We start from the raw sequence: 56,834 nt of genomic DNA, 5'->3' as shown, positions 1-56,834 counted from the left end.
TGCCGGCGCGACCCCGACCGCTCTGGGGTTGCGCCGGTACATCGTTGCAGCAACCCGTCTCAGTGAACGCCGACGTACGCCTCGCGGACGTACTCGTTGTCGTGGAACTCCGTGGACGTTCCCGATAGTTCGATCTCGCCGGTTTCGATCAGCGAGAGTCGGTCGGCATGGCGCAGCGCGAACGTCGAGTTCTGCTCGGCGAGCAGGATCGTCAGCCCCTGGTCCGAGAGCCGCTCGAGCGCGTCGCTGATATCTTGGATGATGACCGGTGCGAGCCCGAGCGTGGGCTCGTCGAGCATCAACACGTCGGGGTCGCTCATGAGCGCGCGGCCGACGGCGAGCATCTGCTGTTCGCCGCCGCTCATGGTCTCGGCTTCCTGCTCGCGGCGTTCGTCCAGCCGCGGGAACAGCTCGTAGACCATCGCGAGGTCGTCCTGGACCGCATCGCGGTCGTCGCGGAACTGCGCGCCCATCAGCAGGTTCTCGTGGACCGAGAAGTACGGGAACAGGTCCCGATCCTCGGTACAGTAGATCAGGCCGTCCCTGACGATCTGCTGGGGGCTTACGCGAGCGAGGTCCGCTCCGTCGTAGCGGATGGTCCCCTCGTACTCGACGAACCCGGCGATGGCGTTGAGCATGGTCGTCTTGCCGGCCCCGTTGGGCCCGATCACGCCGTAGATTTCGCCCTGATCGATCGACAGCGAGACGCCCGTCAGTGCGTGTGACTTGCCGTAGTAGACGTTGAGGTCGTCGACCTCGAGTATTGGATCTGTCATTCGATTCCCTCCCCGGCGAGGTATGCCTCTTGAACGCGTTCGTTCTCGGCGATCTCTTCGGGAGTACCCGCCGCGAGGAAGTCGCCGTTGTTGAGCACGACGACCCGATCGACGAGTTCCATCAGGCCGCCCATGTTGTGGTCGACGACGACCATCGTCATGCCGTTCTCGCGGAAGCGTTCGATCTGGTCGGACAGTTCCGAGATCTCGGCCTGATTCATCCCGGCGAATGGCTCGTCCAGCAGCATCATCTCGGGCTCGGTCGCCAGCGCCTTGGCGATCTCGAGCCGGCGGACATCCGCGTGGGGTAGTTCGCCCGGCATCTCCTCGAGTTTGTCCTCGATGTCGATGCGGGCGGCGTACTCGTAGATCTTCTCGTCGCTCGCACCGCCGTGGAGCGAGCGGATGCTGTTCGGCAGCGTAAACAGCTTGATGTTGCCGGCGACGGAGTAGAGATCGATCGGATTGGACTCCTGTGAGACCCGCGAGAGCCCCTTGTTGACGATCTCGTGCGTCGAATCGGCGGTGATGTTGTCGCCGTTGAACCGAATCGACCCCTCGGTCACGTCGTAGATACCCATGATGCAGTTGAACACCGTCGACTTGCCCGATCCGTTCGGTCCGATCAGGCCGACGATTTCGCCTTCCTCGACGTCCAGCGAGAAGTCGTCGACGGCGACCAGTCCGCCGAACCGTTTGGTGAGTCCGTCGACCTCGAGGACGCTCATTCGGACTCACCTCGAACGGCACCGAGGCGGTGCCAGATCATCCTGAACAGCCCGTCCCGCGCGAACACGAGCACGAGCAAGACCAGTCCCCACAGGAACAGATACCGGACCGGCGTCGAGTAGCTGTGGAAGAGCTGGTGATTGAGGAACTCAAAGAGGAACGCGCCGCCGAGCGGTCCCAGGATCGAGCTCATGCCGCCGATGACGGCCATCGCGATCATCTCGATACTATTGTCGACGATGACGAAGGTCTCCGGGTCGACGTTACCCGTAAAGCCGACCAAGAGCACCCCGCCGATCCCCATCGGGATCGAACTGAGCGCGAACGACCAGATCTTGAACTTCGTCGGGTTGATCCCGGCGGCCGACACCGCCGATTCGTTCTCGCGGATCGCGACCAGGATCATCCCGAGGTTCGACCGGGCCATGAACGTCAGCCCGAGCGCGATGAGCAACATCGGGATGGCCATGTAGTAGTACCGCATGACCGGATCCCACGTGAAGACATCCGGCTGTCCGAACCCGGGGATACCACCCAGCGAACTGAACGCCGTCGTCAGCCTGTAGAACAGGAGCACGGCGACGAAGGTGATCAGCGAGAAGTACGGGCCCTCGAGTCGGAGCGTCGGCAGCGCGATCAGCAGCCCGATCACGAGCGCCGCGAGGACCGACACCGAGGCCGTGACCCAGATCGACAGCCCCGGATCGACGTGGACGATCAGGAGCGCCGTCGTGTAGCCGGCCGCTCCCGACAACACGGAGTGGCCGAAGCTGATGTAGCCGGTGTAACCGCTCTGGATGTCCCAGCTCATCGCGAAGATGGCCCAGATGCTGGCGAGCGCGAGCGTCCGCAGGAGGCCGCCGCCGACCAGCGGACCGACCATCGGCGCCCACACGCCCGCGGTCAGGAGGGCCACGACGCTGACGAGTATCAGCGCGAACTGCAGCCCGGTCATCGTGCCGAAGTACGGTCCGAGCGACCGGTTGTAGGCGTTCGCGGCGGGCTCGAGTGCTCGATCGATCGGCGCGAGGAGTCGCTCGAGCGCCTGACCGATCGGTAACAGGACCTCTCGTCGTACCGTGCCGGCGACGTTGCCGAGTCGTCTCGTCACCGTCGCGAGTACCGTTCCGAGGAGTAGGATCGTACTAATCATGGGCGAACTCCCTCCCGTAGAGTCCCTGTGGCATGTACAACAGGAAGACCACGAGCACGACCAGCGAGAGGATGCCCCTGAATCCGTGCCCGATGAAGGTGACCGTAAACTGTTCGAGGAATCCGATGACGTACGCCGCGATGACGGATCCCTTGATCGAGCCGATGCCGCCGATGACGACGATGATAAACGCCAGCGCGAGCGGGTTCAGCCACATGAGCGGCGTCGCACCGCCGGTCGAGCCGAGGATGACGCCGGCGGTTCCGGCGAGCGCCCCGGCGATGAGCCACGTCTTCGATCGCACCGCGTGGAGATCGACGCCGGTCAACTGGGCCCCGCGTTCGCTCATCGAGGCCGCGAGGACCGATCGGCCGTCGTCGGTGTGGGTAACGTAGTACCACAGCAGCCCGATCGCGATCCACGAGATGACGAAGCCGACGAACTGGACGTAGCGAGTCCGCGCGTTGATCCCGTAGGGCTCGAGGTTCACGGCGCCGCTTATCAGCGTCATCCCGATCGGCGAACTGCCGAACTGGTAGAGGACGAACTCCGTCGTCGCGATCGCGACGACGACGGTGGCCAGAAACGTGATGACGACGTTCTCCTCGACCCAGCGAACGAGCACCTGATAGAGCCCCCACGAGAGGAGGGCGATCACGGCGATCGTCACGGGGAACGCGACGGCAGCGTGGATCTCTCGAGAGAGGAGCGCGAAGACGTAGGCACCGCCCATGATCAACGCCCCGTGGGCGAGGTTCAGCGTCCCGCCGACGCCGAAGATCATGGTGAATCCGATGGCGATCAGCGCGTAGACGGCGCTGATCATCGTCCCCTGCAACACCAGTGTCCCAATATCTCCGAGCATCGCTCACTGCATCCAGGGCGGCATCTGATGCTCGGCCGTGCGGTACTGTTCGGGGTAGACACACTCGAGTTCCGTTTCCGACACCCACTGGGTCACCGGGTAGTTCGTAACCGTGCCGTCGTCGCCGCGTTCCTCCTGTACGTCGTGGGGGTATTCGGCGTCTTCCCCGTAGAAACTGACCTGCCCGGCGACGCCGGTGAAGTCGACGCCGAGCATCTCGTCGACGAAGTCGTCGAGATTGTCCCGCGTGCTCGTCGTTCCGATCCCGTCGACGACTTCCTTGAAGACCGAGATGCCGTCGTACGTGTTGAATCCCATGTACATCGGCGCCCGGATCGGCGACTCCTCTTCGTCCTGGTAGCGGCTCGCGTAGTCGGAGACGAACGACTCCGTTCGCTCCGTGATGGGGGCGACGCCCGCGGCCCCGGACTGGGAGGTCGTCTCGTAGGTCGCAGCGCCGTTGTAGGCCTCGTTGTACGACGGGAGCATCCCGGATACGTGGACGCCCTCGATGCCGAACTCGTACTGGCCCTCGTGCCAGCGCGTGAGCATGTCGCCGCCGTCGATGTGTGCGAAAAACCGCAAGACGAAGTCCGCGTCCGAGTCGTTGATATCGCTCATGACCGGGCTGAAATCGGTCCCCTCGATCGACAGGGCGTCCTCGTAGACGAGATCGAGTCCGCGCTCCGAGAGCAGGTCCGGGATCTGATCGCCGAACGGTGTCGTCCACTCGGCCTGATCGCGCAGGAACGCGACCCGACTCCAGCCGTGTCGGTCGTTGAGATAGGTGCAGTAATCGGCGATCGACTCCGCCTGGAAATCGGAGTTGATCGGGCCGATACGGAAGATGTTCTTGTACTGTTCGTAGTCCGATCCGACGGAGTCCGTGATCAGGCTCGGCGCGGCCGAGCCGGTGATCATGAACGGGACGTCGAACTCCGCGGTGAGGTCTAAAATCGACTGCGTGGTCTCGGAGTTGAACGTCCCGATGAGCAGGTTCACGTTCTCCTGCTGGATGAGTTCCTCCGTCACGTTCTGGGCTTCGGCCGGGTCCGTTCGCGTGTCTCTGGTGATGAGTTCCGCCTCCTCACCGTTGAACCCGCCGTCCTCGTTGAGTTCTTCGACGGCCATCTCCGCGGTTCGTGTGGAGCCGATGCCGAGCGGGTTGTCGGTCGGCGCGAGGTGGCCGATCGTGAGTCCGTCGTCGCCACCGCCGCCGAGACAGCCGGCCAGCGTCGCCGTCAGGGCACCGGCACTAGCCGCACCCAGAAACGTCCGGCGTCCCACGCCCCCCTTACCAGATCTATCCATTCCGAGAGTATTGTTATCTTCGTTAGGCATTATGAGTCACTGAGTTACCGATTCTCACACTCTTCTTTCGAACCCTCGTTAATAAAGATGAGGGTAGTTACCAAGGAACTTGTGAACGAGATACGTATTCAGAGTTGCCGATGGCGGAGGCTACGAAGCGATACTCCTTCTCTCGAAACTACTGACCGATCAGAACAGGTCGTCGAGCGACACCGATTCGTCCAGCGATCGGTACTCGCCGTTTTCGAACGCAACGACCCCCTCGTGCCGGAGATGGTCGAGATGGGCGAACGCCTCCCCCGGCCCGTGAACGATGTGAATCCCCTCGAGGTCGCCGAATAGGTGGGCGCTAATCGTCCACGCGTCGGCCGGGCCGTGGTCGTCCAGCAACTCGAGGATGGTTTCGGTCCGCTCGCGGTGGTGCTCGAGGATCGTCAGCGCGCGGTCGGTCGGCTCGTCGATGGGGTCACGGTGGCCGGGCCAGACCCGCTCGTAGTCGCGGTCGGCGATCCGCCGCAACGTCGCGACGTATTTCTCGAGCGGGCGCTCGACCCGGGCGTCCGCGCCGCCGACGTTCGGCGTGTACACTGGGAGGACGGCATCGCCGACGAACGCCTCGTCGCCGCCCGCCGTCTCGAAACAGCAGAGCCCGGCCGCGTGCCCCGGCGCGTGGATCGTCTCGAGGGTTCGGCCGCCGACCTCGAGTATCTCCCCGTTCTCGATCGGCGTCGGCTCGGCCGGCGGGCCATCGATTTCGGCCGACTCGAGAAAGTCGAGCAGTTCCGCTCGCGCGTCCTCGGGGACGCCCCACTCCTCGAGGCGTTCTCGGCGGCGGTCCTCGACGGCGGCGACCGCGTCCGGGTCCTGTGCGACCAGCGGGGCGTCGGCCTCGTGGACGTAGACCGTCGCGTCGCTTTCGGCCTGAATCTCGCCCGCCAGTCCGGCGTGATCGACGTGGAAGTGAGTGAGGACGATGTCGTCGATGTCGGCGAAATCGTAGCCGCGTTCGGCGAGGCCGTCGCGGAGGTCCCGCCGAACCGGATCGGTGGCGATGCCGGTGTCGACCAGCGCGAGTTCGTCCGCGTCGTCGTCAGCGAGCACGTACGCGTTGTTTCGGCCCTCGAACTCCTCGTTGCCGAGCGTAATGCGGTCCATGCCGGCTAGGAACATGTCGATAGTTTATAATTCACGCGGTCGCGGAAGGGGACGTGTACCGGATCGGTACGGAAACGACTCCGGTGATAGTCGCGACTCGGGGCGCGTCAGGTCCACAAGACCCGCAAGCTCGGTTGTGGAGGAAAGAAACCGTCGAACGCGCCGGTTAGTCCTCGAGTTCGGCCCGCAGCAACTGGTTCACGTCGCCCGGGTCCGCGCTGCCGCCGGTCTTTTGCATGACCTGTCCGACGAGGAAGTTGATCGCACCGTCGTCGCCGCTCTCGTAGTCGTCGACGGCGTCGGGGTTCTCGTCGATCGCTTCGACGACGGCCTGCTGGACCTCGTCTTCGCCGGTCTTGCCCAGTCCGTCCTCCGCGACGACCTCGTCGGGCGTTCGGCCGTCGTCGAGCATCGATCGCAGGACCGTCTCGCGGGCGTTTTTCGCCGTGATTTCGTCCTCGGCGACGAGTTCGACGAGTCGCTTGATCTCCTCGAGTCGGCCCCCGATCTCGGTGATCTCGATGTCGCGGTAGTTGAGTTCGCCCAGCAGGTTGTCCGCGACCCACGTCGCGGCCAGATCGGGGTCGAACTCGCCGGCGACGTCCTCGTAGAAGTCCGCGACCTGCTTGGTCGAGGTGAGCTTCGAGGCCGCCTCCTCGCTCAGGCCGTATTCGTCTTGGAACCGCTCGCGGCGAGCGGAGGGGAGTTCCGGGATCGCGATTTCGTCTTTCCAGCCCGAGACCCGCAGCGGCGGCAGGTCGGCCTCCTCGAAGTACCGGTAGTCCTTCTCCTCCTCTTTCGAGCGCATCGAGACCGTGATCCCGCGGGACTCGTCCCAGTGGCGGGTCTCCTGTTCGACCGCGCGCCCGCGCTGGATGGCGTTCTTCTGGCGGGTCTCCTCGTAGGCCAAGGCCTTCTCTGCGCCCTTGTGACTTGAGATGTTCTTGACCTCGGTTCGGTTGGCCGACTCGAGTGCGTCCATTCCGATCTCGTCGGTGTCGTCGCCGTCGATCTCTTCCTCGGGGATGATCGAGAGGTTGGCGTCGATCCGCAGGCTGCCGTCCCGCTCGGCGTCGAAGACGCTCAGGTACTCGAGCACCTCCTCGAGTTCCGCGAGGAACGCTCGGACCTCGCTCGGACTGCGGAAGTCGGGGGCCGTGACGATCTCCATCAGCGGCGTGCCCGCACGGTTGTAGTCGACGAGCGTGTAATCGGCCGAATCGATGCCGCCACCGCCGCCGACGTGTTGCAGGCTGCCCGGGTCCTCCTCCAGGTGGGCGCGCTCGATCGCGACCGTGCGGCGGTTCCCCTGGACGGACACCTCGAGTTCGCCGTCGGCACAGATCGGTTCGTCGTACTGGGTGATCTGGAAGTTCTTGGGCAGGTCGGGGTAGTAGTAGTTCTTCCGGTGGAACCGGGTCTCCTCGGGAATGTCGGCGTCGATCGCCTTCCCGATCTTGACGGCGGCCTCGACGGCGGCCTCGTTGAGGACCGGCAACGCGCCCGGGAGCCCGAGACAGACCGGGCAGACGTTGTCGTTTGGCTCGTCGCTCGGCTCGGTCGAACAGCCACAGAAGATCTTCGTGTCGGTCTCCAGCTGGACGTGGACCTCGAGTCCGATGACGGTCACGAGGTCGCCCTGCTGGGCGGTCTGGGCAGTCATTGCGCCTCGATTCGGGCTGGTGGGGGTAAAGCGTAACGGGACGGAGCCGACGGCGTCCCCGCCGTCCCAGCACGACCGTCCCCGGACCGATCGCCCGTCGCGATCGCAGCGCGGTACGAACGGCCGTTCAGAACCACCCGGAACTGCCCGAACACCGATTCTGCGTGAATTCGATGTACCGGTCGTCGCTCTCCGGTTCGGTTCTGACTTCGACGTAGAGGTCGTCGGACTCGTCGCCGTCCGGACAGCCCGGATAGTACTGATACGTCGCCCTCGTCGCGGGCAAGTCCTGGAGATCGGCCCTGACGACGTATCTCTCGTTCTCGAGCGTATCTGGCTCGCGGTGTTCATACGCGGCGTCGCCGTCCGGCGGCGCCTCGAGTTCGTATCGCTCTCGCAACTCGACCGCCTCGGAGTACCTGTCGGCGTCCGCGCGGAGCAGTTCGACGGTCATCGCGTGCGGTTCCGAATCGAAGTTCAACGCGATCAGCGAAAGGCGGGACGAGTCGGAGAGGAGGCCGGTACAGCCGGAGATTGCGGTGACGCCCGCACCGCAACCGAGAGCGAGGGCGTCTCTTCGTGAGACCATCGTTCGAACGTGACGGAGAGACACAAGTAATCACTGATGGAACGAGCGGGGATGCGAGTCGGCAACGGTCCCGGGACCGACGGCCGTCAGTACCGCCGTTCGAATATCGTTCCGGACTCGCCGACGACCAGTTGCGGCGACCGGGCGGTGGCGAGCGCGACCGACCGCAGTTCGTTCCCCGGCCGGAGGTCGGCGAGTTCGGCCCAGCCGTCGAAGCCGCGCTCGTAGAGCACTCCCGCAGACGAGACCGCCAGCGCGGTGTCGCGGTCCCGTGCGAGCGCCGCGATCGGCTGCTCGCCCAGCGTCGTTCGCGACCAGTCGACGCCGTTGTAGGTGGAGACGACGCCGTTGCCGCCGGCGACCGAGACGCGACCGCTGTCCGTCGCCGCGACCGTCGCGAAGTCGACTCCCGCGCCCTCGAGCCCGATGCGGCTCCACGAGACGCCGCCGTCTCGAGACTCGAAGACGCCGCCGTCGGTGTCGACCACGTAGCCGTACGCCAGCGGCGTGAGGTCGATGTCGGTCACGCTCGAGCCGGACCCGGGTTTGATCACGTCGCTCCAGTCGACGGTCGCGCCGTCGCGCCGGCCCCGGAGGAGTTCGCCGGAGCTGTTGATGGCCGTGAGCCGCTCGTCGCCGGCCAATCCGGCGGCGGCGACCGCCGTCCACGAGGTCGTCTTCTCCTTCGGTGCGGAGAAGTCCACGGCGCGGTCGGCGACGACGTCGTAGTAGCCGAGCGCGCCGCTGTCGCCGGCGACCCACATGGCTCGTCCGTTGCTCGTGACCGCCGCGGAGCGCAAGCCGTCGCCCGCCCCGCCGAGGCCGCGCTCGAGGCGGACGGTCCAGTCGCCGCCGTCGCGGGCGAGGACGATCCCGTCTTCACCGACGGCGTAGGCCCCGTCGGCGGTCGTCACGACGGCTTCCAGCGCGGCGTCGGTGGGCGGGTCGGCGGCGACCCACTCGCTGTCGGTGTCGGCACAGCCCGCGATCGACAGCGATCCGGCCGCCGCCCCGACCGCTGCGAGGACGGCGCGCCGGGACCGGTGACGCCCGGTCACCGATCGCCCTCGCTCGACCGGTCGTCGGCGTCGGCCGCTCGAGTCGTCGCCGTCACCTCGCCGGGCTGGGTCGCGCCGCGGGCGTCGTACGACCGGTGGAACTCGCCCGGCGGCGTGAACGCGCCCGGCGCGGAGGTCCGCTTGAGGATGGCCGAGATGCGGACGACGTACGCGAACAGCACCGCGAGGGGGCTGAACGCGACCGCGAGCGCGAGGCTCACGAGCACGAGCAGCCACCCCTCGAAGGCGACCGGGGGGTAGCCGCTGGCGTAGATCATGATGACCAGCGACGAGAGCAGGATCGCGGCGGTGCCGCTGTAGGTAATCAGCCGCGACAGCCGCGCGAGTTCGCGCTGGAGGTAGATCGTCGTGAAGTACTGCCGCGTCGCGTCCGCGGTGACGAACAGCTCGCGGAGTTCCTCGAGCAGCGACGCGGCCCGGCCCGACAGTTCCTCGTCGAACCGGTGACCGAGCCGCTGCGCCTCGTTTGCGGCACCGGCGTAGTCGTGGTCGATCGTCGGTAGCACGACGGCGAAGACCGACTCGGTCTCGCCGGTGAGCTGCGCGGAGAGGTCTCGGGTGTGCTCGCGCGTTCGCGACGCGAAGCGACAGATCGACTCGAGGGCCGAGATCGGCGTGTCGTCGGCGTCGCTGACGCGGCTGCGCTCGCCGCCGTCGGTCGGCCGATGGTCGTCCCCGCACTCGGTCGCGAGTTCGTCGGCGCGGCTGCCGAGCGTCCCGGCGAGGCGGGCGAGAAACGGGGCGGGATCGGTGGGACTGACACCGTCGCCCTCCGTCTGTGTCTCGACGCGACTGCGGAACGCCTGGACGCCGTCGATCCGCTCGGTGAGCCGATCGGGCGTGCCGAACAGCCGCGAGATGATCAGCTGGTTGACCGCGACGACGATCGGGATGAACGAGAACAGCCCCGCGATCATCGTACTGAACATCGTCGTGACGAACCGGCTCTCCCGGACGCCGATGACGTCGCTAACCCCGAGGACGAGCGCGACGGCGAAGACGCCGGCGACGAACCAGCCGACGATCACCCGCCGATCGCCCTCGAGCAGGAGCCACCGGCGGCCCCGCCGTCGCGACGGCGTGTCGGTGACGTACCGCGAGCCGATCCGGACGCCGGTCCAGAGGAGCCGCCCGCCGACCACCAGCGCGGCGGCCGTCAGTCGGAGCGCGTAGCCGACGAGGGAGACGCCGAGCGAGGACTCGTCCCCGCCGTCGCGGTCGTCGCGAGTATCGTGGTCGTCGCGGTCATGGCCGTCGCTGTCGTAGTCGTCTCGGTCGTCGCGGTCGGAGTCGCCGTCATCGCTCGAGCGGCCGGTTCCGCGGACCGCCTCGGAATCGGCGGTGTTGCCCGCCGCGGGTGGCGGAGACGAATCGGGTGCGCGTTCGGAATCTGGGTGTGACGGATCGTCAGTCATGGGTCGGAGATGCGGCGGTATCGGGACGGTTCAGAGGCCGTCGGAGACGACCTCGAGGAGTCGAATCGCGACCAGTAGCAAGGCCGTCAGCAGGACGACTCGCCGGAGGATGGCTCCTCGGGTCGTCCGGATGCGCGAGCGGTCCGAGGGGTGGAAGCCGACGGTCCAGAGGGTCGCGATCGCGCCGACGTTGATCGCGATGACGTTGACCGCGACGACGACGAGCGAGCCGAGGACGGCCGCGGGCTCGGTCCAGGCGACGCCGACACCGACGACGCCGATCGGCGGCATGATCGCGGCCGCGATCATCACTCCGATGAGGTCCGTGATCCCGGTCGTCGCCATCCCGAGCCCCGCGGCGATGCCCGAACAGACCGCGACGGTCACGAGCAGCGACGGCGGCAGGCCGTGGCTGCCGAGCCCCAGACTCGCCTGCAGGTCGACCGCGGCCGTGATGACCGCGGAGGTCCGCGCGAACGCCGCGAACGCGAGGGCGCTCGCCATCGCGACGCCGATGCCGACGAGCTGGAGCTTGACCCCGCGGACGAACAACTGGCGCTCGTCGAGCACCGTCGCGGCGCTCGAGGCCATCGCCGGCCCGAGCAGGGGTGCGATCACCATCGCGCCGACCAGGACCGCAAGCGAGTTCAGCAGGACGCCGGTGGTGGCGACGACGCCGCTGATCGCCGTCATCGCGGCGAAGATGACGAGCGAGGGCAACTGCGATTGGGCCTTCGATCGCAGTTCGCTCCGCGAGATGCGTTCGAACGAGAGCCACTCGCGTCGCTTCGCGGGCGGCGACTCGTCCCAGCCGCTCCCGACGATCGCCATCGGTTCTTCGACGACGATGGAGACGTCGTCGCCGACCGTCGCCAGATCGTCCTCCAACGGCTCGATCGCGTGGGCGGGCGCGGGGACGGTGATCGTCCGGCTCTCGCCGTCGGTGTGGTCGGTGAGACTGTACTCGAGGTCGTGGTGCTCGACGATCGCCGTGACCTCGTCTGTACTCGACTGCGAGGTGGTAAGCACGGTCAGGAGTCGCATATTCGTCGTTCCCGTGGCGAGGGTGGACCGGCGATACCCGTCGCGGTCGATCACAGTAGCGTGAGTGCATCGGTATCTGGGGTCGGATCGTCGGGGAACGTTCGCGCGAACAGCGAGCAGACGGTGTCACGGATCGTCTCGAGTCGATCGGCACGCGTCCCGTGACACGACCCGCCACAGCGGCCGATCGGCCCGTCGGGGCCCTCGACGTACGTTAGCCGACCGCTGCAGTCCGGACATCGCGGTTCGGCGTGGGCGCTCATCCAGTCCACGTCGAACCCGTCGCGGGCGAGCCGTTCGGCCAGCGCGTACCAGACGATGACATCGCGCCCTTGGCGACCCGTGGCCGCCCGCTTGAGTCGGGCGAGCGAGAGCGCGGCGCGACAGTAGAGTTCGTTGTCCGCGTCGGCGTGCCGGCGGTGACACCGCCGGAAGTGGGTCGCGAGCGCACGCCTCGAGGAGCGCCGTTCCCCTGTCGTGAGCGGGGCGTCGAGGGACGCGTTCGGCGAGAGGTCGTCGGACTGGGGAACGCGTTCCGGACGGCCGCGTTCGTCGTAGTGGACCTCTCGCGAGAGAGATGCACCGCTGGTCGGGCAGAATGCGTGTTCACCGATCATGTGTTTGCGGTCGATCGGACCGTCAGAGCGGTCCGACCGGGGTATCCCGGCTAGCGGTGCCAGTGCCATAAACAGACACAATACTGAGAGTGTTTAGAATAAAGATACGGACCCATAGGACACGCTAGACGCCTATTTCAGTTATTTTGTGTACTAATATTATGTATCTAGACAGCTTATCAGTGGGTGGTTCGAACGGCGGATGCGTCATGTCACGTGGTGATCTCACAGCGATCGACCCGACCGGCCGTGCGCCGTGGTACTGGTACGTCCTGATCGGCTATCCCGCCCTGAGCCTCCTCGGAATCGTCTCGCTCGCTCGCCTCACCGGCGGCGGCTCGGTGGTGGCCTCGAGTCTGGGGAGCGTCGCCCTCCTGATCGTCGTCACCGCGACGGGCGCCGTGACGCTGCCCGCGATCTGGCGCGACGTCGAATACGTCGCGAGCGAGACCGATTCGTGGGCCCCCGACCGCAAGATCTACGTCGGAGCGGCGGTCGCCGCGCCCCTTCTCCTCGGCGTGCTCTCCGGGCTGGCGGCCGGGTTCGGAATCGCGATCGCGATCGCGATCGTCGCGTTTCTGCTCTCGACCGTGGCGGTCTGTATCGCCTACCTCTACAACCGTCACCGAGCGATCGGCCTGTTGAACCGCTGAAACAGCCCCGGGAGTGGGCTCGCGAACGAATCGACACCGACACGTCGCACATCCGATTTATATCTTCTAGGTTTCGTCCATTTTTATAGGGCACAATCCATTGGTGATTGGTGTTGGAAAGCCCGGACGACGCGCCTCGGCGCGGATGACCTCCTGGCTCGACGGCACAGCCGCTGCTGTCCGATCGCAGCCTCGATCGAACGCCCTCGCTTCTGGCGGGCCGCCTCGCTTTCATCCACCATGCTCTCAGCGTTACATCCGATCATCGACGCGTCAGACCTCGCGCTCGCACAGGGACGACCGCTCGCCTCACTGGCACTGACGGTGATCGAGCACGGACGGCGTCCCCCGTTCGTCGGGCGGTTGACCGGCCCCGGAATGGTCGCCCCGAACGACGGCGGACTCGACCTCGCTGCACGGCTCGTCGGGCTGCTCGGCGCGTTCCTGCTGGCTCTCGTCGACGGCACGATCATCGCGTTCAAGATGGGCTGGGAGACGTGGTGGGCGCTCGTGTTCGGCTTCACGCTCTCCGGCGCGATCCAGGAGTTCCTCTCCGAGGACCGGATCACTGACTACCTCGGCGACGACAGCTGGCGAGCCGTCGCCTACGGCTCGTTCTTCGGCGCGTCGTCCTCGAGTTGCTCGTTCTCGGCGGTCTCGATGACCCGATCGCTGTTCACGAAGGGCGCGTCGGCCGCGGCCAGTCTGGGGGCGTTCCAGTTCGCGAGTACGGATCTCGTACTGGAACTCGCCTTGGTCGTTCTGCTCCTGCTGGGCTGGCAGTTCGCCCTCGCTGAGATCGTCGGCGGCCTCGTCGCGATCGTCGTCCTCGCGATCGTCTACCGTCGGTTCGTCCCCGAGGCGTGGATCGAACGCGCACGAGAGCACGCCCGGGCACTCGAGGAGACCGAGTGTGCTACCTGTGGCATGCGTGCGGATCCGGCCGACGAGGACACGATCGTACGGGAGGTCGATGGCGAACGGCGGTACTTCTGCTGTGAGGGCTGTCGGGGCGCGTACGATCCGGCGACTGACCGGGAGGCGGTCACTGCCGGCCCCGAACTCTTCTCGGGCGACCGCTGGCGGGCGGCGGCCGCGAACACGATCCGCGAGTGGGACATGCTCTGGCGGGACATCCTGCTGGGCTTTCTCATCGCCGGCCTGCTGGCCGCGCTGGTGCCGAACGCTTGGTGGACAGCCGTCTTCGGTGTCGGTGCCGAGGGCAGCGCCGTTCGGCTCGTCTCGAACGTCGTTCTGGGTGCCGTCGTCGGCGTCGTCACCTTCCTCTGTTCGGTCGGGAACATCCCCTTCGGGGTCGTTCTCTGGCAGAACGGCGTCTCCTTCGGCGGCGTCCTCGCGTTCATCTTCGCGGACCTGCTGATCCTCCCGCTGGTTCAGGCCTATCGCCGCTACTACGGGATCCGGATGGCTGCCGTGATCTTCGTCGCGTTCTTCCTCGCAGCAGTGACTGCCGGTCTCGCAGTCCACCTGCTGTTCGGCGGCCTCGGGCTCATCCCGCCAGTGAGCGCAGCCGGCGGCACCGTCCCCGGGACGTACACGGCCGTCCTCAACGTCGTCACCATCCCGGTCCTCGCGGTGCAGGTCTACGTCGTCCTCGAGCCAGATCGGCGCGTCCGTATCGGTAACCGACTCGCACCCCACGTCGCCGGCGTCATCTACTACGCCTACAAGACCCTCGAGCGGATCGCCTACGCGCTCGAGGATCGCGGGCTGAAGTGACGCTGACCGTTCTGCGACCGATCCCGCCGCGTCGACGCCGCCGCAGCCGTCGCTGACCGTCGCCGCGAGACGGCCGCGACCCCATTCCCCTGTTCCAGTACCCATGACTCAACACTCGATAGACCCCGTCGAACGGAGCGATCCGGTCCGACTCGTCTGCCTCGCGACCCTCGTGTCGACCCACGGGCTGATTCGCCTGGCCGAACGCTACCTCCCCGAGTTCGTGTCCGCGCTCGGCTACGGGCCGATCGTCGTCGGCTCGCTGGTGACCCTCGGCCTCGGGATCGCCGTCGCCGCGACCGAGTACTCGAGCGGACCGATCGGCGGCGATTCGACGCCGCTCGAGGCGAGGGCGGTCGCGGTGCTGTCGGCGCTGCTCGCCGCGGTCGGCCTGCTGGCGTGGGCGGGGTCGCCGGCGCTCGATACGCTGTTGGGAACGCCGCTCTCGGCGCTCGGCTGGCTCGCGATCGGCGTCGCGCTCCTGCAGGCGTGGCACGTTCGGGGGCCTGCACGCGGTTTCTGGCCGGTCGACACCCGGGTGACGAGTTCGCCGTCGACGGCAGCCGACGAAGACCGCGACTGCTCCCCGACTCGAGCCGTCGGCTCTGATCGGCGAACGCCGGTCGTCCTCGGGGCGCTCGGCGTCGTCGCCGCAGCGACGTTCGCGACGACGGCCGTCGCGAGCGCCGATACCGTCCGGACCGGCTTCGCGCTCGTCGCAGCGACCGGCGCTGCGGTCGCCATCGTCGGCGCGATCGCGCTCGGCACCCTCGGCGACCGATCGCCGCTCTCCGGCGGCGGAGCGGCGAGCGATGACCGAGAGGGCGGCGCGACGACCGAGTCCGACCCGTCGATCACGGTCGTTCGAAGCGCCGTCTCGCGGTTGCCCGACCGCCGCCGGTGGGCCGTTATCGGCGACGCGGTCGTCCGGGTCGCGATCGCCGGCATTTCGCCGTTTCTGATCCTGCTGGTCGTCGACTACCGGCCGATCGCCCTCTCGGTCGGCGGCCTCTCGCTCGCGCCGGCCGCCGTCTTCGGGCTGTTCGTCCTCGTCGAAGCCGCCGGCGCGACCCTCGGCGCGGTCGCGTTCCCCGCGCTCGCTTCGCGCGTCGATCGCCGAGCGCTCCTCGCCGTCGGCCTCGCGGCGCTCTCGCTGCTCCCGATGGCGCTCGTTGCGGCACCGGCCAACGCCGCTGTCGTCGCCGCCCTCTTCGGCCTGCTCGGCTGTCGCACCGCCATCGAGCCGCTCCGGCCGACCGTCGGCTCGAGCGGGCGAGCGAGCCCGGTTCCCGGCCCGCGGCTCCCCGGCGAAATCCGGACGGCGGTCCGGGTCGCCGTTGTTCCCGCGCCGCTGCTCGGCGGACTCCTGTACGCGATCGATCCCGTCGTGGCCTTCACCGTCGCGACGACGGTCGGTCTGCTCGGCGTGCGCGAACTGGGACGCGCGTTCACCTCCGATCGACGATGACGCCGTCTATGCCGAGACGAACGCTCGAGGGGACGAACGACTCGCTGGCGGGACTCTCGAACGTCGGTCATCGACGGCTCGCTCGGTGGCACCTCGGATTCGCGCTGGCGATGGGGCTGTGGGGCGGACTCGACGCCCTGTTACTCCGAACGGCGCTCGTCACGCCGACGCTCGACCGCTGGACGGCAGAGACCTACAACGCCTTCTTCACGACCCACGGACTGACGATGCTGTTCCTGTTCGCGCTGCCGGCGATCTGGGGGTTCGCGTACGCCGCCGTCCCCCCGCTGATCGAGGCCGACGGGACTGCGTTCCCGCTGCTCGGCGCTTGGGCGTTCTGGCTGCAGGTCCCGGCGGCGCTGGCGATTCGATCGGGCACTATCGGCGGGATTCTCGGGATCGCGGGGCTCGAGCCGGTCGCGAGCGGGTGGACGCTGTATCCGCCGCTGAGTCTTCTCTCGTCGAACCCCGCGGTCGACGCCGTCCTCGTCGGGCTCGCGCTCGTCGCCGTCGGGACCGCGGCGACGGCGGCGAACCTCGTCGTCACGGTCCTGCGGCGGCGCGAGATCCGGTGGCTCGACGTCGACACGTTCACGTGGACGGTGTTGACGGCCGCCGCGATGGCGCTGGTCGCGTTCCCGGTGCTGGCCGCGACGGTCGCCCTGCTGCTTGCCGATCGGTCGCTGGGGACCGGGTTCCTCGTCGGCGGTGGCGGGCCGCTGGGCTGGCAACGCCTGTTCTGGTTCTTCGCCCACCCGCTGGTGTACGTGCTGGTCCTGCCGCCGATGGGGATCGCGAGCCACGTCCTCCCGCGGTTCGCCGGGCGGCGACTGTTCGGCCGCCGGTCGTCGGTCTACTCGACGCTCGCGATCGGCGTCGTCTCGTTTACCGTCTGGGGCCACCACCTGTTCGTGACCGGGATGAGCCCGTCGATTCGGACGGTCTTCATGCTCACCACGCTGGCGGTGGCCGTCCCGAGTTCCGCGAAGCTCTGTACGTGGCTCGTCACCCTGTGGGGCGGCTCGATCCGGGACACCGCGCCCATGCTCGCGGTGCTTTCCGCCGTCGGCTTCTTCGTCGTCGGCGGCGTCACCGGCGTCTTCCTCGCCGCCGTCCCGATCAACGTCCGCTACACCGGCACCTACTACGTCGTCGCGCACTTCCACCTGCTACTTGCCGGGTTCGTCGGGCTCGCGCTCGTCGCCGGCGCGTACTACTGGTTCCCCCTGCTCACCGACTGTCGGCTCGAGCCGGGGCTGGCCCGCCTGCACGGCTGGCTCACGATTGTCGGGGTCGCCGTGACCTTCGGCGCGCTCTTGCTCGTCGGGCTCGCACAGCTCCCCCGACGCGTCGCGACCTATCCGGCGGCCTACGCGCCGCTGCAGCAACTCGCGACCGTCGGAGCGTACGTCATCGCCGCCGGTCAACTTGTGTTTCTCGCGAATCTCGGTCGATCGCTGTGGGTCGGCGAACCGGCCTCCGACGATCCATGGGACCTCGAGAGCGGCCCCACTCACACGCGCGAATGGCGGTCGAGTCCCCGCGATCGCGACTGAACGACCGACGTGCGATCGCGGGGACTCGCCGCCCGTGCGGTTTGCGGTCCGGCGGCCGGCGCTCACGGTCGTCTCGACCGCTACCCGTTCTGCCGAACCGATAGCAGCCCGTCCACAGACGTATCGACACCAGACTGTTCAGTCGCATCGCCGGCCGACGACCGCAGTTGCGCGCTGTCCGCCCACCTTCCCGCCAGTCCAGAGTCTATCCATGTCAACCACTGTCAGCACCGACGTCGCACTGATGCTCCTGCAACTGATCGCCCTGACGATCCCGCCGGTCGTCGTCCTGATCCGGCTGTTGAACCGCTCGGAGAACCTCGAGTGGCAGTTTCGAAAGCTGAGCTTCGGCCTCGTGGTCTCGAGCGTGGCGCTGCTGATCGCGGGCGCGGTCGCCGTGTTGACGTACTTCGTCGCGAGCGTCCAGTTGGCCGCGACCGTCGTCGCCGGGCTGTTGCTCGTCATTCTCGGGCTCGTCCCCCTCGGTGCCTTCCTCGCCGTGCTCTACCGCGAGCACCGGAAGGAATACGGCCCCTAACTTCGCTACGCTCGGATTCGGCCGACCGCGGGTTCGATCCCCGCGCGTAGCTTCGGCGGCCCTACCGCCGATATCGAATCGATGTCCAATCACACCCCCACGAACACCGACGACAGTGACGAATCGAATACCGACGACAGTGACGAATCGAATACCGACGACCGGACCCAACGGTCGACGACCGACGACGCGGATCCGCGTCCGCTGACGAACCTGACAGGCTTCAAGCGCGATCAACTGTTCGTCATCCGAATGCTCGCCGACCGGAACCCCCACGGCCTCGTCATCAAGGACAAGCTCGACTGCTACTACGACGAGGAGATCACGCAGGGGCGGCTCTACCAGAACTTGGCCGAACTCATCGAAGAGGGCTACGTCGAGAAGCATCCCCTCGACGGTCGAACCTACGCCTACCGGCCGAGTACGCGCGCCAACGAGCGTCTCGAGGAGCACTACGAGTGGGAACGTCGCTGTCTCTTTCGCGACCTCCCGTGAGCGCGACCCGTCCGTGGTGGCACCCGGCGGCGGTCACGGACAGCGGTCCGTCGGAGCCGCGATCGAGCCGCTTGGGCAGCCGAACCGGCCGCTTCGACGCCGACGGAGTCGAGCGACCGGTCCGATGGCGACTGACGGGCCGATCGGCCGATCCGACCGATCGGCCACGTTGTGGCACGTAATCGACCGACAATGACACCAGATACAGATTTCTCCAGCGACGAACGCAGTCGAACAGACCCCGATCTCGACGCCCCGTGGACGTACGCGACGACCGCCGCGCGTCGGCTCTCGCTTCCCGACGAGATCGAGCAGCGACTCCTGCACCCGCACCACTGCCAGCGGATCACGGTCCAGTTCGAACGCGACGACGGCACGCTCGGCGTCTGTGACGGCTACCGCGTGCGCCACGACCGCGCTCGCGGCCCCTTCGTCGGGCCACACCGGTACACCTCCGAACTGCGCGGCGACGACTGTGCCGGACTCGCGGCCGCGACGACCGTCAGCGCCGCGCTCGCGGGCGTCCCCTTCGGCGGCGCGGCGGGCGGCGTCGCGGTCGATCCGGCGACGCTCTCGCGGGACGAACGCGTCCGACTCACTCGAGCCTACGTGGCCCGCGTCACCGGCGTCGGACCCGACAGCGACGTCTTCGTCCCGAACGTCGGGACCGACGAGCGAACGATGGCGCGGTTCGCCGACGCCGTCGCCGACCGCGTCGACGGCCCGCACAACGCGACGGTCGCCGGCAAGCCGCCGGCCATCGGCGGCTTTCAAGAGATCTCCCGGGCGAGCGGGCAGAGCGTCGCCCGCGTGACCCGTGACGTCCTCGAGGCCGACCACGACCGGCCGCTGTCCGACGCGACGATCGCCGTCTACGGCACCGGCCCCCTCGGCGCGACGGCCGCTCGCCTGCTCGAGTTCCGCGGCGGGACCGTCGTCGCGATGTGTAGCGATCGAGCGGGGCTGACCGCTCCCGACGACGAGACCGGCCTCGACACGGACCTCGCCCCCAGCTATCTCCAGCGACCGGGGACGCTCGCCGAGTACGACGACGGAACGATGACCGGGACACAAAACGTCCTCGAGCGGGACGTCGACGTGCTGGTCCTCGCGGAGCCCGCGACGGCGGTGACCGCGGAGAACGCCGACGCGATTCACGCGGATCTCGTCGTCGAGGGCGCGACGGGGAGCGTGACACCCGGCGGCCAGCGCGCCCTCGAGGATCGCGGCATCGCCGTCGTCCCCGACGTGCTGGCGACGGCCGGGACGATGATCGCGGCCCACCTCGAGTGGGTCGAGAGCGTCGGCCGCGACCGCTCGAGCGAGGCCCGTGTGACAAACGAGTTCGACTACGCGCTCGCGGACGCGGTCGACGACGTGCGAGAGCGCCGCGAGCGGTGTGATCTGAGCTGGCGGGAAGCGGCCTACAGCGTCGGCGTCTCGCGGGTCGCGGCGGCTCACGAGGTGGTGCGGTGATCGACCGCCTCGACGAGTCGCTGACGGATGCGCTCGACTGGCTCCAGCGCGTCGGCCCGGCGACGGACGGGCGCGACGACGGAGGGGACGAGAGCGGTGACGACGCGGCGGACCGGCGAGCCGACGGAGGTGATCTCGACGCCGAAATGCAACCCGACTCGAGCGCCACCGACCGGAGCCGTGACGACCGGGATGACGGCGATCGAAGCGGCTGGGAGGCCGTCGAATCGCCGACGTCGCGGACCCTCCACGGCGTCGTCCACGGGCAGGACGGTCCGTACGCCTGCGGCGAAGGCGGCCTCCTGCTCCACCGGGCTCCCGACGGGTGGCGGATCCTCTTGGAGCGCGGGCCGGGCGTCTCGGAGAACACCCTCCGGTCCATCGCGACGACCGACGACGGCTGTCGGCTCTGGTTCGCCGGCGACAGCGGTGCGCTCGGCTACTACGACGTGGCCGACGGCCACCTCAGCGACTACTCGGCGCCGATGGAGAAGACGAGCACGTGGGAGGCCATCGCCGTCACCGGGAAGACCGGCGAGGAGCGAGTCCGGGTCGCCAACGGGTCCGGAGAGGTGCTCGACTGCGCCGTCGAAGACGGCTGTCCGGTCTGGGGCGAGGTGGTCAAACCCGGCGGCGGGTCGACGATTCCCGGCCTGACCGCGGGGCCGGACGGGTTCTACGCCGTCGACACCAGCGGCGGCGCCTACTCCGAACCCGCGGACGGCGACTCGGACGATTCCGACCCCTCGAGCGAGGCTGCGGACGATACTACGGCCGCCGAGGACACGACGGATTCCGGATCCAGAGATGACCAGCCGGCGGACACCGAACCCACCGACAGCGACCCCGAGGAGTGGGACCGGATCGGCGTCCGGAACGCACAGGTCGACTTCCAGGACGTCTGGGCCGGCACGGACTCCGTGTTCATCGCCGGTGCCGACGGCATCGCCTACCGGTACGATCCCCACTGTGAGAACTGGACGCCGCTGCACGTCGGACAGGGCGCGCTGCAGGCGATCCGATCGGTCGGGACGGACGCGGTCGCGGTCGCCACCGGCGGCCGGATCTACGAACGCGACAAGAGCGTCCGCTGGACCCGACTCGAGGCCCCCACCGAACAGTCGCTTCGCGGACTCGCGCTCGCCCGCTCGAGCGACGATGTCGACGACGGGCTGGCGACGGTTTCCGTCGACGTCGCCGTCGGTGCCGGCGGTGCCATCCTCGAGCGCGATCGGCGCGCTCGCTCGAGCGACCGTGACGGGAGCTCGTAACCCGCGACCGCGAGTATCACGGCGACTATCGCCTTCGGTGCCGTTTCCGGATCGCCCGCTGACCGCCCCGCCACGTCCCAATGGTTCTCGATAATTCACTTCCGTGCAGTGATCGTATCGATTTCGACGCGTTCCCGGTCGCGGACGCGTTCGTCCTCTCGCTGTCCGCCCTGCTGTGGCTCGTCCTCTTCGAGGGGTGGCTCCCCGGACTGGGACCGGCCCCTGCCGGCCTCGAGGCCCCGATGCGTGCGCCCGGCGTTCCCGAGGCGCTGGCGACGGCGAACGGCCTCACCGGTCTCGTCGCGTACCTGCTCATGTGGGGAACGATGATGCTGGCGATGATGCTCCCGTCGCTCGTGCCGGTCGTCCGCCGCCACCGTGACGAACTGTGTGACTCACCGTCCGTCTTCCTGCCCTCGATCGCCGCGTTCCTCGGCGCGTACGGCCTCGTCTGGACGCTGGTCGGCGCAGTCCCGCTGGCGGTCGAGTATCTGCTCTCGATCCGCGGCCTGCTGACCGCGTCGGTGCTGGGTGTCGACGCCAGCGTCGTCGGTATCGGTGGCTCGCTCGCGTTCGCCGGCGGCTACCAGTTCACGTCGCTGAAACGCGACCTCCTCGCGCGGTGTGGCTGCCGCCAGTCGGCCCCACACCGCCCCGAACTCGCTCGGATGGCCCGCGACGGCGTCCGATACGCCGTCAACTGCATCGGTTGTACGTGGCCGCTGTTCGCGCTCATGGTCGTTCTGGGAACGATGAACCCCCTCGTGATGGTCGGCCTGACGCTCGTCGTCTCGCTCGAGCGACTGGCCCCCGACGGTGACGACGTCGCCGTCGCGCTGGGCGTCGTGTTGCTCGGTGCCGCTGCGTTCACGCTCCTATTCGGCGTTCCGGCTCTCTGAACCGGGTCCAACGCCGGCGCTCCCACGACTGACCGCCGCGTTCCCGCCTATCTCGCGTCTTCGAGGTCCTCGAGCGCCTCGGGGTTCTCGATACTGCTCATGTCGCCCAGCTCCTCGCCGGTGTAGGCCGCCTGAATGGCTCGCCGAATGATCTTGCCGGACTGGGTCTTGGGGAACTCGTCGACGAACAGCACCTCGCGCGGGCGGAACGGTTTTCCTAACTCCTCGCCGACCTGCGCGCGGAGTTCCGCCCGGAGGTCGTCGGACTCCGCGACATCGTCCTCGAGGACGACGTAGGCGACGACGGCGGTGCCGGTGGTGTCGTCGGACGCGCCGATGGCGGCGGCCTGATTGACGACTTCGTGGTCGATGAGTGCCCCTTCGACCTCGGCCGGACCGACTTTCCGGCCGGCCACGTTCAGGGTGTCGTCGGCCCGGCCGTGGAGGAACCAGAAGCCGTCATCGTCCTTCTGGGCCCAGTCGCCGTGGTCCCACAGCAGCGGGTCCTCGAAGGTCGACCAGTACTCGTTCAGGTACCGTTCGTCGCCCGACCACAGCGACTTGGTCATCGACGGACAGGAGTCCCGCGCGACGAGGTAGCCGCGTTCGTTGTTCTCTGTGACCGAATCGCCCTCCCGGTCGACGATATCGATGTCCATCCCGAGACCGGGACCACCGAGCGTGCAGGGCTTGAGCGGCTCGGTCGGCATCGGCATCAGGAAGCAGCCACAGATCTCGGTCCCGCCGGAGATGTTGATGATCGGGCACTCGCCGTCGCCGACGTGCTCGTGGAACCAGTGCCACGATTCGGGATCCCACGGCTCGCCCGTCGACCCTAAAATCCGGAGCGAGGAGAGGTCGTGGCCCTCGAGCCACTCGTCCCCGTGCTTGCGCAGCGCCCGGATCGCCGTCGGTGAGATACCGAACTGCGTCAGCTCGTGGCGGTCGATCATCTCCCAGAAGCGGTCCGGCTCGGGGTAGTCCGGCGCGCCCTCGTACATGAAGACGGTGCCGCCGAACGTATGCGTTCCAATGAGGCTCCACGGCCCCATCATCCAGCCGATATCGGAGACCCAGAAGAACCGATCCGCTGGCTTGAGATCCATCCCGAAGTAGACCTCCTTGGGACACTGGACCTGCACGCCCGCGTGGGTGTGGACGATCCCCTTCGGCTTCCCCGTCGTCCCCGAGGAGTAGAGCAGCATCGACTCCTGACTCGAGTCGAGGGACTTCGTCTCGTACTCGTCGTCCCGACCCCCGATGGCGTCGGCCCACCACTCGTCTCGGTCGTCGGTCCACGGGATTTCGTGTTCGCTGCCCCTGTTGCTCGAGCCGAGCCGATCGAAGACGATCGTCCGCTCGACGTGACCCGCCTCCTCGATGGCCTCGTCGGCCGCGGACTTGAGGAAGACCGGATCGCCGCGGCGGTAGAAACCGTCGCCGGTAAAGAGCACGGAACACTCCGAGTCCGCGATCCGGGTCGCAGCCGCGTCGACCCCGAACCCGGAGAAGATCGGGACCGCGATCGCGCCGACCTTGAAACAGCCGTAGAGGATCGAGACGACCTCCGGGACCATCGGCATGTAGAGACCGACGGTGTCGCCCGTGCCGACGCCCCGCTCTGCGAGCGCGTTCGCGACCTGATTCGACTGCCGGTGGAGTTCGTGGTAGGTGACCTCGCGAACCTCGCCGTCCTCGCCCTCCCAGATGGTCGCGACCGTGTTCCGGCGCTCCTCGTCGACCGCGGCGTGGCGGTCCACGACGTTGTGGGCGATGTTCAGTTCGCCGCCCGGGTACCAGTCGGTGAACTGCGGTCCCTCGCCGTCGTCTCGAATTTCGTCGTACGCTTCGTAGAACTCGATCCCGAGGTAGTCGACCAATTCGTCCCAGAACCAGTCGACGCCGCTTTCGGGTTCGCCCTCCAGTTCGGTCGTCGTCCGCTCGATCAGTTCCTCGTAGTCGTCGATTCCGTACGCCTGCATGAACTCGAAGACGTTCGTCGACTCGACGAATTCCCGGCTCGGCTCGTGGGCGATTTCGTCGATGTCCTCGAGGCTGGGACTGGTGTTTTTCGACATTGTTACTCGTAGGTAAGGGTCATGCCACCATCAAACAACAGGTCGCCGCCGTCGAGGTGGCGGCCCAGATCGGAGAAACCGAGCAGGAAGAGGTTCGCGACATCGATCGGTTCCATCATCTCTTTGACGCGGGACTGGCCGAGCATGACGTCCTCGATCACCTCGTCGACCGAGATACCGCGCTGTTCGGCGGTGTCCTCTAACTGGGCCGTGACCAGCGGCGTCTTCACGTACCCGGTGCTGAGCGAGAACGCCCGAATCTTCCCCTCGCCCTCGGCGGCGATCGATTGGGTGAGTCCGCGCAGGCCGAACTTCGAGACGTTGTACGCGACCTTGTCGCTGGTGACGTAGTGACCGTGGACCGACGCCATGTTGCCGACGCAGCCCTCGCCGTCGTCGGTCCTCCGGAAGTGAGGAATACAGAGTTTCGAGAGGTACAGCGGTGCCCGGAGCATGATCCGATGCATCAGGTCGTAGGTCTCCATCGGAAACTCGTCGATGGGGTCGATGTGTTGCATCCCCGCGACGTTCGCGAGGTATTTGAGATCGCCCAGTTGCGCGGCCTCGTCGACGATCCGCTCGAGGTCGTCGTCGCTCGTGAGGTCGCCGGGCACTGACTCGATGGTCCCCTCAAGGTCGAGGTCCTCGCCGCGGTCGATCGTTCCCGCGAGGCCGTCCTCGTCGATGTCCGTGGCCGCGACGGTGAGGCCGTTGCCGGCGGCGGCCAGCGCGGTCGCCCGGCCGATGCCCGAGGCCCCGCCCGTCACGAGACAGACGTTGCGTTCGGTGAACGATTCGTCGGGAAATCGGTATATCTCTTCAGCGGAGACGGTGGGCGCCGTGACCTGATTTTGAGTCATTGTACACAGTTCATTGTTATCGAGGACCACCCTAAAAGATCGGCATTAACATGTCAACGACGACCTATCGGACGACCGTACGGTGCGTAGTTTTCGGAGTTGCTAATCGAACTATTATCGTCTGTTAAAGTCCATAACTATGCGCCAGTTCCGACGGTAAGGGGATAGTGTGTAAATAATAGCAACTATTAAGACCTTGTATGTCAGTCATTCTCTTCCTAGCGATGATCGACCTCGATATCGATATGCGGCAGTACGATTGTCCGTTCATCGACACGACGGACGACGTCGACATCGCGTTCTCGGCCGTTCAGTGGCAACTCGACACCGACGCTGAACAACTCGAGACGCGACTCATCGCCGAGGGGGACTCGAGGGAAACGCTCGAGGACGGGCTTCGAGCGCTCCGAACCCACTCGAACATGACGGACTGTTATCTCCTCTCCAAGCGCGACACCGTCGCCGAAATCGGCACGAAAATCGAGGTGACCAACGCCATGCAGACGATCCAACGGAACGGGGGCTACATCACCGGCCCGTTTCAGATCGAGAACGGCCGGGAACGGTGGCACATCGGTTTCGACGCCGACGAAGACGAGGATCGGACCCTCGCGGAACTCGAGCGTCACAACGAATTCAGCGTCGAGGACCGCGACCAGTTCGGCCCGTCGAGGCTGTTCGATCTCTTGGAGAACGCCGAGAGCGCGATGGAACTGCTCGACGGCTGTCGATCGCTGACCGAGACCGAACGCGAAACGTTCGCAGTCGCGTTCCGGCACGGTTACTACGAGACGCCCCGCGGGACGACGCTCGACGACCTCGCGGATCACTTCGATATCTCGAAGACGGCCGTCTCGATGAACTTGCGCCGGAGCGAGCGCAAAGTGCTCCAGTCGGCGCTGGGCGTGCTCGAGCGGATGAACGACGACCAGTTCTGAGCGAGAGACGAAACCGTCTCGACTCGCCGCGTCCGATCGTACGTCGCCTCACCTGCTGTCGAAAACGCCGGTAAGAGGAACGCGACCGACAGCACGGAAAATCGGCGCAGCGACGCTGATCACTCGCCGCCGCCCTGCATCAACAGCTGGATCTCCTCGTCGGAAGAGAGGGCCTCGGGGTCGCCGCTATCGACGATCTCGCCGCGTTCGATCACGTACATCCGGTCGACGATCTCGGGGACGTGGCTCGCATTCGACTCGGCGATCAACACCGAGATGTCCCGATCGATGATCTCGCGGATGTGGGACTTGACGTTCTCGACGACGACCGGCGCCAACCCCTCGAGCGGTTCGTCGAGGATGAGCAGGTCCGGCCGGAGCGCGAGCGCTCGGCCGATCGCGGTCATCTTCCCCTGCCCGCCGCTGAGGTTCTGCACTTCGGCGTCGCGCCGCTCCTCGAGTTCCGCGAAGAGGTCGAAGACATCCTCGACGACGGCGTCCTCGTCCTCGATTCCGCGAGCCGTCCCGGCGGTCCAGATCGGGAGCCGGAAGTTCTCCTCGACAGTCATCCCGGTAAAGAGGTCGCGGTTCTCCGGCTGGTAGCCGATCCCCCGCTTGGGAATCAGCTCGGGCCGCATGTCGAGTAGCTCCTCGCCGCGCAGTCGGATCGACCCGCTCGCGACCGGCGTCAGGCCCATGATCGACCGGAACGTCGACGTTTTTCCGGCACCGTTGCGGCCGACGAGCGCGACGGCTTCGCCCTCGTTGACTTCGAGGTCGATGCCGTGAGTGACCTCGAACCCCTCGACGGTCGACGTGAGGTTCGAGACCTCGAGCAGCGGGTCGGAGCCACCGGGTCCGGCGTCGGAACCCGAACCGGGGCCGAGCGTGCTCATTCGTCCACCCCCAACAGGACCCGCCGGAGTTCCGAGTCGGTCTCGAGCAGGGAGGGATCGCCCTCCCGGAAGACCCGCCCCTCGTGGAGGACCACGAGGCGGTCGGCGTACTCCTTGACGAGGTCCATGTCGTGTTCGATCGTCACCGTGGTGACGTCGTCGGCCTCGCCGGCCTCGACGATGGTCTCGATGACGTACTCCTTCTCGCGGGTCGCGACGCCGGCGGTCGGCTCGTCGAGCAGCAGGTAGGTCGGGTCGAGCCCGAACGACATCGCCACGTCCAGCAGTTTGCGGTCCCCGTGGGGTAGCGTCTCGGCCACTTCGTGCTGAACGTCGGTCAGACGGAACCGCTCGAGGTGCCCGTCGATTTCGGACTCGACCTCCTCGTGGCCGTCGTCGACGGATCGCATGCTCAGTGTCTTGCCGTGGCGCGAGAGGACCGCGACGCGGAGGTTCTCGCGGACGGTCATCTCCTCGAAGACGTGGACGATCTGGAAGCTCCTGACGAGGCCCTGTTTGACCCGGTCCTCGGGCGGCATCTCGGTGATGTCGTCTTCGACGGAAGCGCCGTTCTCTTCGCCGTGGACGACGACCGAACCTCGATCGGGCTCGAGGAGCCCGGTCAACAGGTTGATCAGCGTCGTCTTGCCGGCCCCGTTGGGGCCGACGATGAACACCATCTCGCCGTCGGTCTTCCCGAACTCCAGCGAGACGTCGTCCGTGGCGCGCAGTTCTCCGAACTCCTTGCGTAGGTCTCGTGCTTCGAGCATCTCAGTTTACTCCGAAAACGATGATTCGAACGGTGGTTACGGCCCGATTCGCGCCGCGACGGAGCGACGAGCCGAGCGTCGTGAGGTCCTCGCGGAGCAGGCCGGGATCACGCCGTCGTCGCGCCAGCCCGGTGCCGATCTTCGGGATCGATCCCAGGATTCCCTCCGGCAGGAAGAGGACGACCGCGATCAGCACCAGTCCGGTCAGAGCGTTGTAGTACTCCACGTAGAACGGCGCTTGGATCAGCAGATAGACGAGGACGACGCCGCCGACCACCGGGCCGACGAGCGTGCCGAACCCGCCGAGGATCGCCATGAACAGGATCTCGCCGGACACGAACGCGTAGAGGGTCGGATCCGGGCTCACGTGTAACTGCAGGAGCGCGAACAGGCCGCCGGCGAGTCCGCCGTAGACGCCCGAGATCGCGAACGCGATCCACACGTACTTCTCGACGGGGATCCCGACGAATCTGGCCCGCGTTCGGTCCTGTCCGATCGCGTCGAGCGCCCGGCCGAACGGCGAATTGACGAGCTTCCACATCGCCAGCAGCGAGACGACGAGGACGACGACCGTGAAGTAGTACAGGATCAGGTCGTACCCCGCTGACGACCACTGGAGGCCGAACAGCGTCGGCGGATTCAGCCCGTCGGGACGGACGCTGAGCCCGTCGCTGTAGTTGAAGTAGCCGCTCTGCAGGACGAACGCGTACAGGACCTGGTTGAACGCGAGCGTCAGCAGCGCGAAGTAGATATCGAGGTAGCCGGCGACGAAGTATCCGATCAGCACCGCAGTCACCGTCGACGCGAGGACGCCCCCGAACAGCAACAGGAGGCCGCTCGAGACGTCGAAGTGCGACGCCAAGACGGCGGCGCCGTAGGCCCCGACGCCGAAGAACGCCGCGTGGCCGAACGAGACGAGTTCGGTGTGGCGCAACAGCAGGTTCAGGCCGACCGCCGCGAGACCGAAGAGGATCCCGCGGTGGACCGCCTGAAACGAGAGGCTGGTCAGTCGCGTGATATCGGGGACCGCAAAGAGGACCGCGAGGCCGAGGACCGCGAGGACTGACTGCCCTTTCGTCAGTTCCATGCCCTCCGAGAGTCGCACGCGGGTCTCGTCGTCCCGTTCGACGAGGAAGCGACTCATTGGATCTCACCCCACGTTCCGTAGAGGCCCTCGGGCCTGACGAGCAAGACGAGTACCATCAGGAGGAACGGCACGGCCAGCTCGAGTTGCGGGTAGTACGGCGTCACGACGCGGCTCGAGACGCCGACCAAGAGCGCACCGACGAACGCGCCTTTCAGACTCCCGAGCCCGCCGATGACGATCACGACGAACGAGAGCACCAGCCAGCTGAGCCCCATCCCGAGGGAGGCGCTGCTCGGGCCGATACTGACCATCGCGCCGCCGAAGCCGGCGAAGAACGCGCCGATGGCGAACACGAGCGTGAACATGCGGTCCGTGCTGACGCCGATCGCCGTCGACATCTCCCGATTGATCGCGGTCGCCCGCACGATGCGGCCGGTCTTCGTCCGATCGAAGAACCAGGCGAGCCAGGCGAACACCGCGACGCCGATCAGGATGACGAGGACGTTGTACGACGGGTAGCCGAACCCGACCAACTCCGTCGTCGGGATCTCGTTGACGGCGCTGAAGACGCCCACGTCGACCGGCGAGGGGCCCCAGACGAACTTCATCACGTCGGTGAGGACCAGCAGTAGCCCGTAGGTTAACAGGAGCTGGTAGACCTCGTCCCGGTCGTAGATCGGCCTGATGAACGTCGCCTCGAGCGCGCCGCCGACCGGCAGTAACACGGCCGCGGCCGCGAGCGACCCGGCGAGGACGACCAGTCCGAAGACGATCGCCGTCGCGGGTCCGGTCGGGGCGGCGACCTGCCCGGCGAGGAAGCCGACGATGCTGAAGGCACAGAACGCCCCCAGCGCGTACAGTTCCCCGTGCGCGAGGTTGAGGATCCCGAGCACGCCGAAGATGATCGTCATCCCCGACGCGATCATGAACAGGATCGAGCCGTAATAGAACCCGTTGAGTACGTGTTCGAGCATAGTTATTGAGTCCCGTCTCGCACGGCGTCACCAGCTCCCGATCCAGTCGGCGGAGGTCTCGCCCGGCGGCGGCGACACGTTCTTCGCGGCGAAGACGTTCACGTCCGCGAGCGCCGCGGCGTCGTGGTCGGACGACCACGTCAGTTCGCCGAAGTGCGCGTTGGAGTACCCCTGATGGTCCACGCCGATGGTGTGGTAGCCCGCCGGCGTGAAGAAGCCGTGATTCTCGAGGACCGTCGCGAGTTCCTCCTGTTCCGGCCAGCGGCCGAGGAGACGGACGGCCTTCTCCGCGGCCGTGGCCCACGCCGTCACCGCGCCGTAGCCGCTCATGAAGTGGGCCGTCGGAACGACGCCGTACTCGTCTTCTACCTCGGAGACGAGGTCCGCGGCCGGGCTCCACCGGTCGGTCGACGGCTCCCCCCAGTAGAAGTTGCGCGATCCGGAATAAATCGGTCCGTCGACGAGGTCCTCGCTCAGGTCGTTCGCCGAGCCGTAGAGAACCGGCCCGACCAGCAGGTCGACGGCGTCGAACATGCCGTTGGCGTGGCCCTGCTCGAGCAACAGCGTCGCGTCGCCGCCCCAGCAACTCGAGAAGACGATGTCGGGGGCCTCCCCGTTGACCTCGGTGATGTGGGTGGACATGTCGCCGGTACCCAGATCCGGGAAGCCGCTGTACACTTCTTCCGCGCCGGTGAGCGCTTCGATCCCCCGCGAGAACAGGTCCATCTCGTCCTGACCGAACGCGTAGTTGGGGTTGATTCCGGCGTACGTGTCGATCGAGTCCGAACCGAGGACTTCGACCGCTTGCATGACGGCCGCGAGCGCCTCCATCACGTCGTGGTTCTGAAACCGGAACGAGTAGGTCACGTCCGGGAAGTCCTCCTCGTAGAGCGTCGTCACCGTCCCGTCCGTGGAGACGTTGATGACCTCCTGTGCCTCTATCTCGGGGACCATCTCCGCGTGTCCGCTGCTCGAGATCGGGCCGAACGTGACGTCTTTGCCCTCGTCGACGAACTGCTGGTAGTTGGTGAGGTACGCGCCGCCCTCCTCGACGACGTCGAGGTTCATCTCCCGGCCGGCGATCCCGTCGTTCTCGTTGATTCGCCGGACCGCCGTTTCGGCACCGTACTGGGCCTGTACGCCGAGTACCGACGGCGCGCCCTCGGTGAACGTCTGGAGCCCCGACTCGATCGGTTCGTCCGGAACGTCCGCGTCCGCGAGCGAGTCCTCCCCGTCCTCGAGCAGTTCCGTACAGCCGGCCAGTGCGACCGCAAGCGCCGAACCGCCGACTGTTTTCAGTAGCGTTCGTCGATCGATGCCGTCGGATTCCGCCGCCGTGAGTGGTCCAGTTGTCATCGGTAGTGCACACCGCGCGTCTGTCGCGCCATATATGTGAGATGAGCTACCAAACCAAATAGGAGAACGTAAACATGTTAACAGTGAACTCAACGCCGGGACCGCAACCGATCGAAGCACCGCCGTCCGTCGGATCGCTCGGCTCGGGCCGGCGAGCGTTTTTTCCCGGTCTATCGCATTCGGATAACTATGAGCACTCGAGCGGGCGCGAGCGATGGGGCATTCTGGGGAGATGCCGACGACGACATCGCGCTCCAACGCTATCGGACCCTCGTTAACACGATCGACGACGCGATCTATCAGCTCGATGTCGACGGTCGGTTCGTCGCGGTCAACGATGTCATCGTCGAGGAGACCGGCTATCCGCGCGAGGAACTCCTCGGCGAGCACGTCTCGATTCTGCTCGACGACGCCGACACCGATCGAATCGAACGCGAAATTGCGAGCCAGATCGACGCGCGAAACGACGATATCGCCACCTTCGAACTGGCTATCCGAACCGCCGACGGGGACGTGATCCCCTGCGAACTGCGCGTCAACCTGCTGATCGAGGACGGCGAGTTTCAGGGCACTATCGGCGTCGCTCGCGATCGGTCCGCGGAACAGCGCCAACAGGAGACGCTCGCATCGGCGGTGGCATCGTACGAATCGATAACGAGCGTCATCGACACGGCCGATATCGGCGTCTTCGTCCTCGACGAAGCCGAAGAGATCGCGTGGGTTGACGAGACCGTCGAACAGTACTTCGCCCTCGATCGGGAGGCGCTCATCGGGCGGAACGGTCGCGATTTCATCGAGGACACGCTCGAACACAGGATCGCCGACCCCGATTCGTTCGCTGAGACCGTCGTCTCGACGTACGACGAGGAGCGCTACATCGACCGCCTCGAGTGTCGGGTCGCTGCCGACGGCGACCGCGATGAGCGCTGGCTCTCCTACCAGAGCAAACCGATCGAATCCGGCGAGTTCGCCGGCGGACGGGTCGAGTTCTACTACGAGATCACCGACCAGAAGCAGTCCGAAGAGGACTTACAGGAGAACAAAGCCGAGTTCCAGTCGCTGGTCGACGCCGTCGAGGAGTACGCGATCTTCCGGCTGGACACGGACGGTTGCGTCATCAGCTGGAACAAGGGCGCACGGAAGCTCAAGGGCTACGACTACGAAGAGATCGTCGGCGAGCACTTCTCGACGTTCTACACCGAGGGTGATCGAGCGGCGAACGTCCCCGAGCGGAATCTCGAGGCCGCGACCGAGAACGGGTCCGTCGAGGACGAAGGGTGGCGGGTCCGCGATGACGGCACGCGGTTCTGGGCGAACGTGACGATCACGGCGATCCGGGACGACGACGGACAGCTTCAGGGCTACCTGAAGGTGACGCGGGACATGACGGATCGCCGGAAGCGCGAGCAGGAACTCGAGACCGAACTCCAGCGCATCCTCGGGCGGATCTCCGACGCCTTCTACGCGGTCGACGACGAGTTCCGCTTTACGCACGTCAACGACCGCGCCGCGGAACTCCTCCAGCACTCCGAGGAGGAACTCCTCGGCGAGCGGCTCTGGAACGTGTTCCCCGACCTCTACGAGATCGACGAGGTCTGGGACGCCTTCCACACGGCCTTAGAAACGCAGGAGCCAACCAGCTACGAACTCTACTACGACACGCTCGATTTCCGGGTCGAGGCGAACCTCTACCCCTCCGAGACCGGTATCTCGGTGTACTTCCGCGACGTCACCGAACGCCGGGAGCGCGAGCGGGAACTCGAGCGAACCGAACGCCGGTTCGAGGCGATCTTCGAGGACCCGAACATCCTCGTCGGCCTGCTCGAGCCCGACGGGACGGTCTTAGACATCAACGGAACCGCGATGGAGTACGTCGACGCCGACCTCGCGGACGTGACCGGCGAGCCGTTCTGGGAGACGCCGTGGTGGGGTGCGGGCGATGGGGTTCAGTCGGCCGTCAAGGAGTGGACCGAGCGCGCGGCCGCGGGCGAGTACGTCGAGTTCGAGACCGACCTCACCCGGCCGGACGGCGACCAGTACACGCTCAACGGCGTCTTCAGGCCGGTCACGAACGACGAGGGAGACGTCGTGTCGATCTTCGTCTCGGACCGCGACATCACGGCGCGAAAGCGGCGCGAACGCGAACTCGAGGAGTCCGAACAGCGTTACCGCACCCTCGCCGAACACTTCCCGAACGGGGTCGTCACCCTGTTCGACCACGACCTCGAGTACACGCTGGTCGCGGGGCAGGGCTTCGACAAGATCCCGGTGGACCCGTCGGAAGCCGAGGGCGAACGCTTCGACGACATCTGGCCGGAGGAGACGAGCGACGCGCTCGAACCGGCGCTCCGGGCGGCCCTCGAGGGCGAGGAGCGAACGATCGAACTCGAGTACGCCGGCCGGGAGTGGGTGATCTATACGGTCCCGATCACCGACAACCGAGGGGACGTCTTCGCCGGGGTGACGATGGCCCACGACATCACCGAACGCAAGGAGTACCAGCGCAAACTCGAGGAGACGATTTCGCGGCTCGAGGAGTCCAACAAGCGGTTAGAGCAGTTCGCCTACGCGGCCTCCCACGACCTGCAGGAACCGCTGCGGATGGTCTCGAGTTACCTCCAACTCATCGAGAGTCGGTACGCCGACGCGCTCGACGAGGACGGCGAGGAGTTCCTCGAGTTCGCCGTCGAGGGCGCAGAGCGGATGCGGAACATGATCGAGGGGCTGCTGACGTACTCCCGGATCGAGACGCAGGGCGAACCGCTCGAACCGACCGACCTCGATTCGGTCCTCGAGAGCGTGCTGATGGATCTGCAGTTCCAGATCGAGGAGAGCGACGCCGAGATCGAGACGACGGAGCTCCCCCGCGTCGAGGGCGACGCGGACCAGTTGCGGCAGGTGTTCCAGAACCTGCTGTCGAACGCGATCGAGTACAGCGGCGACGAACCGCCGCGGATTTCCGTCGACGCCGACCGGAAGGGAGGGGAGTGGGTGATCTCGGTCCGCGACGAGGGGATCGGGATCGATCCCGAGGAGTCCGACCGCGTCTTCGAGGTCTTTCAGCGCCTCCACAGCCGCGAGGAGTATTCCGGCACCGGAATCGGCCTCGCGCTCTGTCAGCGGATCATCGAACGCCACGGCGGCGAGATCTGGGTCGAGTCCGAACCCGGCGAGGGATCGACGTTCTCGTTCACGCTCCCCGCGGCGGCGGAAGCCGTACAGTGACTCCGCTGTCATCACGACCTCCGGTTCACGTCGTCACCGCCCCGCCGTCGTCACGGACGCCTGTTCCGGTCCGCAGTCAGCGCGAGTGCGCGCACTCGCCGACCGCGCCACGCCAGAACTGTAATATAAATTATAGTAGTCTGACGTACGTTTATGTGGCCGGACGGCCCCCTAGCTGATATGTCGAACAACCGCGTCGAGACGCTCGAATCGACGGTTGCGGAACTCGAGTCGACGGTAGAAGGGCTGACAGACGAACTCATCGAAGCCAAAGAGCGAATCCGCGTCCTCGAGGCCGAACTCGATGCCGACACGCCGACGCGCGTGCCGGAGCGACGGAACGAGGAGACCGGAACGACGGCGGGCAACGGCGACGAAACGCCGGAAGCCGAACCCGACGACGTCGCGGAAGCGGCGGCCGACGCCGAGACCGAAGCGGAACCGGCCGACGACGAAGCGGAAGACTCAGGTAGCGACGACATCATTGTAGCATAACTGCGGCTATCGCCGTTGGTGGGGAGCCGAGACGCGATCCTCGCGCCCTTCGACGGCTGATTGCGGTACGGAGGTCTCGCAAGAAGAATGTATATCAAGGCGATCGTCCTCGACAATTTCAAGAGCTTCGGCCGGAAAACGAAGATCCCGTTCTACGAAGATTTCACCGTCGTCACGGGCCCCAACGGCTCCGGCAAATCGAACATCATCGACGCCGTTCTCTTCGCGCTCGGACTGGCCCGTACCCGCGGGATCCGCGCCGAGAAACTGACCGATCTGATCTACAACCCCGGTCACGAGGACGGCGGCGGCTCGAGCGGCCCTCGAGAGGCCACCGTCGAGGTCATTCTCGACAACTCCGAGGGAACCCTCGAGCGCTCGCAGGTCGTCAACGCCGCGGGCAGCGACGACGTCGGCGACGTCGACGAGATTCGCATCCGGCGCCGGGTCAAGGAGACCGAGGACAACTACTACTCCTACTACTATCTGAACGACCGCTCGGTCAACCTCTCGGACATTCAGGACCTGCTCGCACAGGCCGGAATCACGCCGGAGGGGTACAACGTCGTCATGCAGGGCGACGTGACCGAGATCATCAACATGACCCCCCACGCCCGCCGGGAGATCATCGACGAGATCGCGGGCGTCGCGGAGTTCGACGCCAAGAAGGAAGATGCCTTCGGCGAACTCGAGACGGTCCAGGAACGGATCGACGAGGCCGAACTCCGCATCGAGGAGAAACGCGACCGGCTCGAACAACTGGCGGACGAACGCCGCGAGGCCATGCGCTACCGCCGGCTCCGCCGCGAGAAAGAGGAGTACGAGGGCTACCGGAAGGCCAGCGAACTCGAGGAGAAACGCGACGAACTCGAGTCGGTCGAGAGCGAGGTCGACGACCTCGAGGACGAACTCCGGGACCTCCAGCGGGAACTCGACGAACGCGAAGGCGCGGTCGTCCGGCTCCAAGAGGACCTCGAGGACTTAAACGCGGAAATCGAGCGCAAGGGCGAGGACGAACAGCTCCGGATCAAAAGCGAGATCGAGGAGATCAAAGGCGACATCTCGCGGCTCGAGGACAAGATCGAGGCCAGCGAGGAACAGATCGAGGACGCCGAGTCCGAACGCCGGGAGGCGTTCGTCCAGATCGACCGCAAGCAGGAGACGATCGACGACCTCGCCGACGAGATGCGCGAGCACAAACTCGAGAAGGCCTCGATCAAGAGCGAGATCCAAGAGCGAGAGACCGAACGCGACGACCTCGAGGCCGAGATCGAGGCCGTCGACACCGAGTTCGACGAACTCAAAGCCGACCTGGCCGAGCGAAAGGACGAGTTAGAGGCGGCCAAGACCGAGAAAAACGACCTCCAGCGCGAGCAGGACCGCCTGCTCGACGAGGCCCGGCGGCGGTCGAACAACATCAGCGAGAAAGAGCAGACGATCGAGGACAAACGCGAAGAGATCCCCGAGATCGAGAGCCAGCGGGGCGACTTAGAGCGCGAACTCGAGAAGGCGAAACGGAACCGCGCGAACATCGGGGAGGTCGTCGACGACCTGAAAGGCGAGAAACGACGGCTCCAGTCCGACGTCGACGACCTCGACGACGAGATTCAGGCCAAACAGCAGGAGTACGCCGAACTCGAGGCCAATGCGGGCGAGAGCGGCGACTCCTCGTTCGGGCGCGCGGTGACGACGATCCTCAACTCGGGGATCGACGGCGTCCACGGCGCGGTCGCCCAACTGGGGAACGTCCCCGGCGAGTACGCCGTGGCCTGCGAGACCGCCGCGGGCGGTCGCCTCGCGAACGTGGTCGTCGACGACGACGTCATCGGCCAGCAGTGTATCGAGCATCTGAAGTCCCGAAATGCGGGCCGGGCGACGTTCCTGCCGCTGACGGACATGAGCCAGCGCCGGCTGTCGTCGGCGCCGAGCGACCCGGGAATCGTCGACTTCGCGTACAACCTCGTCGACTTCGACAGCGAGTACGCCGGGGTCTTCTCCTACGTCCTCGGGGACACGCTGGTCGTCGAGGACATCGAGACCGCCCGCTCGTACATGGGCGACTACCGGATGGTCACCCTCGACGGCGACCTGGTCGAAAAGAGCGGCGCGATGACCGGCGGTTCCGGCGGCGGCTCCCGGTACTCCTTTACCGGGGGCGGTGAGGGTCAACTCGAGCGCGTCGCGAAACAGATCACGGAACTGCAGGAGGAACGCGAGTCCCTCCGGGAGGACCTGCGCGGCGTCGAGGAGCGCCTCGACGACGCCCGCGACCGGAAGTCGGACGCAGCCGACGAGGTCCGCTCGATCGAGTCCGAACTCGAGGGGCTCGACGAGAAGCGCGACGACGTCGAGCGCGAGATCGAAACGCTCGAGGCCGACCTCGAGGAGCTCCGCGAGGAACGCGAGTCCGTCGACGAGCGGATGAACGAAATCTCCGCGGAGATCGAGGCGAAGACCGCGACGGTCGAGGAACTCGAGGCCGATATCGCGGACCTCGAGAGCGAACTCGCGGACTCGAAGATTCCCGAGCTAACGGGCCAGATCGAGGCACTCGAGGCCGAGATCGACGAGCGCGAGGACCGCATTCAGGAACTCGACAACGAACTCAACGAACTGAGCCTCGAGAAGGAGTACGCCGAGGACGCCATCGAGGACCTCCACGACGACATCGAGGCGGCCCAGAACCGCAAGGCCGAGCACGAGGACCGGATCGAGGACTACGAGACGAAAATCGCCGGCAAGCGCGAGGAACTCGACGAGAAACGGGCCGCCGTCGAGGAGTTAGAGGAAGAGCTCACGGAACTGAAAGCCGAACGCAGCGACCTCAAGGAGGAGCTCTCCGAGGCCCGGACGAAACGCGATCAGCAGCAAGACCGGGTCAACGCCGTCGAGAGCAAACTCGAGGACGCCGGCGAGCGGGCGAGCAGCTTGGAGTGGGAGATCGAATCCCTCGAATCGGAGGTCGGCGACTACGACCCCGAGGACGTGCCCGATCACGACACCGTCCTCGAGATGATCGAGCACCTGCAGGCGGACATGGAGGCCATGGAGCCCGTGAACATGCTCGCGATCGACGAGTACGACGAGGTCCGCAGCGATCTCGACGACCTCGAGGAGGGGCGGGCGACGCTGGTCGAGGAAGCGGAGGGGATCCGCGACCGCATCGAGCAGTACGAGACCCAGAAGAAGCAGACGTTCATGGACGCCTACGACGCGATCGCGGCCCACTTCACCGAGATCTTCGAGAAGCTCTCGGAGGGGACGGGAACGCTCCACCTCGAGAACGAGGAGGATCCGTTCGACGGCGGGCTGACGATGAAGGCCCAGCCGGGCGACAAGCCGATCCAGCGGCTGGACGCGATGTCCGGCGGCGAGAAGTCGCTGACCGCGCTCGCCTTTATCTTCGCGATCCAGCGGCACAATCCGGCCCCGTTCTACGCGCTCGACGAGGTCGACGCCTTCCTCGACGCGGTCAACGCCGAGCGGATCGGCGAGATGGTCGAGGAACTCTCCGACAAGGCCCAGTTCGTCGTCGTCTCCCACCGCTCGGCGATGCTCGACCGCTCCGAGCGGGCAATCGGCGTGACGATGCAACAGGACAACGTGAGCGCGGTGACCGGGATCGACCTGAGTAGTGAGGAGGTTCCTGCTGATGACTAGCGAGGAGCCTGAGGAGCCGAAGGCGACGCAAGGCTCCTCGAAAATGCGAACGGGGAGCGAAGCGACCCGTGAGCGACGGGAGCCGCCACGCGGCTCCGACAGCGCGAACGGCGAAGCCGTGAGCAGCGAGGGCTCCAAGGAGCCCTCGAGTGATGCGAGCGGGCCAAAGGCCCGCGAGCAGACGGGGGACAAAGCGACCCGTGAGCGACGCAACGAACTGCGAGCCGACGGCGGCGAGGAAATCCCGCTGAACATCACCGGGCACGAGAACCGCGAGCCGCCGGGCGAGTCGCCCTCGAGCACCGACGACCCCGCTGGCGAGGAGGGTGAATCGGTCCTCGAGTTCACGGACATCGAGACGGCCTCGGACGGGGACGACGGTGACGAGGACGACGAGAAAGTCGAACCCGTCGAACTGCTCGTCCAACTGGCGAAAGACGGCGAGATCGAGCCGTGGGACATCGACATCGTCGCGGTCACCGACAAATTCCTCGAGGCGATCGAGGACGTCGACCTGCGGACGTCGGGCCGGGCGCTGTTCTACGCGAGCGTCCTCCTGCGGATGAAAAGCGACGAACTGTTCGCGACCGACGACCCCGACGAGGAGGAGTTGCCGCCGTGGGAAGCACCCTTCGCCGACGACGGGCCGATGGATCCCGAGGACGAGGAACGGGACTATCCGCCTGGCTTCGATCCCGTCGAGAACCTCGAGGAGGAGATGGAGCGTCGCCTCGAGCGCAAACACGCCCGCGGGAAGCCGGAGACGCTGGACGAACTGGTCCGGGAGCTTCGGACCGCCGAGCGCGACACGTGGTGGAAGGAGTCGCGGAGTTACGACACGAGCGACTCGCCGAAGGGGTACGACCGCGGCGTCCAGGAGCTGAACTACCACTCCGGCGACGACTTTCGGGTCGACGACGAGCCGACGAGCGACGACGTCACCCACACGACCCACGAGGAGGACATCGAGTCCGTCATCGACGACGTCGAAGCCGAACTCGAGGACCACTACGAGGCGGGCCGCGACGAGGTGCTGTACGCCGAGATCGACGCAGTCGGCGGGACCCGGGTGATGACCTACCTCGCCTTGCTCTTCTTGGCCCACCGCGGTCGAGTCACCCTCGAGCAGGACGAACTGTTCGGCGATCTCTGGATCAAAGACGCCACGACCGAGTCGGACGCGGGCGAAGCGATCGCGAATTGAATGCCGACTGTTGTCGTCGGGACCGCTTCGCGAATTCGAGCGGTGCGTTTCCCCTGCTCCGAAACGGGCCGGATCCGAACCCGATCGACTCGAACGCCCACAAGCGTTTAGCCCGCACCGGCGAAACGTCGGGTCGATGACGAGGCCGGACGATGTCCTCTTTCGCACCCGGATCGAGACGTTCGCGCTGATCCGGAGGTGCCTGCCGATCGCACTCCTCGCGGGAGCGCTGGTCGGGCCGATCACCGTCACCGACCCGACGACAGGGATGTGGCTCTCGGCGGTCGGCGTCTTGCTCGTGCTGGTCGGTCTCCACCTCGTGAGTCGCCTGCCGTTGTATCCGGCCCATACGTTCGGAGTCGAATACCGCGTCGAGGAGGAGCCGTTCGAGACCGAGCGCCGACGGTGTGTTCGCTGCGAGACGCTCGTGGAATCGGGCACGCACCGTCGCTATGCCAAGCAGATCGTCGTCCTCGGCGTGCCGCTGCACACCCTCGAGTGGGGGCACAACGACTTCTGTGCGGACTGTATCGGGCTCGCGGATGGCGCGGGCTCGAGTCCCGAGGCTGAACGAGTCGCGGGGCCGGAGCCGACGGTACCGCAGGGGGAGCGGAGTCGAGGTCGAGACGGGGATCGGCACCGGGATCAGAATCAGAACCGGAACCGGGGACCGACAGCGCCGTCGACCGCCACGACGCACGTCGACCCCAGCGCCGGTCGCCTCGAGCGCGCCCGCCGTGTCGACCGGAGTGACGAGACGACCGCGCTGGAACTCAGACGCGCGTTCGAGTGACTACTCGAGGTAGTCGCCGGCCAGCAGGTCGACGCGCTCGAGGGTGTCCTCGGGAATCGCCTCCTGTGGCGTGTTGATGGTGCCCTCGAGGGCGGTCCACGCCTCGCTGTGGAAGTCCTCGGGCATCGTTCGAATGGCACGTTCGACGACCGCGTTGATCGCCTCGCGATTCGCCGCGGCATTCTCGAGGACTTCGTCCAAGGTGACCTCGCTGTCGTCCTTCCAGACGTCGTAGTCGGTGACTCCGGCGACGGTGGCGTAGCTCAGTTCGGCCTCGCGGGCGAGTTTGGCCTCCGGGATGGCGGTCATCCCGACGACGTCCCAGCCCTGATCGCGGTAGAACTCGCTCTCGGCTTTCGTGGAGTACTGCGGGCCCTCGATGCAGACGTAGGTGCCGCCCTCCTCGGTTTTCGTGTCGTCGGTCGCCTCTTCGGCCGCGGTCGCGAGGTGGTCGACCATCGCGGGACAGTAGGGATCGGCGAAGCCCATGTGGACGACCATTCCGTCGCCGAAGAAGGTGGGCGAGCGGTGTTTCGTGCGGTCGAAGATCTGGTCGGGGACGACCAGCGTCTGCGGCGGCAGCTCCTCGCGCAGGCTCCCGACCGCGTTGGTCGCGATGACCCGGTCGACGCCGACCGATTTGAGCGCATAGATGTTCGCGCGGTAGGCCGCGTCGGTCGGCGGATGCTGGTGGTCCTCGCCGTGGCGCGGGAGGAACGCGACCTCCGTCCCGGCGAGTTCGCCGAGCGTGACCGCCTCGCTGGGTTCGCCGTAGGGTGTCGATACTGCTTCTTTGCGGGTGTTCTCGAGTGGCAGTGCGTCGTAGATACCGCTGCCACCGATAACGCCGATCGTCATGCACGGACATCTGTCAAGCAGGACCCTAAACGCGCGGATATCGGTCAGCCCTGCAATGCGGATGGCTACCGCCGACCCCCGTTGTGCGGTTCGATCCGGTGGCCGTCGCTATCACGGGTCACGAGCACCCAAGTACCGCCGCGATCACTATCGGGGTATGGCTTTCGACGAGGCTTCGGATGGCAGTCTCACCGACGGTCCCCTCGTGCGGCCGATGATCCGTCTGGCGTGGCCGCTGATCGTCATCCAGCTGTTACAGGTCGCCTACAACGTCGGCGACACCTTCTGGCTCGGCGCGCTCTCACCCGACGCGGTCGGGGCGGTGAGCCTCGCCTTCCCGTTGTTGTTCCTGCTGATCGCGATCGGCGGCGGCTTCACGACGGCCGGCGCGATCCTGATCGCCCAGCACACCGGCGCGAAGAGCGGCGACGCGGGGCTGATCGCCGGCCAGACGCTCTCGTTCGTCTCGCTGGTCGCGGTCGGGCTGAGCGCCCTCGGCTTCGTCGCAACCGAGCCGATGCTCGCCGTCTTGCCCGCCGACGCCGAGACCCAGGCCGCGATCATCCCGCTCGCCGCCGAGTATCTGCGGGTGTTCTTCCTCGGGCTTCCCTTCCTCTTCGGCTTCTTCGTCTTCGTCGCGCTCATGCGCGGCTACGGCAGCACGCGAACGCCGATGCGCGTCATGCTCGTCAGCGTCGTCATCAACGTCGCGATCGATCCGCTGCTCATCTTCGGTGTCGGCCCCCTCCCGCGCCTCGAGGTGCAGGGAGCCGCCGTCGCGACGCTCATCTCGCGGGGGATCGCGACGGCGATCGGGTTTTACCTACTGTACTACACCGACGTGGGACCCGACATCCGGCCCTCGCATCTCCGACCGCGACGCGAGTACGTCGCGAAGATCACGCGGCTGGGGATCCCGACGGCACTCGAGCAGTCGATGACGGCGCTTGCGCTGGTCGCGATGACGGCGATGGTCGTGACCTTCCCGCCGGCGGTCGTTGCGGCCTACGGACTCGGGAATCGGCTGATCTCGCTCGCGTTCCTGCCGGCGCTGGGGATGGGGCAGGCGACGGACACGATCGTCGGCCAGAATCTGGGCGCGGGCGAACCCGACCGGGCGGCGAGGGCGGTCCGGCTCGCGGCGGGCGTGATCGGATCTGTCATGTTCGCGGCGGGGGTACTCGCCGCTCTCTTTCCGGAGCCGTTCGTCTCGGTGTTCGTCACGGCCGACGCCGCCGGAACGCAAGCGACGATCGACTACGGCGTGACCTACCTCCGATTCGCCGCGGTCGGCTTCGCCTTCATGGGGGTGTTACAGGTGATTCAGGGCGCGTTCCGCGGGGCCGGAAACACGAAGACGGCGCTCGCGTTCGCGGTGCTCGGGCTGTGGATCGTCCGCGTCCCCGTCACCTACTACCTGATCTTCGTCGCCGGCTGGGGTCCGACCGGCATCTGGACGGGCGTCGTGATCGGCGATATCGCCGGCGCGATCGCCGCCGTCGCGTGGTTCAGCCGCGGCACGTGGAAGGGGACGCTGGTCGACGAGGGCGAGGCGGGATCGGAGACGACCGACTCGAGCGAGACCGACTCCGTCGCGGAGTAACGACGCGGACTCGAGTCGATACACGGGATGTTCACCTGCTCGATCGGACCGGTAAGCCGAGTGCCGTGTAGTGAACTGTCTGTAACTGGTGATAGTTTCCTGTAAAAACGAATTGAGCAGCTGTGAGTTGAGAACGAGACGACAGCGCTATTCGTCCGCCAGCGCATCGTACACGTCCCGGTGTTCGTCACGTCCCTTTTTAGCTAACGACCGCAGTAGATCTCGGCGAGCGTCGCGCATCACTTCCTCCGGCGGCTCTTCGCCGTGTTCTTCGACGTACTGTTCTCGTACGTCTTCAAGCAGCCGCTCGAGCAGGTTACTCCGCGAACCATCGGGGACGCTTTCGTCAGCTGCCATTTTCCGGTGTTTCTTCGTCGCCATCATTGTTAACGGTTCCGTCGTATATCGTGGTCAGATCCCATTCATCGCGCAGCGTCGCTTCGTCGTACTCGTCGGGCAGATATTCGTCCGGATCGACATCGAGATACTGTACGGCAACGGCGGCAAGGAGAACGCTGAGTGCGGCCCACGGATCGGTCTCATCATCTAACTCAAGTGGGACCGTCTGATCGTCGAGATAGTTCGGTCCGATCTCTCGATCGATCAGCGATTCCCTCACCGAGAAGAGCTTCAGCATCGACCGAATGTCTTCACCGTAATCGAGTTCGTATCCGTTGACGAGGTAGAAGAGTTCGGTGGTGTTCAGGGCGGTCCGTTTGTTACCATCGACAAACCAATGGTTCGATGCGAGTAGTCGCATCAGGTGAAACGCTTTTTCGTGAATCGTTTCCGGCACCGCGCCGAAATGGCCGTGTTTGACGTAATCGATAGCAAACTCGATCCTGTCTGGATCGGTAACGCCAGTACTGGCCTCGTCGTCTTCCGAGACAATATCGTCATGAAGCAACAAGATGTCGTCTACGGACGGATACCATAACTCATCCTCGGCGGGCATCGTGTGGTATTTCCTACAGTAACCGTATGTGTAAGTACTCCGGATTCCCGTGATTAACGTCCCCGAGTCGGGATCGAGAACGAACTACCGTCTCGAGGAAAGACACGACCCGACGAGACGCGTTACTCGGCGAGCGCCCACTCGTCGGCTCCGACCGACTCGAGCACCTCGCGCCGTTCCATCTCGCTCAGGACTTCCAGCAGGCGGTCGGGTTGGGCGATCTCCATCTCGATGCGCTCGATGCCGTGGTGTTCGGTGAGGAAGTGGCGGATCTCCTCCTCGGTAAACGACTGCTGGTCGGCTTTCTCCATCGCGCTGGTGATCAGGTCGACCATGTCCTCGATGAAGTTCCAGGGGTAGACGACCCACGTCCACTCCGCTAAGCGTTCGCCGACGTAATCGGGGCGGAACTCGCTGGTACCGAGCAGTTGCAGGGTCGCGGTGCGGACCTCGCCGGCGTCGCGGTCGTCGACGTACTCGTAGGCCCGCTGAATCGAGCCGCCGGTGTCGGCGATGTCGTCGATGATGAGGACGTCCTTGTCCTCGACGCTGCCCTCTGGCATCGGATAGCGGACGGTCGGTTCGCCGGACTTCTCGGCGGTGCCGACGTAGTGTTCCATCTTCAGGCTCGTCAGGTCGTCCAGTCCGAGGAAGTCACAGAGACACCGCCCCGCGAACCAGCCGCCTCGAGCCAGCGCGACGACGACATCCGGTTCGAACTCGTCGTCGCGGATATCGTCGCTCACGTCCCGACACAGGCCGTAGATATACTCCCAGTTGGTTATCGTACAGTCGAAATCGTCCGGTAAGTCGGACATCTGATGGCCACCTACCCGGTGTCTCGAGCGCGGTCCCCTTAAGTCGGCTGAAACGGATCGCGCCGGCCAGCGGCCCGACCGTCGCCGACCCGAACCGCCGGAGATTTATAATCGAATGGTACAACCTAGTTATCGATGGCGCAGACGCAGATTCAGGCCGCCCGTGAAGGGACGGTCACGCCCGAGATGGAACGCGTCGCCGAGCGAGAGAACCGCGATCCGGAGTTCGTCCGCGAGCAGGTCGCCGACGGACAGGCAGTCATTCCGGCGAACGTCAACCACGACGCGCTCGACGCGATGATCATCGGCCGCGAGTTCGCGACGAAGGTCAACGCGAACATCGGCAACAGCGAGACGACCAGCGACCTCGAGACGGAACTCGAGAAGCTCCACACCGCGGTTCACTACGGCGCGGACACGGTGATGGACCTCGGAACGGGCAGCGATTTAGACGAGATCCGGGAGGCCCACGTCGAGCACTCGCCGGTGCCGCTGGGCACGGTGCCGCTGTACGAGGCGGTCAAGCAGGCAGGCAGCCCCGAAGAGATCACGACCGATCTGCTGCTCGAGGTCGTCGAGAAACAGGCCGAGCAGGGCGTCGACTACATGACGATCCACGCGGGGATCCTCGCCGAGCACCTGCCGCTGACCGACGGCCGGAAGACGGGGATCGTCTCGCGGGGTGGCTCGATCATGGCCAAGTGGATGGAAGCGAACGGCGATCAGAACCCGTTCTATCAGGTCTTCCCCGAGATTTGTGAAATCTTCGCCGAGCACGACGTCACCTTTAGTCTCGGGGACAGCCTGCGACCCGGCTGTCTGGCCGACGCCTGCGACGAGGCCCAGTACGCGGAACTCGACACGCTGGGCGAATTGACCCGCGTCGGCTGGGACCACGGCGTACAGGTGATGGTCGAGGGGCCGGGCCACGTCCCGATGCACAAGGTCGCCGAGAACGTCGAGCGCCAGCAGGAGGTCTGCGACGGCGCACCCTTCTACGTCCTCGGGCCGCTGGTGACCGACATCGCGCCGGGCTACGACCACATCACGAGCGCCATCGGTGCGGCGATGGCAGCCCAGGCCGGTGCCGCGATGCTGTGTTACGTCACCCCGAAGGAGCACCTCGGGCTCCCCGAGGAGGCGGACGTTCGCGACGGCCTCGCGGCCTACCGGATCGCCGCCCACGCCGGCGACGTGGGGAACGAACGCCCCGGCGCGCGCGACTGGGACGACGCGCTCTCCGAAGCACGATACGAATTCGACTGGCGCGAGCAGTTCGAACTCGCGCTCGATCCCGACCGCGCCCGGTCGTTCCACGACCAGACCCTGCCCGGAGACAACTACAAGGAGGCCCGCTTCTGCTCGATGTGCGGGGCCGAGTTCTGTTCGATGCGGATCGATCAGGACGCACGCGAAGACGGCGAGATGGCGGCCATCGAGGGCGAGGACCGAACCGACCTCGAGTCCTCGTCCGCCGCCGAGGTCAACCGGCCGCCGGTGGGGACCCACGAGTCGGGCGAGCTGCCGCCGATGGCGGACCACGACCGCGCCGACTCGCTCGAGGAACCGGGAGACGACTGATACGTGGCTTCGCGGCTCCGCAAACCCGCGGACTCGAGGGTCGCGGACCTTCGCATATCAAAACTGAATACAGCCACAGAGAATCGACCGTGTCTTTATCCGACAGACCGTGGTCGCTTCGGTATCGATGGCACCTCGACGGCGGACCGTACTGGCGGCGGTATCGACGGCGACGGCGTCGGCAGCGGCCGGCTGTGCCGACCTGCTCGCCGACACGGACGACGAAAGCGGCCCGACGAGCGACGAAACCGTCGCGACGGCGTTCGTCGAGAACCTCGCGAACGGGGAGTTCGAACGGGCGAGCGAACGATTCGTCTCGAGCGAACAGGACCGATACGGTGACCCCGGCCGTCTCGAGCGGCTCTGGATGGGGTACGGCGCGGTCGGCGGCTCGTTCGAGGAAATCGCCGACACGAGCGTGACGACGGGCGACGGGGCGTCGGCGGTCGATCTGACGCTGTCATTCGCCCGCGGCGATCACGACTGCCGCGTCGTCGTCGACACCGAATCGCGGATCGTCGACTGCGGGGTCACCGACGAGTACGAACGGCCGTCGTACGTCGACTCGAGTGCGGTCACTGAGACGGACCTGACGCTCTCGGTCGAGGGCTGTTCGCTCCCCGGTACCGTCACGACGCCGGCCGACGGCGACGGCGTCCCCGGGGTCGTGCTGGTCCACGATTCCGGACCGGTGACCGCCGACACCGCCCGCGGCGGCACCCAGCTGTTTACGGACCTCGCCGAGGGGCTCGCCACGCAGGGCGTCGCGACCCTTCGATACGACAAGCGCGTCCCCGCCTGCGAGGTCACGGGCACCGAGTACACCCTCGACCGCGTCACCGTCGACGACGCGCTCGTCGCGATCGAGCGCCTGCGGAGCGTCGAGGGCGTCGGCCCGGATCGGATCGCCGTCGTCGGCCACGGCCTCGGCGGACGGGCCGCGCCGCGGATCGCGGCTCGAGACGGGAATCTCGCCGGCGTCGTCGGCCTCGCCGCGCCGGCGCGGCCGTTCCACGACCTGACCCTCGAGCAACTCGAGCACAAGGCGTCGGTCGGGTCACAGGAGTGGGGAGATTTGACGAGCGTCTACGAAACCTGGACCGACGAGATCGAACGAGTTCGATCGGGAGAGTACGAGGCGGACGAAACGCTGCTCAACAAACCCGGCGCGTTCTGGCAGAGCCTCGAGTCCTACGACCATCTCGGGACCGCTGCGGAGATCGAGGCACCCCTGTTTTTCCTGCAGGGGACACGCGACTTTCAGGTCAGCGCCGCCGACGACCTCGAGCGGTGGCAGTCCGAACTCGAGGGGGACTCGGCGGCGGACTTCGAGACCTACGACGGGCTCAATCACCTGTTCATGCCCGGCGAGGGAGAGTCCGTGGAGTTCGCCTACGCCGTTCGTAACAACGTCGCCGAGGAGGTCGTCACCGATCTCGCCGACTGGATCGGCGGGTTGTAACGCAGCCGACCGACCGGCGGGGGCCGAGCCGCCGGTCGCTCGACCGATGGACCGAGGATTCATACGCCGGTCGCCCGACCCACGTCGTATGGAGACGATTCGGGTCTTGCAGGTCGACGCCTTCACCGACGAACCGCTCACCGGGAACCCGGCGGGGGTCGTGCCGAACGCGGACGGCCTCTCGGACGACCAGATGCAGGCGATCGCCGCCGAGATGGCCGTCAGCGAGACGGCCTTTCTCCGCTCGAGCGAGACCGCCGACCGACGGATTCGCTATTTCACGCCGACACAGGAGGTCGACCTCTGTGGCCACGCGACGATCGGCACCTTCGCACACCTCCACGAGGAGGGCCTCGCGACGGGAACGACGACCCTCGAGACGAACGTCGGGACGCTCGAGATCGAGGTCGCAGACGACGGCACGGTCTGGATGACACAGGACGAGCCGACGATCCGCGAGATCGACGTGGGCTACGATCGCGTCGCCGACGCACTCGGCGTCGATCGGGCCGCCCTCGAGGGCGCGAGCGCCGATATCCCGCTGGCGGTGTCCTCGACCGGTCTGCCGTTCCTGATCGCACCGATCACGTACCTCTCGGATGTCGGCGACGCAGCGCCCGATATGGCCGCGATCGAAGCCCTCACCGATGCGGTCGACGCCGCGGGCGTCTACCTCTTTACCTTCGACGCGCTCGAGGCCGAGTCGACGGTCCACGGCCGCATGTTCGCGCCGGGTGCCGGCGTCCCGGAGGACCCGGTCACCGGCACCGCGAGCGGGGCCGTCGGCGCGTACCTCGACCGCTTCGGCGCGTTCGACGACGACCTCCCCGAGGAACTTCGACTCGAGCAGGGCCACTACGTCGACCGGCCGGGGATCGTCCGGGTTCGCCTCGACGACGGGGTGCGGGTCGGCGGCCGTGGCGTGACCGTCCTCGACGGCTCTCTCGTCGTCCCCGAGGCCGACGAGGACGAGATTCTCGAGGCCTGAGTCCGCGGTGCGGCCGCGCTCAGGCGAGCGGGTCGCTGCCGCCGTTGCCGCCGCTGCTGTTATTGTCGCTATCGCTGCTACGTTCCTCACCGCCGCCGCTGTCGCTCTCGAGACCGTCCCGCGGTGAGTCCGACGGACTCGAGGGGGGTGACGGCCCCGTTCCGGACGGTTCGGTCGACGATTCTGATTTCGGCTCTGTCTCTGACCCCCGCTCTGGTGCTGGCTCCGATGTCGCCTCTCGAGTCGCCGGTGCGACGGCGCGGTCGGTCGTCTCGTTCGATCCGGCGGCCTCGGCCGCGTCGGCGGTCGCCGCGTCGTCGAGGTGCTCGCGCTCGTCGAACGTCGCGGTCCGGTCGTTCTCCTCGAGCGCCTCGATAGCCCGGCGAGTCTCGGCGATCTCGGCTTCCATGTCGGCGAGACGGTCATCGAGTCCGTCGTGGACTTCGCTCGCGAGTCGGTTCGAGTCGAGTTGTCGGCCGGCGGCTCGGCCCGCTGCGCGCGGGAGCGTGACGAACAGCGCGTAGCTCTTCCCGAGTTGCCAGACGACGATGCCGAGCGCGGCAAAGAGCAGGGTGATCGTCGGGTTCGCGCTCTCGATCGCTGTCCCGGGGTTCAGCGGATCGGCGAGTAACCCGGTGATCGCGCCGCCGAAGCCGGCGAGAAATCCCGCGGCGACGAGCGCCAGCCCGAGTCCGAGCGCCCCCACCGTAATCGTGCGATAGACGAGCGTCCACTTGAACGTATTTCGAAGTTCCATATCGGGAACAATCACCGAACTTGTATAATCGCTGTGGGCAACAGGTCGACGCTATCGGCGTCCGGTAACCTGACGGCTTCATATCGGTCGTCGTCCCGTGTAACCGCGCAGTTCGATTCGGCGGCACCCGATCCGAACGCGCGTTTGCCGGCCGCTACGGCAGAAACTCATTCACTTGTGAGTTGCGATTGGGCGAAACTGTTCGCAACCTTCTTTATTCGTACCAGTGACCACCTCAGTAGAGATGGCTGTACTCTGGCTGGACGAGATCAGTGCCGGCGACCTCGAGAAGGTCGGCGGTAAAGGTGCCTCCTTGGGCGAGCTCACGGGCGCGGGGCTGCCCGTTCCACCGGGATTCGTCGTGACTGCCGGGACCTATCGAGCGTTTATCGAAGACGCCGAAATCGACGAGGAGCTGTTCGAGGCCGTCGACGTCGACGTCGACGACTCGAGTGCGCTGGCCGATGCTGCCGACCGCGCACAGGAACTCATCCTCGAGACGCCGTTCCCCGAGGAGCTTCGCGAGGAGATCCTCGCGAGCTACAGCGAGGTCGGCGACGGCGAGGCGTTCGTCGCGGTTCGGTCCTCTGCGACGGCCGAGGACCTGCCCGACGCCTCCTTCGCGGGCCAGCAGGAGACGTTCCTCAACGTCACCGAGGAGGACCTGCTGGACCGTGTCCGGGAGTGTTGGGCCTCGCTGTTCACTCAGCGGGCGATCTACTACCGACAGGAGCAAGGGTTCGACCACTCCGCGGTGAACATCGCGGTCGTCGTCCAGCAGATGGTCGACGCCGAAAAGTCGGGCGTGATGTTTACGAGCCACCCCTCGACGGGCGATCCGACGATGATCATCGAGGCCGCGTGGGGGCTCGGCGAGGCCGTCGTCTCCGGCGCCGTCTCGCCTGACAACTACGTCATCGATCGCGAAGACCGGTCGATGGACGTCACCATCGCCGAGAAGAAAGTCAAACACGAGAAAGACGAGGCGACCGGGCAGACCGTCGAGCGCGAGGTCCCCGAGGACAAACGGACCCAACGGGTCGTCTCCGGCGACGAGATCGACGCCCTCATGGACCTCGGCGAGCGCGTCGAGGACCACTACGGCGAGCCCCAAGACGTCGAGTGGGCCATCGTCGACGGCGAGGTCTACATGCTCCAGTCCCGGCCGATCACGACGATCGACGAGAGCAGCAGCGACGCCGCCGACGCCGTCGACGCCGAAGGCGGCGACCCCGCGAAGGGACTTACCGACGGCAGCGGCAGCGTTCAAGCCGCCGAGGGCGGCAGCGCCGATACCGCCGACGCGAGCGGCTCCGGCGAGGTCATCGTCGACGGACTGGGCTCGAGCCCCGGCACGGTAAGCGGGCCGGCGAAGATCGTCACGAAACTCGACGATCTGGCCAAAGTTGGCGAGGGCGACATTATCGTCACCGAGATGACGATGCCCGATATGGTCCCCGCGATGAAGCGGGCCTCGGGGATCATCACCGACGAGGGCGGCATGACCAGCCACGCCGCTATCGTCTCCCGCGAACTCGGCGTCCCCGCTATCGTCGGCACCACCAACGCCACCACCGTCCTCGAGGACGGACAGGTTGTCACCCTCGACGGCGACAAGGGTTCCGTGCTCGAGGGGTCGGCGGTCGAACCCGACGAGGAGACCGAACCCGTCGAGGAAGTCCGCCCGCAGTCGCCGGTCAAGCCGATGACCGCGACCGAGGTCAAGGTCAACGTCTCGATTCCGGAAGCGGCCGAACGCGCGGCCGCGACAGGGGCCGACGGCGTCGGCCTGCTCCGGACCGAGCACATGATCCTCTCGCTGAACCAGACCCCCGAGAAGTTCATCGACGAAAACGGTCCGGACGCCTACACCAAGGAACTCATCGACGGCATCCGCGGTGTCGCCGACGAGTTCTATCCCCGTCCTGTCCGCGTGCGCACCCTCGATGCACCCACCGACGAGTTCCGCCAACTCGAGGGCGGCGAGGACGAGCCCAACGAGCACAATCCGATGCTGGGCTACCGTGGCATCCGCCGGTCGCTCGATCGACCCGATGTCTTCGCCCACGAACTCGAGGCGTTCCGGCGGCTCTACGAGATGGGCTACGATAACGTCGAGATCATGCTGCCGCTGGTCAACGACGCCGAGGACATCTATCGGGCCAAGGAGTGCATGAAGGAGGCCGGCATCGATCCCGAGAAGCGCAAGTGGGGCGCGATGATCGAGACGCCCGCGGCCGCGCTCTCGGTCGAAGAGTTAGCCGAGGCCGGCATCGACTTCGCCTCCTTCGGTACCAACGATTTGACCCAGTACACGCTCGCGGTCGACCGCAACAACGAGCACGTCGCCGACCGCTTCGACGAACTCCACCCCGCCGTGTTGCGCCTGATCGGTGACGTCATCGAAACCTGCCGCGAACACGATGTCGACACCAGTATCTGCGGACAGGCCGGTTCCAAGCCCGAGATGGTCCAGTTCCTCGCCAACGAGGGCATCACGTCGATCTCGGCGAATATCGACGCCGTCCGCGACGTCCAACACGAGGTCAAACGCGTCGAACAGAAGCTCCTGCTCGACTCGGTTCGCTAACCACCTCGAAATCCGTTTTCGCCACGGAGACACGGTGATTCTTTTCCGAGCCCGCCTCGGTTTCGGTCCCTGCCTCGAGTGACGCGTTTGAACCGATCGACCGGGTCCACAGCGAAGTGACCCGTCGATCTCGTCGAGCCGCCGCTCACCACGTGTAGGCTCGCCCGGCGGCGACGAGAAAGACGATCCCGATTCCGACCGCACAGGCCGCGATCGCGAACCCGAGCAGCCGCAGTAGGTCGGTCATGAGTTCCGGGTACTCGGGCTGGGGCTCGAGGTTCGCCACGAGGACGTAGACGAACGTACCGACACCGACCGCACACAGCCCGAACACGGCCGGCGCGGCCCAGGTCATAGGTCCGGTGGGGCGGCGACCATCCTATAGCCTGTGGCCGTCTCGGGGAAAGGTCCATGAGACAGGGGACCCTCAGATGACATATGAGCGACCGTTCAGACGAGGTGACCGAGAGTCGGGACCGAGACCCGGCCGCCACCGACGACCTCCTCGAGGAGACGGATCGACTGCTCTCCGGGTCGGGCGGCGGTACCGGCGACGCGTCGCCCGGGCCCGCGGAGCCGTCGGATGCGTCCGGCAGTGACCCCCTGCAGGACCTGTCTACCGGAATCGACCGCGGGCCGGAGACCGAGCCCGAACCCGCCGGCGAGACCGACGCCGGCTCGTCGCGCTCGTGGCTCGCCCCGCTCACGTCGCGGCTCTCGCTCGGGCAGTATTTCTCGCCGAAGGAGTATCTCGCGCTGGTGCTCGTCCTCGGTGCCGGCCTGGTGGCCGGCGATACCGTGCTCCCGTTCGCCGGTCGCGTGATCGGCATGTTCGGCGTCGCGTTCACCGTCGGCCTGCTCGCGTCGAAACGGCGCTACCTCGAGGTGAGCGTCGCCGGCGTCTCGGTCGGCGGCGTCGCCGCGATCCTCAACAACGCCGTCCTCACGGCTGTCGGTTCCGGACAAACGATCGTCGCGGTCGGCGCGACCGTCGGCCTCCTCGCGTCCGTCGTGGGATACTACTTCGGCCGCGACTTCCGCGACGGTCTTGCGCGGGATATCGACTGAGCCGGATTCCGGTCGCTCGCCGTGTGCGTCCCCTTGCTCACCCGTTCATCGTCAGTTCCCAGCCGCGCTCGGTTCGCCGAACGACGCCGTTGTCGGCCATCACCTCGAGCAACTCGGCGACGACCTCGCGGGGCGCGTCGATGTCCTCGCTGAGTTCGCCGACGGATTTCGGCTCCGAGCGCACGCTCGCGAGCAGGTCGGCGTAGATCCGACTCTCCGGGCCAGCGCCGACGTTCTCGGAAATTGAATCGAGCACGTCACAGAGCCGGCCCTGCACCCACCGCTGGGCCAAGGAGAGTTCGTTTTCGAGCCGCTCGAGGTCTTCGAGGGCGGCGAGTTGGTCATCGAGATCACCGGCGTCGTCCCAGGACACGTCGAGCGTGAGGTGGCGACAGGTCGTGATATCGAAGCTACTGTTCGCCGGATAGGCGCTCTTGCTCGCGAACCCGTACGGCGAGACGTTCACCTCGAGGCGGACGTTCCGGGCGATGTGGAAGTACTTTCGTCGCTGATCGTCGACGCGGCTCTCGATCAGGCCCGCTTCCTCGAGTTTCCGCAAGTGCTCGATAACCGCCTTGGGACTCACGCCGAGGTATTCCGAGATTTCGGTGACATAACAGGGTTTGCGGGCGAGCAACCGAAGGATCCGTCTCCGGTTTTCGTTCCCGAGTAAATCCAACAACGCGGCGGAGTCCATCGAGAGAGGGTTAGTGATCGCCGCTGAAAAGGGTGTCTGCTCGCCGGACTCGCGGCGACGACCGCACCCCGGCGACGCCCTCGAGCCGATTCGCGACGATTTCACCGATCAGCGAGCGAATCGGGTCGTTCCGACCTCGAGGAACGCGATTGAACCACGCGAAGACGGCACGTGCTCGAACGCGGGCGGCGATACGATCGGGAAGCGAATCGGTCCGGTCTGGACGACCGCTTTCGACCTCGATCCGTCGTCCGTGCTGGGTGCTGACCGTAGTTGCGTCGGTATTCGAGAGAATAACTCACCGGCGGGTCCCGTTAGCTAGTTGCCGTTTCCGTTCCCCGACGATTGGCCGTTTCCTGCGTTCTGACCCGATCCAGCGCTGCCACCGTTTCCGGAGGCGTTACTGTTGCTTCCGTTGTCGCCGTTTCCGTCGTTTCCACTATTTCCCGGTGCGTCGCCGTTCCCTCCGCTCTCGCTATTCCCGGGTGCATCACCGTTCCTTGCATCTCCGTTATTTCCCGGCGTGTCACCGCTCCCTGCATCTCCGTTATTTCCCGGCGTGTCACCGCTCCCTGTATCTCCGCTATTTCCCGGCGCATCACCGTTCCCCGCGTTCTCGCTGTTCCCGGGAGCGTCAGCGGATCCGTTATTCCCCTTCTCGGCGGGCGGACCGCGGTCGTCCGGCGGGCCACCGCCGGCACCGGGCGGTCCGTTACCGGTGGACAGCCCGCGGGCGACCGCCGCGGTCCCCGGACCGGCGTCTTCCGACGCGTTCTGCCGGATCCGCGAGGCGTTCTCCCGAAGGTCCGAGAGCTCGGTCTCGTTGACGCCGGCCTCGGCGGCGCGGCGCTCGGTTCGTTCGATCGACCGCTCGAGGCTGGCGATGTCGACCGTCAGTTTCGCCATGCGAGAGCGGTAGGCGCCCCGAGCGAGCGAGTCGCGTTGCTCCCGGAGTTCGGTGCGTTCGGCTTCGAGTTCGGTCAATTGGGTCTCGAGTTCGGTCGTCCGATCGCTGACGACGTCGGCGCGGCTCTCGTTGTCCGCGGTTTCGTACTCCGCGTCGAACAGTTCGGAATCGACCGTGTTCTTCGTCTCGGCCGCGTTCGCCTGCATCAACGTCCCGACGGAGGCGTTCGTGGTTGCCGTCTCGGATTGGTCGGATTGGCTGGTTTGGGCCGCGGTCAACGAACTCGCGACGGCACCGCTTGCAAGCGGCGCGACCGTGAGGCCGACGACCAGTGCGGCCACGAGGAGCGTGACCGACCGAGTGGTTGTCATCGCTTCTGTCGTTGTCCCGAATATACTAAAAAGACGGACCTTCGTTCGTACCGTTCACTCAGTTCGATCGACTCCCGAGAGTCGTTCCGAGCGTTCAAACGGGCTGCAGTGGCCGTAATCCGGCCCGATTACAGTTGAGTCCGCCTCGAGTCGACCCGCGCTCGTTCGGATCGTTCGAATCGTTTGCGTCGGCCGAGAACGTCGCAATCGCGGGCTACGAACCGTCGTGAACGAGAGCGGTCGATCGCGGAAACGAACAGGCGATCCGATACCTCATCCGCGAAGCGGGCGGGGGCATCCGACCCGACTCCGAGGCCGCCGTCCAAGATCGGTCTGATAGCGCGACGATTTAAACGTATCCGCAAACAGTTATATCGCTCCAGCCCGTGATACTTGTTACCATGTTCGAGGTGTTCTCGCGAAGCTATTATCTCGGACGTCTCTACGTGACCCCCACCGACGGGGATCACGCACTCATGCACAGCGAGCAACACGAGCGGATCAACGAGGCCGTGTACGCGACCGGCGACGGACTCGAGCGCCTCGACACCCCGCTGGTGATGAAACTCGAGTCACAGCACTTCCCGGTTCACGGGGCGGAAGATGTCCCGACGAATACGCTCGCACTGCCCGAATCGATGGTCGAAGGGTCCGAGATCAGGAACCCGCCCTCGCTCAGGGAGGTGTTTCTCGCCCGTCGAGAGCGCGCCCGGCAGTTGCTCGAGTTCACCGGCGGATGGCGGGACTCGGGTGACCGGCCCGACGAGGACCTGCGAAACGCCGGAACCTAGAAGTACGCTCGCTTCCCGTTTTCGCCCGGATGTTCGACGAGTTGCTCGGCCGTGCATTGCTCAAGGACCGAATCGACGAACTCGAGGACGAAAACGAGCGGTTACAGAAGCGCTACGAGGCCGAATCCGAGCGCCGGGCCGACGCCGCGACCGCCAGACAGGACGCCGAGGAGCGGATCAACCGACTCGAGGATCGGATCGCCCAACTCGAGGGTGAACTCGAGCGGGTCGAAGAGGACGAAACCGGGCTCGCCGTCCGCCGCCGCGAGCAACTGCGGGGTGCCCGTCTCGAGTCGGTGATCGACCGGCTGACGACGTTTCGAACGGGCCCGGAAGGTGCACTGACCGTCGGCGTGGACGGCGAGGGCGTTTCCGAGTCCGCCCGCGCGGAACTGGAACCGGTCCTCGGCGATCGCGTCGCGCTCGTCGACGACGCCGCGCCGTGTCTGTGCTGCGTCGACGATGCGGGGCTGCTCACCGTGACACTCGAGCCCCCGGTCGTTCCCGACCGAGACGCGACGTGGAGCGACCGGTTCGCTCTCGAGCGCGAGTGGTTCCTC

At 66.3% G+C, this 56,834-nt stretch carries 50 protein-coding genes (1 of these 50 cut by a window edge); 23 read left to right on the top strand and 27 right to left on the bottom strand.

The window, feature by feature from the left end; all coding sequences use genetic code 11:
• Nucleotides 1–59: 59 nt before the first annotated feature.
• The 12 genes from FEJ81_RS14395 to FEJ81_RS14340 all read right to left on the bottom strand — a co-directional run bounded on the left by FEJ81_RS14395 (nt 60) and on the right by FEJ81_RS14340 (nt 12,396).
• Nucleotides 60–776: an ABC transporter ATP-binding protein gene (locus FEJ81_RS14395; protein WP_138245936.1), complete on the bottom strand. Its 717-nt coding sequence runs from the start codon at nt 774–776 to the stop codon at nt 60–62.
• Complete coding sequence (locus FEJ81_RS14390) at nt 773–1,504, bottom strand: ABC transporter ATP-binding protein (protein ID WP_138245935.1); 732 nt, start codon at nt 1,502–1,504, stop codon at nt 773–775. Before FEJ81_RS14390 ends, FEJ81_RS14395 begins: the two co-directional genes overlap by 4 nt.
• Nucleotides 1,501–2,658: a branched-chain amino acid ABC transporter permease gene (locus FEJ81_RS14385; RefSeq protein WP_138245934.1), complete on the bottom strand. Its 1,158-nt coding sequence runs from the start codon at nt 2,656–2,658 to the stop codon at nt 1,501–1,503. Before FEJ81_RS14385 ends, FEJ81_RS14390 begins: the two co-directional genes overlap by 4 nt.
• On the bottom strand, nt 2,651–3,523 hold the full coding sequence (locus FEJ81_RS14380; RefSeq protein ID WP_138245933.1) for a branched-chain amino acid ABC transporter permease: 873 nt from the start codon (nt 3,521–3,523) through the stop codon (nt 2,651–2,653). Before FEJ81_RS14380 ends, FEJ81_RS14385 begins: the two co-directional genes overlap by 8 nt.
• A 3-nt stretch (nt 3,524–3,526) precedes the next feature.
• Nucleotides 3,527–4,834: an ABC transporter substrate-binding protein gene (locus FEJ81_RS14375; RefSeq protein WP_229504723.1), complete on the bottom strand. Its 1,308-nt coding sequence runs from the start codon at nt 4,832–4,834 to the stop codon at nt 3,527–3,529.
• 189 nt (nt 4,835–5,023) lie between these two features.
• A complete protein-coding gene (locus FEJ81_RS14370) occupies nt 5,024–5,989 on the bottom strand; it encodes an MBL fold metallo-hydrolase (protein ID WP_138245931.1) in 966 nt (321 codons plus the stop codon).
• Nucleotides 5,990–6,155: 166 nt separating this feature from the next.
• A complete protein-coding gene (gene gatB / locus FEJ81_RS14365; RefSeq protein ID WP_138245930.1) occupies nt 6,156–7,652 on the bottom strand; it encodes an Asp-tRNA(Asn)/Glu-tRNA(Gln) amidotransferase subunit GatB in 1,497 nt (498 codons plus the stop codon).
• A 127-nt stretch (nt 7,653–7,779) separates the two neighbouring features.
• Nucleotides 7,780–8,241, bottom strand: coding sequence for a hypothetical protein (locus FEJ81_RS14360; protein ID WP_138245929.1), 462 nt, complete (start codon nt 8,239–8,241; stop codon nt 7,780–7,782).
• Between the two features lie 86 nt (nt 8,242–8,327).
• A complete protein-coding gene (locus FEJ81_RS14355) occupies nt 8,328–9,299 on the bottom strand; it encodes a WD40/YVTN/BNR-like repeat-containing protein (RefSeq protein ID WP_138245928.1) in 972 nt (323 codons plus the stop codon).
• The gene (locus tag FEJ81_RS14350) at nt 9,296–10,735 is read right to left on the bottom strand and encodes a hypothetical protein (RefSeq protein ID WP_229504722.1); all 1,440 of its coding nucleotides are present in this window, start codon (nt 10,733–10,735) and stop codon (nt 9,296–9,298) included. The genes FEJ81_RS14355 and FEJ81_RS14350 overlap by 4 nt, the downstream gene beginning before the upstream one ends.
• A gap of 30 nt (nt 10,736–10,765) precedes the next feature.
• A complete protein-coding gene (locus FEJ81_RS14345) occupies nt 10,766–11,779 on the bottom strand; it encodes a TIGR00341 family protein (RefSeq protein ID WP_138245927.1) in 1,014 nt (337 codons plus the stop codon).
• A gap of 50 nt (nt 11,780–11,829) precedes the next feature.
• Entirely contained in the window at nt 11,830–12,396 is a 567-nt protein-coding gene (locus FEJ81_RS14340) for a hypothetical protein (protein ID WP_138246800.1), read from the bottom strand.
• A gap of 209 nt (nt 12,397–12,605) precedes the next feature.
• On the opposite strand from FEJ81_RS14340, the gene FEJ81_RS14335 reads away from it, so the two are divergent.
• From FEJ81_RS14335 to FEJ81_RS14295, 9 genes are all read left to right on the top strand, one after another.
• The gene (locus FEJ81_RS14335; RefSeq protein ID WP_138245926.1) at nt 12,606–13,049 is read left to right on the top strand and encodes a hypothetical protein; all 444 of its coding nucleotides are present in this window, start codon (nt 12,606–12,608) and stop codon (nt 13,047–13,049) included.
• Between the two features lie 240 nt (nt 13,050–13,289).
• Complete coding sequence (locus tag FEJ81_RS14330) at nt 13,290–14,789, top strand: permease (protein ID WP_138245925.1); 1,500 nt, start codon at nt 13,290–13,292, stop codon at nt 14,787–14,789.
• A 103-nt stretch (nt 14,790–14,892) separates the two neighbouring features.
• Nucleotides 14,893–16,257, top strand: coding sequence for a transporter (locus tag FEJ81_RS14325; protein ID WP_138245924.1), 1,365 nt, complete (start codon nt 14,893–14,895; stop codon nt 16,255–16,257).
• Nucleotides 16,258–16,265: 8 nt separating this feature from the next.
• On the top strand, nt 16,266–17,813 hold the full coding sequence (locus FEJ81_RS14320; RefSeq protein WP_229504720.1) for a cytochrome c oxidase subunit I: 1,548 nt from the start codon (nt 16,266–16,268) through the stop codon (nt 17,811–17,813).
• 211 nt (nt 17,814–18,024) lie between these two features.
• Nucleotides 18,025–18,351, top strand: coding sequence for a hypothetical protein (locus tag FEJ81_RS14315; protein WP_138245922.1), 327 nt, complete (start codon nt 18,025–18,027; stop codon nt 18,349–18,351).
• 81 nt (nt 18,352–18,432) lie between these two features.
• On the top strand, nt 18,433–18,846 hold the full coding sequence (locus FEJ81_RS14310; RefSeq protein ID WP_138245921.1) for a helix-turn-helix transcriptional regulator: 414 nt from the start codon (nt 18,433–18,435) through the stop codon (nt 18,844–18,846).
• A 192-nt stretch (nt 18,847–19,038) separates the two neighbouring features.
• The gene (locus tag FEJ81_RS14305) at nt 19,039–20,322 is read left to right on the top strand and encodes a Glu/Leu/Phe/Val family dehydrogenase (protein ID WP_138245920.1); all 1,284 of its coding nucleotides are present in this window, start codon (nt 19,039–19,041) and stop codon (nt 20,320–20,322) included.
• Complete coding sequence (locus FEJ81_RS14300; protein ID WP_138245919.1) at nt 20,319–21,593, top strand: hypothetical protein; 1,275 nt, start codon at nt 20,319–20,321, stop codon at nt 21,591–21,593. The genes FEJ81_RS14305 and FEJ81_RS14300 overlap by 4 nt, the downstream gene beginning before the upstream one ends.
• Nucleotides 21,594–21,673: 80 nt before the next feature.
• Nucleotides 21,674–22,492: a DUF2182 domain-containing protein gene (locus FEJ81_RS14295; RefSeq protein ID WP_138245918.1), complete on the top strand. Its 819-nt coding sequence runs from the start codon at nt 21,674–21,676 to the stop codon at nt 22,490–22,492.
• A 47-nt stretch (nt 22,493–22,539) separates the two neighbouring features.
• On the opposite strand, the gene FEJ81_RS14290 is transcribed toward FEJ81_RS14295, so the two are convergent.
• Together FEJ81_RS14290 and FEJ81_RS14285 are read right to left on the bottom strand one after the other, a co-directional pair.
• On the bottom strand, nt 22,540–24,570 hold the full coding sequence (locus FEJ81_RS14290; protein ID WP_138245917.1) for an AMP-binding protein: 2,031 nt from the start codon (nt 24,568–24,570) through the stop codon (nt 22,540–22,542).
• 2 nt (nt 24,571–24,572) lie between these two features.
• Nucleotides 24,573–25,430 (bottom strand): SDR family oxidoreductase, encoded by an 858-nt coding sequence (locus FEJ81_RS14285; protein WP_138245916.1) that lies wholly within the window; start codon nt 25,428–25,430, stop codon nt 24,573–24,575.
• 224 nt (nt 25,431–25,654) lie between these two features.
• Here FEJ81_RS14285 and FEJ81_RS14280 point away from each other — a divergent pair, with 224 nt between their 5' ends.
• Nucleotides 25,655–26,368: a helix-turn-helix domain-containing protein gene (locus FEJ81_RS14280; protein ID WP_138246799.1), complete on the top strand. Its 714-nt coding sequence runs from the start codon at nt 25,655–25,657 to the stop codon at nt 26,366–26,368.
• 119 nt (nt 26,369–26,487) lie between these two features.
• Here FEJ81_RS14280 and FEJ81_RS14275 read toward each other — a convergent pair whose 3' ends face one another.
• From FEJ81_RS14275 to FEJ81_RS14255, 5 genes are read right to left on the bottom strand one after another with little or no spacing between them, the layout of a single operon-like run.
• Nucleotides 26,488–27,264 (bottom strand): ABC transporter ATP-binding protein, encoded by a 777-nt coding sequence (locus tag FEJ81_RS14275; protein WP_138245915.1) that lies wholly within the window; start codon nt 27,262–27,264, stop codon nt 26,488–26,490.
• The gene (locus FEJ81_RS14270; protein ID WP_138245914.1) at nt 27,261–28,034 is read right to left on the bottom strand and encodes an ABC transporter ATP-binding protein; all 774 of its coding nucleotides are present in this window, start codon (nt 28,032–28,034) and stop codon (nt 27,261–27,263) included. Before FEJ81_RS14270 ends, FEJ81_RS14275 begins: the two co-directional genes overlap by 4 nt.
• A gap of 1 nt (nt 28,035) precedes the next feature.
• A complete protein-coding gene (locus FEJ81_RS14265) occupies nt 28,036–29,178 on the bottom strand; it encodes a branched-chain amino acid ABC transporter permease (protein ID WP_138245913.1) in 1,143 nt (380 codons plus the stop codon).
• Entirely contained in the window at nt 29,175–30,095 is a 921-nt protein-coding gene (locus FEJ81_RS14260) for a branched-chain amino acid ABC transporter permease (RefSeq protein WP_138245912.1), read from the bottom strand. Before FEJ81_RS14260 ends, FEJ81_RS14265 begins: the two co-directional genes overlap by 4 nt.
• Before the next feature lie 27 nt (nt 30,096–30,122).
• On the bottom strand, nt 30,123–31,451 hold the full coding sequence (locus FEJ81_RS14255; RefSeq protein ID WP_175416432.1) for an ABC transporter substrate-binding protein: 1,329 nt from the start codon (nt 31,449–31,451) through the stop codon (nt 30,123–30,125).
• A gap of 189 nt (nt 31,452–31,640) precedes the next feature.
• On the opposite strand from FEJ81_RS14255, the gene FEJ81_RS14250 reads away from it, so the two are divergent.
• The 5 genes from FEJ81_RS14250 to FEJ81_RS14230 all read left to right on the top strand — a co-directional run bounded on the left by FEJ81_RS14250 (nt 31,641) and on the right by FEJ81_RS14230 (nt 40,828).
• Nucleotides 31,641–34,676 (top strand): PAS domain-containing sensor histidine kinase, encoded by a 3,036-nt coding sequence (locus tag FEJ81_RS14250; protein WP_138245911.1) that lies wholly within the window; start codon nt 31,641–31,643, stop codon nt 34,674–34,676.
• A 180-nt stretch (nt 34,677–34,856) separates the two neighbouring features.
• Nucleotides 34,857–35,171 (top strand): DUF7518 family protein, encoded by a 315-nt coding sequence (locus FEJ81_RS14245; RefSeq protein WP_138245910.1) that lies wholly within the window; start codon nt 34,857–34,859, stop codon nt 35,169–35,171.
• A gap of 87 nt (nt 35,172–35,258) precedes the next feature.
• Entirely contained in the window at nt 35,259–38,831 is a 3,573-nt protein-coding gene (gene smc, locus FEJ81_RS14240) for a chromosome segregation protein SMC (protein ID WP_138245909.1), read from the top strand.
• Nucleotides 38,824–40,035 carry a segregation and condensation protein A gene (locus tag FEJ81_RS14235; RefSeq protein ID WP_138245908.1) on the top strand — a complete coding sequence of 404 codons (1,212 nt, stop codon included), beginning with the start codon at nt 38,824–38,826 and terminating at the stop codon, nt 40,033–40,035. Before smc ends, FEJ81_RS14235 begins: the two co-directional genes overlap by 8 nt.
• A 136-nt stretch (nt 40,036–40,171) precedes the next feature.
• Nucleotides 40,172–40,828 (top strand): hypothetical protein, encoded by a 657-nt coding sequence (locus tag FEJ81_RS14230; RefSeq protein WP_138245907.1) that lies wholly within the window; start codon nt 40,172–40,174, stop codon nt 40,826–40,828.
• Here FEJ81_RS14230 and mtnP read toward each other — a convergent pair whose 3' ends face one another.
• Nucleotides 40,829–41,686 carry an S-methyl-5'-thioadenosine phosphorylase gene (gene mtnP, locus FEJ81_RS14225; protein WP_138245906.1) on the bottom strand — a complete coding sequence of 286 codons (858 nt, stop codon included), beginning with the start codon at nt 41,684–41,686 and terminating at the stop codon, nt 40,829–40,831. It abuts the gene before it with no gap.
• 157 nt (nt 41,687–41,843) lie between these two features.
• Between mtnP and FEJ81_RS14220 the strand changes: the two genes are divergently transcribed.
• The gene (locus FEJ81_RS14220; RefSeq protein ID WP_138245905.1) at nt 41,844–43,289 is read left to right on the top strand and encodes an MATE family efflux transporter; all 1,446 of its coding nucleotides are present in this window, start codon (nt 41,844–41,846) and stop codon (nt 43,287–43,289) included.
• Nucleotides 43,290–43,436: 147 nt separating this feature from the next.
• On the opposite strand, the gene FEJ81_RS14215 is transcribed toward FEJ81_RS14220, so the two are convergent.
• The 3 genes from FEJ81_RS14215 to FEJ81_RS14205 form a co-directional block, all read right to left on the bottom strand.
• Nucleotides 43,437–43,646 carry a hypothetical protein gene (locus tag FEJ81_RS14215; RefSeq protein WP_138245904.1) on the bottom strand — a complete coding sequence of 70 codons (210 nt, stop codon included), beginning with the start codon at nt 43,644–43,646 and terminating at the stop codon, nt 43,437–43,439.
• Entirely contained in the window at nt 43,636–44,244 is a 609-nt protein-coding gene (locus FEJ81_RS14210) for a type II toxin-antitoxin system death-on-curing family toxin (protein ID WP_138245903.1), read from the bottom strand. Before FEJ81_RS14210 ends, FEJ81_RS14215 begins: the two co-directional genes overlap by 11 nt.
• A 122-nt stretch (nt 44,245–44,366) precedes the next feature.
• The gene (locus tag FEJ81_RS14205; protein ID WP_138245902.1) at nt 44,367–45,062 is read right to left on the bottom strand and encodes a phosphoribosyltransferase; all 696 of its coding nucleotides are present in this window, start codon (nt 45,060–45,062) and stop codon (nt 44,367–44,369) included.
• A 135-nt stretch (nt 45,063–45,197) separates the two neighbouring features.
• Here FEJ81_RS14205 and thiC point away from each other — a divergent pair, with 135 nt between their 5' ends.
• From thiC to FEJ81_RS14190, 3 genes are all read left to right on the top strand, one after another.
• On the top strand, nt 45,198–46,643 hold the full coding sequence (gene thiC / locus FEJ81_RS14200) for a phosphomethylpyrimidine synthase ThiC (protein WP_138245901.1): 1,446 nt from the start codon (nt 45,198–45,200) through the stop codon (nt 46,641–46,643).
• Nucleotides 46,644–46,770: 127 nt separating this feature from the next.
• Complete coding sequence (locus FEJ81_RS14195; RefSeq protein ID WP_138245900.1) at nt 46,771–48,105, top strand: alpha/beta hydrolase; 1,335 nt, start codon at nt 46,771–46,773, stop codon at nt 48,103–48,105.
• Nucleotides 48,106–48,193: 88 nt separating this feature from the next.
• The gene (locus FEJ81_RS14190; RefSeq protein WP_138245899.1) at nt 48,194–49,093 is read left to right on the top strand and encodes a PhzF family phenazine biosynthesis protein; all 900 of its coding nucleotides are present in this window, start codon (nt 48,194–48,196) and stop codon (nt 49,091–49,093) included.
• Nucleotides 49,094–49,112: 19 nt separating this feature from the next.
• Here the strand turns inward: FEJ81_RS14190 and FEJ81_RS23780 are convergent, their stop codons facing one another.
• Nucleotides 49,113–49,850: a hypothetical protein gene (locus tag FEJ81_RS23780; protein ID WP_229504719.1), complete on the bottom strand. Its 738-nt coding sequence runs from the start codon at nt 49,848–49,850 to the stop codon at nt 49,113–49,115.
• Between the two features lie 244 nt (nt 49,851–50,094).
• Between FEJ81_RS23780 and ppsA the strand changes: the two genes are divergently transcribed.
• Complete coding sequence (gene ppsA, locus FEJ81_RS14180) at nt 50,095–52,440, top strand: phosphoenolpyruvate synthase (RefSeq protein ID WP_138245898.1); 2,346 nt, start codon at nt 50,095–50,097, stop codon at nt 52,438–52,440.
• A gap of 145 nt (nt 52,441–52,585) precedes the next feature.
• Here the strand turns inward: ppsA and FEJ81_RS14175 are convergent, their stop codons facing one another.
• A complete protein-coding gene (locus tag FEJ81_RS14175; RefSeq protein WP_138245897.1) occupies nt 52,586–52,795 on the bottom strand; it encodes a hypothetical protein in 210 nt (69 codons plus the stop codon).
• A gap of 83 nt (nt 52,796–52,878) precedes the next feature.
• Between FEJ81_RS14175 and FEJ81_RS14170 the strand changes: the two genes are divergently transcribed.
• Nucleotides 52,879–53,508 (top strand): DUF456 domain-containing protein, encoded by a 630-nt coding sequence (locus tag FEJ81_RS14170; protein ID WP_138245896.1) that lies wholly within the window; start codon nt 52,879–52,881, stop codon nt 53,506–53,508.
• Nucleotides 53,509–53,545: 37 nt separating this feature from the next.
• Here FEJ81_RS14170 and FEJ81_RS14165 read toward each other — a convergent pair whose 3' ends face one another.
• Both FEJ81_RS14165 and FEJ81_RS14160 read right to left on the bottom strand, forming a co-directional pair.
• Nucleotides 53,546–54,205, bottom strand: coding sequence for a metalloregulator ArsR/SmtB family transcription factor (locus tag FEJ81_RS14165; RefSeq protein ID WP_138245895.1), 660 nt, complete (start codon nt 54,203–54,205; stop codon nt 53,546–53,548).
• Nucleotides 54,206–54,523: 318 nt separating this feature from the next.
• The gene (locus tag FEJ81_RS14160; protein WP_175416431.1) at nt 54,524–55,483 is read right to left on the bottom strand and encodes a hypothetical protein; all 960 of its coding nucleotides are present in this window, start codon (nt 55,481–55,483) and stop codon (nt 54,524–54,526) included.
• 401 nt (nt 55,484–55,884) lie between these two features.
• Between FEJ81_RS14160 and FEJ81_RS14155 the strand changes: the two genes are divergently transcribed.
• Nucleotides 55,885–56,274 (top strand): DUF5802 family protein, encoded by a 390-nt coding sequence (locus FEJ81_RS14155; protein ID WP_138245894.1) that lies wholly within the window; start codon nt 55,885–55,887, stop codon nt 56,272–56,274.
• A gap of 29 nt (nt 56,275–56,303) precedes the next feature.
• Nucleotides 56,304–56,834, top strand: the 5' portion of a protein-coding gene (locus FEJ81_RS14150) for a Vms1/Ankzf1 family peptidyl-tRNA hydrolase (protein WP_138245893.1). The gene runs 402 nt beyond the window's last position; only the first 531 of its 933 coding nucleotides appear in the window; it begins with the start codon at nt 56,304–56,306; its stop codon lies beyond the right edge, outside the window.

It is taken from the genome of Natrinema versiforme (assembly GCF_005576615.1).
Classification (GTDB): domain Archaea; phylum Halobacteriota; class Halobacteria; order Halobacteriales; family Natrialbaceae; genus Natrinema; species Natrinema versiforme_A.
The sequence above is the reverse complement of the archived record's forward strand: the minus strand, read 5'-3'. Positions and strand labels throughout refer to the sequence as shown.

Coding starts and splice junctions, on each gene's coding strand:
- FEJ81_RS14395 (WP_138245936.1), bottom strand. CDS start 776: ATGACAGATCCAATACTCGAGGTCGACGACCTCAACGTCTACTACGGC.
- FEJ81_RS14390 (WP_138245935.1), bottom strand. CDS start 1,504: ATGAGCGTCCTCGAGGTCGACGGACTCACCAAACGGTTCGGCGGACTG.
- FEJ81_RS14385 (WP_138245934.1), bottom strand. CDS start 2,658: ATGATTAGTACGATCCTACTCCTCGGAACGGTACTCGCGACGGTGACG.
- FEJ81_RS14380 (WP_138245933.1), bottom strand. CDS start 3,523: ATGCTCGGAGATATTGGGACACTGGTGTTGCAGGGGACGATGATCAGC.
- FEJ81_RS14375 (WP_229504723.1), bottom strand. CDS start 4,834: ATGGATAGATCTGGTAAGGGGGGCGTGGGACGCCGGACGTTTCTGGGT.
- FEJ81_RS14370 (WP_138245931.1), bottom strand. CDS start 5,989: ATGGACCGCATTACGCTCGGCAACGAGGAGTTCGAGGGCCGAAACAAC.
- gatB (WP_138245930.1), bottom strand. CDS start 7,652: ATGACTGCCCAGACCGCCCAGCAGGGCGACCTCGTGACCGTCATCGGA.
- FEJ81_RS14360 (WP_138245929.1), bottom strand. CDS start 8,241: ATGGTCTCACGAAGAGACGCCCTCGCTCTCGGTTGCGGTGCGGGCGTC.
- FEJ81_RS14350 (WP_229504722.1), bottom strand. CDS start 10,735: ATGACTGACGATCCGTCACACCCAGATTCCGAACGCGCACCCGATTCG.
- FEJ81_RS14345 (WP_138245927.1), bottom strand. CDS start 11,779: ATGCGACTCCTGACCGTGCTTACCACCTCGCAGTCGAGTACAGACGAG.
- FEJ81_RS14340 (WP_138246800.1), bottom strand. CDS start 12,396: ATGATCGGTGAACACGCATTCTGCCCGACCAGCGGTGCATCTCTCTCG.
- FEJ81_RS14335 (WP_138245926.1), top strand. CDS start 12,606: ATGTCACGTGGTGATCTCACAGCGATCGACCCGACCGGCCGTGCGCCG.
- FEJ81_RS14330 (WP_138245925.1), top strand. CDS start 13,290: ATGCTCTCAGCGTTACATCCGATCATCGACGCGTCAGACCTCGCGCTC.
- FEJ81_RS14325 (WP_138245924.1), top strand. CDS start 14,893: ATGACTCAACACTCGATAGACCCCGTCGAACGGAGCGATCCGGTCCGA.
- FEJ81_RS14320 (WP_229504720.1), top strand. CDS start 16,266: ATGCCGAGACGAACGCTCGAGGGGACGAACGACTCGCTGGCGGGACTC.
- FEJ81_RS14315 (WP_138245922.1), top strand. CDS start 18,025: ATGTCAACCACTGTCAGCACCGACGTCGCACTGATGCTCCTGCAACTG.
- FEJ81_RS14310 (WP_138245921.1), top strand. CDS start 18,433: ATGTCCAATCACACCCCCACGAACACCGACGACAGTGACGAATCGAAT.
- FEJ81_RS14305 (WP_138245920.1), top strand. CDS start 19,039: ATGACACCAGATACAGATTTCTCCAGCGACGAACGCAGTCGAACAGAC.
- FEJ81_RS14295 (WP_138245918.1), top strand. CDS start 21,674: ATGGTTCTCGATAATTCACTTCCGTGCAGTGATCGTATCGATTTCGAC.
- FEJ81_RS14290 (WP_138245917.1), bottom strand. CDS start 24,570: ATGTCGAAAAACACCAGTCCCAGCCTCGAGGACATCGACGAAATCGCC.
- FEJ81_RS14285 (WP_138245916.1), bottom strand. CDS start 25,430: ATGACTCAAAATCAGGTCACGGCGCCCACCGTCTCCGCTGAAGAGATA.
- FEJ81_RS14280 (WP_138246799.1), top strand. CDS start 25,655: ATGATCGACCTCGATATCGATATGCGGCAGTACGATTGTCCGTTCATC.
- FEJ81_RS14275 (WP_138245915.1), bottom strand. CDS start 27,264: ATGAGCACGCTCGGCCCCGGTTCGGGTTCCGACGCCGGACCCGGTGGC.
- FEJ81_RS14270 (WP_138245914.1), bottom strand. CDS start 28,034: ATGCTCGAAGCACGAGACCTACGCAAGGAGTTCGGAGAACTGCGCGCC.
- FEJ81_RS14265 (WP_138245913.1), bottom strand. CDS start 29,178: ATGAGTCGCTTCCTCGTCGAACGGGACGACGAGACCCGCGTGCGACTC.
- FEJ81_RS14260 (WP_138245912.1), bottom strand. CDS start 30,095: ATGCTCGAACACGTACTCAACGGGTTCTATTACGGCTCGATCCTGTTC.
- FEJ81_RS14255 (WP_175416432.1), bottom strand. CDS start 31,451: ATGACAACTGGACCACTCACGGCGGCGGAATCCGACGGCATCGATCGA.
- FEJ81_RS14250 (WP_138245911.1), top strand. CDS start 31,641: ATGAGCACTCGAGCGGGCGCGAGCGATGGGGCATTCTGGGGAGATGCC.
- FEJ81_RS14245 (WP_138245910.1), top strand. CDS start 34,857: ATGTCGAACAACCGCGTCGAGACGCTCGAATCGACGGTTGCGGAACTC.
- smc (WP_138245909.1), top strand. CDS start 35,259: ATGTATATCAAGGCGATCGTCCTCGACAATTTCAAGAGCTTCGGCCGG.
- FEJ81_RS14235 (WP_138245908.1), top strand. CDS start 38,824: ATGACTAGCGAGGAGCCTGAGGAGCCGAAGGCGACGCAAGGCTCCTCG.
- FEJ81_RS14230 (WP_138245907.1), top strand. CDS start 40,172: ATGACGAGGCCGGACGATGTCCTCTTTCGCACCCGGATCGAGACGTTC.
- mtnP (WP_138245906.1), bottom strand. CDS start 41,686: ATGACGATCGGCGTTATCGGTGGCAGCGGTATCTACGACGCACTGCCA.
- FEJ81_RS14220 (WP_138245905.1), top strand. CDS start 41,844: ATGGCTTTCGACGAGGCTTCGGATGGCAGTCTCACCGACGGTCCCCTC.
- FEJ81_RS14215 (WP_138245904.1), bottom strand. CDS start 43,646: ATGGCAGCTGACGAAAGCGTCCCCGATGGTTCGCGGAGTAACCTGCTC.
- FEJ81_RS14210 (WP_138245903.1), bottom strand. CDS start 44,244: ATGCCCGCCGAGGATGAGTTATGGTATCCGTCCGTAGACGACATCTTG.
- FEJ81_RS14205 (WP_138245902.1), bottom strand. CDS start 45,062: ATGTCCGACTTACCGGACGATTTCGACTGTACGATAACCAACTGGGAG.
- thiC (WP_138245901.1), top strand. CDS start 45,198: ATGGCGCAGACGCAGATTCAGGCCGCCCGTGAAGGGACGGTCACGCCC.
- FEJ81_RS14195 (WP_138245900.1), top strand. CDS start 46,771: ATGGCACCTCGACGGCGGACCGTACTGGCGGCGGTATCGACGGCGACG.
- FEJ81_RS14190 (WP_138245899.1), top strand. CDS start 48,194: ATGGAGACGATTCGGGTCTTGCAGGTCGACGCCTTCACCGACGAACCG.
- FEJ81_RS23780 (WP_229504719.1), bottom strand. CDS start 49,850: ATGGAACTTCGAAATACGTTCAAGTGGACGCTCGTCTATCGCACGATT.
- ppsA (WP_138245898.1), top strand. CDS start 50,095: ATGGCTGTACTCTGGCTGGACGAGATCAGTGCCGGCGACCTCGAGAAG.
- FEJ81_RS14175 (WP_138245897.1), bottom strand. CDS start 52,795: ATGACCTGGGCCGCGCCGGCCGTGTTCGGGCTGTGTGCGGTCGGTGTC.
- FEJ81_RS14170 (WP_138245896.1), top strand. CDS start 52,879: ATGAGCGACCGTTCAGACGAGGTGACCGAGAGTCGGGACCGAGACCCG.
- FEJ81_RS14165 (WP_138245895.1), bottom strand. CDS start 54,205: ATGGACTCCGCCGCGTTGTTGGATTTACTCGGGAACGAAAACCGGAGA.
- FEJ81_RS14160 (WP_175416431.1), bottom strand. CDS start 55,483: ATGACAACCACTCGGTCGGTCACGCTCCTCGTGGCCGCACTGGTCGTC.
- FEJ81_RS14155 (WP_138245894.1), top strand. CDS start 55,885: ATGTTCGAGGTGTTCTCGCGAAGCTATTATCTCGGACGTCTCTACGTG.